Below are 57,671 nucleotides of genomic sequence, written 5' to 3'. Positions count from 1 at the left end.
GGCGAATCAGAGTTGGGTTGGAATGTTATTATTGATAAAAAATATATTGCATTGATCTACGCTTCTGATGTTTACAAAAAGTTGTACCCGCTTTCAACAGAGCAAGGTTACATCAAGGCGATTCGTGAGGATGGTAAGATTGATGTGTCTTTGCAGCCAGAAGGTTTTGAAAATATTGATGAGTTCAAGCAAAAGATTATTGACAAGCTAAACGATAATTACGGTTTGATTTACTTGTCAGATAAATCTTCTCCAGAAGAGATAAAAGACGAGTTACAGATGAGTAAAAAGAACTTCAAAAAAGCGATTGGCGGTCTTTACAAAGACAAAGTAATCGAAATTGAAGATGACAAAATTCGTTTGCTATAATCGATGGAGAAGTCAAAAGTTCTGGTCACTGGTGCGACCGGTTTAATTGGTTCTGCATTGTGCGAATTGCTCGCTTCTAAAGGCTATGATGTTCATATTCTGGTAAGGTTCGATGACGAAAAACAACAAAGTCCTTACAAAGCTTTTAAGCTCGATTACGACAATAATTCCATTGAAAAAGGTGCTTTTGATGGTGTAGAATACGTTATACATCTTGCTGGTGCGCCAATTGCGATGCGTTGGACCAAAACTTACAAAAAGTTGGTGATTGACAGTCGTGTGGTTTCTGCAAATATTATTCAGGACGAAATTCAAAAACGAAATATTAAACTTAAAGCTTTTATTTCGGCATCGGCGGTTGGTTACTATGGTGCGATAACCTCTGATAAAATCTTTGTTGAAACAGATTCGCCTGCTGATGATTTTCTTGGTCAAGTTTGTCAAGCTTGGGAGAGTAAAGCTTTGGATTTTAAGAATGTTGCCGATAGAGTGGTGATGTTGCGGACTTCTGGGGTTTTGTCTGGCAAAGGTGGACTTTTGGCAGAATTAAAAACGCCGATTGAGAAAAATTCAGGGGCGCCATTAGGAAGTGGAAAGCAGTATGTACCGTGGATTCATATTGATGATATGTGTGAGATGTATTTGCAGGCGATTGAAGATGATACAATGTTTGGTGCTTACAATGCTGCAACACCAGAACATATTACGAATAAAGACTTGACAAAAGCAGTTGCAAAACAACTTAAAAAGAAACTTTGGTTCCCGAATGTGCCAGCTTTTGGATTAAAAATAATGTTTGGGGAAATGGCGAATTTAATTCTAAAAGGAAGTCGCGTTTCGTCGGAAAAAATTCTGAAACAAGGCTTTCAATTTAAGTTTCCAAAACTAGAAGATGCATTGAAGGATCTTTTGAAATAGAATCTAATTTTCTTTATAAAGTATTATTGAATGTCTGCAACAGTGCCTAAATCAATCTTCTTTAACACAGTTTGTCATTCCGAGGTACGAGGAATCTTTCTAGTATAAAGCAGAGATTCTTCGCTTCGCTCTGAATGACAGAGTTTTCTGAATATCGGCGACCAAGCAGACAATCATAAAAATATTAAAAACTCGTAGCAGATTTTGATTGAGAGATTAAAATTTTGTTGCGAGTTTTTTTTGTTTTTAGAATCATATTTAGTTTTTCGTTATTAATTGACGATAGAAATGTTAAAATTTTATTAGGTTAATGTTTTGATATTTGTTTCTTTAAAAAGTGTATAAATTTAATTAAAATGACTATTGTCATTAATGATTGTTTGGGATTGCTTTCGAAGGGTTTTAATTTTGTAGAAATTTAAAAGTATGAAAAAATTATTATTCCTATTATGTGCTTCGCAACTAAGTTTTGCGCAACAATCTGTTTTCTCTCAGCCTCAAAAAGATCAATTGAATGTTTTCAATTCGCCATCTCTTAATGATACAACGCAAAAGGGTATTTTTATAGCAGATGATTTTGAATTAGCAAGTGCAGTTAAAATCGAAAAAGTAAAAGTTTTCGCAAAAACTGATGCAGGATTTTTAGATGCAGGAAATGTTATTTCTTGGAATGTTATGATTTTTCAAGATCAAGCAGGAAAACCTGCTGGTATTCCTGGAAAAAATGAAACTGGCTTAGTTTATAAGTTTAGTAAGTTAGCTTCGCAAGGTGGTGTTACTGTAGCTCAGACTGGTAGCAATGCTGCTAATATTTCAGTGGAATTTGATACAACTGATAATGCTTTTGTTTTTCAACCAAACACAAAGTATTGGATCAGTGTATTCCCAACTGTAAAAAGCGAAGAGAATTTTAATAACGAAAAGTTTTTTTATTGGGCGGCATCGACAACGACAACACCTAAACTAGCGCAAGCGAAAATGGTTGATCCTGACGATATTATGATGGATGGTTATACAACTTGGACAGATCTTAAAGGTCCTTCGTCGGGTATTACAGGTGTAGCTTTCGAATTGTACGGAAAAGATGCTTTAGGAACTAATGAGGTTGCAAAGTCAGCTGTGAAAATTTATCCAAATCCTACATCTAAGTCAATTAGTATTGATGCTAAAGGTATTAAAAATGTAGAGATTTACTCTTTGGATGGAAAGTTGGTATTAACATCAACAAAATCAGAAATTAATGTTGAGACTTTGGTTAAAGGGACTTACACGCTTGTTGTAACTTTCGAAAACGGACAGAAATCGACAGAAAAATTCATCAAGAACTAAGAAGTTAGAATACATAAATAAGAAAAGCCAGTTGATTGCAACTGGCTTTTTCTATTATCTATCATAAAGTTTGTTATAAAGATCCATAAAGTGTTCTTTGATGACTTTACGTTTTAGTTTTAGTGTTGGCGTTAACATACCGTTTTCTTCTGACCAAATTTCGGGTGTCAATTCAATTTTTTTGATTTGTTCCCAATGTCCAAGATTCTTGTTGATATTGTCCATTTCTTTTTCAATCGCTGCCTTTAGCTCAGGGCTTTTTGCAATTTCTTCAGGTGTCGTCCCGATGTTAATGTTGTTGTCTTTTGCCCATTGTTTGGCATAATCGAAATCTGGCTGGATAAGAGCTGTTGGCATTTTTTCGCCTTCGCCAACCACCATAATTTGTTCGATAAACAAAGAAGCTTTGGCAAGGTTTTCAATGACTTGAGGTGCAACATATTTTCCGCCCGAAGTTTTGAACATTTCCTTTTTTCTATCGGTGATAAAGAGGTAACCATCTTTGTCCAAATGCCCAATGTCACCCGTTTTGAAGTAGCCTTGACTGTCAAAAGCTTCTGCCGTTGTTTCTGGGTTTTTGTAATAACCTTGGGTTACCGTTGGACCTTTCACACAGATTTCGCCGTCTTCAGCGATTTTAACATCGATGTTAAAAAGTGGTTTCCCGATAGAGCCCATTCTCATAAACTTAAAACTGTTAACAGAAATCACAGGCGAAGTTTCTGTCAAACCATAACCTTCCTGAATTGGAATGCCAGCTGCCTGAAACATAATATTGAGACGAGTAGAAAGTGGAGCAGAACCAGATACCAAAGTTAAAATATCGCCACCGATGCCTGCTCTCCATTTCGAGAAAACCAATTTGTCGGCAATCTTGTGCCAGAAGCTTTTTGGAGCGCCAAGTTTATAGTTTTCTGCTATCTTTAAAGACCAAAGGAAGATACTTTTTTTGATACCACCAGCTTCGGTACCTTTTTTATAAATTGAATCATAAACTTTCTCAATAACCCTCGGAACCACCGTCATATAATGCGGTTTTACCTCTAGCAAATTCTGGCTAAGTTTGTCGGTGCTTTCCGCGAAATAAATGGCAAAACCATTGTAAGTGAAAAGATAGAAAATCATCCTTTCGAAAACGTGGCACATCGGTAAGAAACTCAATGCACGGCTGTCGTTACCTTGTCTGCGTGGGATTCGGTCTTCGCAACCAATAATGTCTTGGACAATATTGTTGTGCGTCAACATTACACCTTTTGGTTTTCCTGTAGTTCCCGATGTGTAGATAATCGACACCAAATCGTCAGGATTGATGTCTTTTTTTATTTGGTCAACTTCGGCTTGTAGACTATCATCTTTTCCAAGGTCTAAGATGTCTTCCCAATTTTTAGCAGCATTAACTTTATCAAAGGTGTAGATGTCCTTCATTAAAGGAAGTTGGCTTTGGATTTCATTTATTTTGTTAAATAATTTCTCGTCCGAAACAAAGCAAAATACACAATCCGAATCGCCTAAATTATAAACGCAATCGGCTTGCGAAATTGAAGGATAGATCGGAACGGTGATGATGCCGAGTTGTAAAGCTGCTTGGTCCACGATGCACCATTCTGTTCTGTTGGTTGAGGTGATAAGTCCAATTTTATCGCCTTTTTTTAAGCCTAATTTTATTAAACCTCTAGAAAATTGATTGCTTTTTGCAATGAATTCTTCTGTTGAAAATTTGCGCCAAGTCCCACCAATTTTGTCATTGATGTAATCTTTTTTCTGATATTTTTCTTGTGAAATATAAGGTATGTCGAATAATCGCGTAAGTGTCATGTCTTTTGAAACCAATATTGAATACAAATATAACAAATATCAGTTTTTTGAAAAAAATAAAGCTATCCAATGGATAGCTTTTATGTTAATTATTTTCTGTCGTAGAGTTTTTCATACAAATCATTGAAGGTTTCTTTAATGACTTTACGTTTTAGTTTTAAAGTTGGGGTTAGTAAACCATCATCAATAGACCAAACTTTTGGTGTGAGTTCAATTTTTTTAATTTGCTCCCATTTGCCAAGATGCTTGTTGATGTTTTCCATCTCCTGCATGATTCTTTCCTTTAACTCTGGACTATTCGCCATTTCTGCTGGTGTTGTACCAATGTTAATGCCTTTTATTTTTGCCCAATTTTGTGCAAAAGTAAAGTCTGGTTGGATAAGTGCCGTTGGCATTTTTTCGCCTTCGCCGACAACCATAATTTGCTCAATGAATTTCGAGGCTTTAGCATGGTTCTCGATAACTTGCGGCGCTATGAATTTCCCACCTGAGGTTTTGAACATTTCCTTTTTTCTATCGGTGATAAATAAGAATCCATCATCATCGATAAGGCCTATATCACCAGTTTTGAAATAGCCATCTTCTGTAAAAGCTTCTAGTGTTTTTTCGTCGTCTTTATAGTAACCACCAAACACTGATGGACCTTTTACGATGATTTCGCCGTCAGCAGCGATTTTAACATCGACATTACTTAATGGAATACCAACAGAGCCCAATCTCATTTTTTCGAAACTGTTTACAGAAATTACTGGTGATGTTTCTGTTAAGCCATAACCTTCCAAAATGGGAATTCCTGCTGCTTGGAACATTCTGTTTAACCTTGTAGAAAGCGCTGCAGAACCAGATACCAACGTTATTAAATTTCCACCCAAACCTTCTCGCCATTTTTTGAAAACTAATTTGTCAGCAATAATGTGTGCGAAAGATTTTGGCGCTTGCAGATTGTATTTTTCTGCGATGGAAATTGACCACAAGAATATTTTAGACTTTAGACCTCCAGATGCAGTGCCTTTGTTGTAGATCGAATCGTAAACTTTTTCTACCAAACGCGGTACAACCGTCATATAATGTGGTTTTACTTCTTTAACATTGTCGCCGATTTTATCAATACTTTCGGCATAATAAAGAGAAATACCATTGTTAATAAAAATGTAGTAAACCATTCTTTCGAAAATATGGCAAATCGGAAGAAAGCTTAAAGCACGCAAATCTTTGTAGTTAATGCTTTTGTTTCGTGGGATGCGAGAGTCACTTCCCAAAACATTGGATACGATATTTTTGTGCGTCAACATCACGCCTTTTGGACGTCCTGTTGTCCCAGAAGTATAGATTAAAGTTACAATATCATCCTCCTGAATGGCTTTTGATAAGTCTTCGACTTCTTGCTGTGTGGCATCGTCTTCGCCTAGATCAAGAATTTCTTGCCAGTTGGGTGCGCCCTCCACATCGTCGAAACTAAAAACACCTGCTAATGAAGATATTTCGGGTTTTACACTTTGCATTTTTTTGTAAAGGTTGGCATCCGAAACAAAACAATATTTAATCTCAGCATTGTTAAAAATATAGACATAATCTTCTTCCGAGATTGTTGGATATACAGGAACAGAAATGGCGCCGATTTGCGAAATTCCCAAATCCATGATGCTCCATTCTGTGCAATTGTTACTAGTGATTAATCCGATTTTGTCACCAGGTTTAATACCTAGTTTTAGTAGTCCTCGAGAAATTTTATTTGCTTGGTTAGTAAACTCTAAAGTGGATGTTTTTTTCCATTCCCCTTTCTTTTTCGTGACCAAAGCATCATTTTTAGGATATTGATTTAGAGCTTTATGAGCAAAATCAAATGTTCTTTTAACAGACATATCGTTAAATATTTGATAATTTTTAAATTAAATTTAATAAAAAGTAGATTTTCGTAAATATAGTTTTTTTTAATTAAATGACAAAGATGTATTTTATTCGATACATATCGTTATAATTTTCGTAAAAATTGTAAATTTACGGGCAATTAATACTATTATTTGATATGGATTTTAATTTATCAGAAGAACAATTGATGATTCAGCAAGCAGCTAGAGATTTTGCTCAGACTGAATTACTTCCTGGTGTTATCGAAAGAGATACACATCAAAAATTTCCTACAGAACAAGTTAAGAAAATGGGAGAGTTAGGTTTCCTAGGTATGATGGTTGACCCAAAATATGGAGGTGCTGGTCTAGACAGTGTTTCTTACGTTCTTGCAATGGAAGAAATTGCGAAGATTGATGCTTCTGCTGCGGTTGTAATGTCGGTTAACAACTCTTTGGTATGTGCTGGTTTAGAAAAATTTGCTAGCGAAGAGCAAAAAATGAAATATCTAAAACCGCTTGCAAGTGGTGAAGTTATCGGTGCTTTTGCATTGTCTGAGCCAGAAGCTGGTTCGGATGCGACGTCGCAACGTACAACTGCAGAGGATAAAGGTGATTATTATTTATTAAATGGTACTAAAAACTGGATTACTAACGGTGGTAACGCTGCTTACTATATTGTAATTGCGCAAACACATCCAGAGAAGAAGCATAAAGGTATCAACGCTTTCATCGTAGAAAGAGGTTGGGAAGGTTTCGAAATTGGTCCAAAAGAAGACAAATTGGGAATTAGAGGAAGTGACACGCATTCTTTACTTTTCACAGATGTTAAAGTACCAAAAGAAAACAGAATTGGTGAAGACGGATTCGGATTCAACTTTGCAATGGCGGTTCTTAACGGTGGTAGAATTGGTATCGCGTCTCAGGCTTTAGGTATCGCTTCTGGTGCTTACGAATTGGCTCTTAAATATGCTAAAGAAAGAAAAGCTTTCGGTACAGAGATTATCAATCACCAAGCGATTGCTTTCAAATTGGCAGATATGCACGTTAACACGACGGCTGCAAGAATGCTTTGCTTCAAAGCAGCAGTGGAGAAAGATGCAGGAAAAGATATTTCTGAAAGTGGTGCAATGGCAAAACTTTTTGCTTCTCAAGTAGCGATGGATACAACTATTGAAGCAGTACAAATCCACGGCGGTTATGGTTATGTGAAAGAATATCACGTAGAAAGATTGATGCGTGATGCGAAGATTACACAAATCTACGAGGGTACTTCAGAAATCCAAAAGATTGTTATCTCTAGAAGTATTGCGAAGAAGTAATATTTTTATAACTTTATAAACACAAATTAATTATCATGAAATATTTCTGGATTTTTTTAGCCGCGGCCGTTCTACTTTTAGGAGGCTTTGTTTGGTATAAGTTTTATTTTGTATTTGGCGAAGGTGTCAAATCGGGTTATCTAAATTACGCCGTTAAAAAAGGAAATGTTTTCAAAACCTATGAAGGCAAGCTTATCCAAGAAGGATTTGGAGCAACCAAGGTAGGTGGCGCAATTGGTAGCAATCAGTTTGAGTTTTCTATCGAAGACGAAGCTGTTTTCAAACAATTGGAGCTTAACAGTGGTAAGTATTTTGACTTGCATTACAAAGAATATCATGGTACTTTGCCATGGCGCGGTAACACAGTCTATGTGGTTGATAAAGTTATCAGCATGAAATAAATAAGAATCCCTTTCAGAAATGAAAGGGATTTTTTTTGCTTAAATAAGGAATTGTAATTGTTGATTTTATTTTCAGTAATTTTATTTTTATATTTACAAGAAAAGATGAAATTTTTTATAACTTTAATAATGTTGACTTCCGTGTTGTCTTGTAAAACTGCAACTTCAACAACTGTGCAAAAATCTAATGCAATGGAAAAAGTAGAATACGTTGAAGCGAGAAGACTTAACAAAAATATCGGTGCTAAGGACGTTTTTGTGTTAGAGAATATGGACGATATTACAGCTTTATATACCAAATTTCAAAACCCTGGAATGACGCGCCAAGCACCTATTCCAACATTGGAAGCTGACGAAAGCATGTTGATTATCAATCCTAAACCTAGTGCAAGTAATCCATATGCAGATATTGAAGTTGAAAGTCTTTCCACAAAAGGCAATCAATTAATTGTCAATTATAAAGAGGTTGAAAATGGGGAATATTCTGCTAATAAAGAATCTCACCCAGTTCTTGTTCTTATCGTAAAAGCCAAGCCTAAATCTGTGGTTTTGAAAAAACTAAAATAAACTATAATGAGATTGACCTCTCATAGTTAGCCTTTTGGTGTTTACTTATTGAAAGTTGATGCTAATTGCAAAGCTTCTTCTAAGAAATTAATTATTGCTAAATAATTTCAAAGATTATAAATAAAAAGCTACTCAATTTGAGTAGCTTTTTTAATACAAAAAAACACCCACAATAAGTGAGTGTTCTGATTATGTATTTGAAACTAAAGATTTAATTAAACATTAAATCTAAAGTGCATAATATCGCCGTCTTGTACAATGTATTCTTTACCTTCTACAGAAAGCTTTCCAGCTTCTTTTACTTTAGCTTCAGAACCGTAAGTCATATAATCGTTATACTTGATAACTTCTGCACGGATAAAGCCTTTTTCAAAATCTGTGTGGATAACACCAGCTGCTTGTGGCGCTGTCCAACCTTGTCCGATTGTCCAAGCTCTAACTTCTTTAACACCTGCAGTAAAGTAAGTTTGAAGTTTTAACAAAGCATAAGCTTGACGAATCAATCTGTTAACTCCTGGCTCTTCTAGACCAAGTTCTTCTAAGAACATTTGACGCTCTTCAAAAGATTCTAATTCGTTGATGTCGGCTTCGATTTGTGCTGCCAAAACAACAACTTCGGCACCTTCATTTTTTGCCATTTCTTCGATTTTAGCAATCCACTCGTTACCATTTTTAATCGAGTTTTCGTCAACGTTACAAACGTAAAGCACAGGCTTGTTAGTTAGCAACTGAACTTCGTTAATGATAGGACTTGTTAAATCATCAACTGGGAATTCTCTCGCATTCTTGCCATCTTCTACAAATTGTTGAAGTTTTTGCAAAGTCTCATAAGCTAAGACATCTTCTTTCTTACCAGATTTGATGAATTTTTTAGCTTTGTCAACTGCTTTTCCGATTGTTTCAAGATCTTTAAGTTGAAGCTCGATGTCGATAATTTCTTTATCACGGAGTGGATCTACAGAACCTTCTACGTGGATAATGTTTCCGTTGTCAAAACATCTCAAAACGTGGATAATGGCTTCACATTCGCGGATGTTAGCAAGGAATTGGTTACCAAGACCTTCGCCCTTGCTCGCACCTTTTACAAGTCCTGCGATGTCAACAATCTCAACAACAGCTGGCAAAACGCGCTCAGGATTTACGATTTTTTCTAGTTCGAAAAGTCGTTGATCTGGTACCGAAACCGTGCCTAGGTTAGGTTCGATGGTACAGAAAGGATAGTTCGCAGATTGCGCTTTAGCGTTACTAAGACAGTTAAAAAGTGTCGATTTTCCAACATTAGGAAGTCCTACAATTCCACATTTCATTATATGTCGATGTTTATTTAGTTATTATTAATAGGCGACTATCGAATTTTGCTTCAAATAATCGCGTGCAAAGATAGTGATTTTGTTTTTTAAATTTTAATTTTACCTCGTCGTAGAAAAACGATTAATATTGTTGTAAAGCTTTAATAATGGGAAAGAAAAAGAAAAGAGAATTTTTGTCGTCAGAGTTGGTGAAAAGTTTTGCAAGAATTCACGGTTTCGAAACCAAACTTCGCGCCTTCGAAGTAAAAGACTATTTGGAAGATTATCTTTCTACAGATTTGTTTAGTGAGATAGAGTCCGTTAATATCGATGACAATTATCTTTTAATAAAGATAAAATCGCCACTTCTCAAAAATGATTTTAGACTTCGTAAAAGCTTTTATTTAAATAAAATTAAAAGCCACCTTGGTGACGAATTCGATTTTAAAGATCTTTTGGTTTTGTAGAAGTTTTAGATTTTTCCATTAACTCTTGAGCTTTGCCATCTAATCTCGAACGGATCGGAACAAAGAATCGCAAAGGATTTTTTATAAAATAACTGAAAATCTCCTTAAAGATTGCACCAACTTCAGCAGTATTCATCTTTCTAGAACGGAATGCCAAAATCATTGACAAGCCAAAACTTACAATAAAGTTGAAGAATCCAATTAAAAATACGGTGAAGAAACTTACCCAAAAAGTATACGAATCTACCGAAAAATCTTTACCATAAAGACCTAATGCAAAGTTACCTGCAGCAAAGGTAATGTGTCGAATGTCCAAATCTAATCCAAAGAACAAACCAATTGGAGCGGTTGCGCCTAAGAAAACCCCGAACCAAAAGTTGGATACGATGCCTGCCCAGTTTTTAGAATAATATTTTGAAAGACTTTCTGCAAACCTTTTTCCAAAGAAATAATTGATGAAAGGGTTTTTCGCGATTCTTTCTGGGATTTTATAAAACACTGAGTTGTTGCCAATATTTCCCGAAATAATCCCTGAAATAAATAAAAAGAATCCCGCAATACAAGCATGGAAAATAGCTTTCGAATCAAATGGGTTGAGGTCGGTTAACAACTTTGTGGATTTATCGATTGCAAAATTCTGTTTAAACAAAATTTCGAGTCCGTAGATAATTGCCAAAGCGACAGGAAATGCCATCAAAACGTTTCCTACAAAAGCAATAAACTGTGTTCTAAATAATTTTGAAACCAAATGTGCGAAATCGACATAATTTGATTTCGTGCTTTCGCCGTCTGCAAGTACTTTTGCCATTGTTGCGGCAGTCATTGCAGGCTGTTTGGTTGCCAGCGTAAAGTGCATCAAATAGATCATCACAAATCCCATCGCATAATTAAGTGAATACAGAAATGCGTGGCTAAAGTCGCTGCCTTCTAGGCTTCCGTACAGCATTTTCAGAACACAAAGTGCGCCTACGACAACGCCACCACCACAAGCTTTCCAAAACATTTTCATGTAGTCCTTGACGTTGGATGTGATGTAATGTGTACCAGTTTCTGCGGTGTGATTCGTAATCAAATGCGACATTAATCGCGTGGAATCCGAAACAAGATCTTGGATATTATTTTTGTGCGATTTGTAACGAAGCACATTCAAAAATAATTGTTTGGAGCGGACTACATAATCCTCTTCTGAGTCGATAACAAAGAGTTGCAGAATCTCCGACATCCTTGTCAACTGCTGGCGAATTTTTAATAAGTAAAGATTAATCTTACTCGAGATTCCGTATTTTCCACTATTCTTAAAAGCAATATTGACAAACTCTTGACATTGTTGAAGATAGACTCTTAACTGTTTGTAGACTTCATCTTTTGAGTTCAATTGGAAATCTGGATTCTCGCGAAAACGTTGGATAAGAATATCCAACTCGTTTTGCAAAGCCAAAAATGGATTGTCGAGATTTCGGTATTGTGGTACCATCTTCATCACTTCGACATCCATCGCATTTCCGATGACACGCCACGCAAGAACATTAAAAGCAAAAAGCATTTCTCTTTTTACATGCGTGTTCGCAATGAATTTGTCAATTTTTAAAATCTTTAAAAGTTCGCTTAATTTATCTTCGTCCGAATTTAGGAAAAAGTCCAAATCTTTCTTCGGCGTTACTGATACAACATCAACCAAATACCAGATAGTATTTTCATTTTCGATGCTTGGCAGAACTTTATTTAACAATCGTTTTTTAAGTTCTGGAAAGAAGGCATTTTCTGATAAAATATCAGCTTCAGTTAAAGATAGATTAAAAGGTTTTCCTTTGAAAACGTTATGAACATAGTAGGCAAGATTATTAGCAATCTCTTGATTGTCTTTTAGATATGCGACAAAAACCCCAAGATCCTCTTTCTTGACAGCACTCATTAATTCTGCCAAAGGATCTAGAGAAAAGGTTTCATTCTGAGCACTAAAATATTTTTTTAGAACTGTACTGAAGTTGTCTTTGTTTTTTAATCTAAAAGCCATAAGTCCTGCAAAGATAGTTATTTCAGAACAATGTTATTCATTTGACGCATAACCCAATTATGCTTTTTATTAAGGTAAGGTGTTGGGTTTTTAGGGTCGTATTTCTTTGGATTTGGTAGTACAACAGCAATCCAAGCTGCTTCACTTTTTGTTAAATCCTTGGCACTTTTACCAAAATAATATTTGGACGCCGCCTCGACACCAAAAACGCCTTGTCCCATTTCTATTGAGTTAAGATAACGTTCCAAAATGACATCTTTGCCCCAAACTTTCTCAATGATAAAGGTATATATTACTTCCAATCCTTTTCGGAACCAGCTTCTTCCTTGCCACAGAAAAACATTTTTCGCCGTTTGTTGAGAAATGGTACTTCCACCGCGGCTGATTTCGCCTTTCTTTTCGTTATGCTTCAAGGCTTTTTCTATGGCCTTTGTATCGAATCCGTTGTGTACAAAAAATAATTGATCTTCGGATGCAATAACCGCTTTTTTGACATTGTTGCCCATTTCGTCAGAAGATATATAATCGCGATCCAGCTTACCGTACGTCATAATGCCGCCTAGTTGCGTCCAAGTTATTGGTGGATTAAAGAAAATCCCAAATGCAATAAAGAGGATATTGGCAATAATAATAACAAGAATAATTCGCTTAAGATATTTAAACATTTGATACTGTTTTCCAAGCACAAAAGTACTCACAATTTCAATATTTACAAATGTTAAAATTTAATTAATTCTAAGTTAGAAGTTTGAGATTATAGATTGGGTTTTAAAAATGAGTCGTTATTTTTTGTTAGTTTTACATAAAATAATCTCTTATTTTTTTAATTAACAGACCACACGAAAGGATTCGTGTGGAAGCGATGCTATAAACTTTCTTATTTTAAAATATTAATGAAAAAACTTGCAATATTTATAATTAGCCTTTTTATAATTAGTTGTTCTACGCAAATAAAGCTAAATAAAGGTACCGATGTAGATTTTATTGAAATGCAACCTGCCCTTCCAGACGGTAAATTTCTGATAAAAAATAATACTAGTAACACATATATAATTGATCCTAGAGGTTTTTGGGGAACTTTAACCTATTTTGAAAATGACAAATTAGCCCCCTTGATACCATTTCCTGAAGGCACTTTTTATAGGTATTCAAAAGAACAATGTGAAGAGGGATATATTATTTTGAAGCCCCACGAAAAAATTGAAGCAAATTTTTTATTGAGTAGGGATTTTTCTGGGACAGATTTAGATCCGAGTAAAGTTACTATTAAGAACAAATATTACTATGTAATAAAATCAAAACATGATAAATTTACCATCTTAGGTTCTGCTTGTGATGATTATCTATTAAAATTAGAACAACAAGGCTATAGAATTTTAGAAGATAGTATTAGTGCAAGAATAGCCTTTGTTCCTAGAAGCCTTTTAAGAAAGAAATAATATTTGTAATAATAACCCGATAGCGCGGATTTGGAATCTCCGTACTTTTTTATATCTTAGTATTCTCAAATTAGCTTTCTTAAACTTGTCAAAAATTCTTCTCGAATCTAATTTTAGTTTTCAAATAAAATTCACGATTTTTGCAATCTGAAATTTTATTATGTCTTTAGAAAAAGAAATTAGCAAAAGAAAAACATTTGGTATTATCGCGCACCCCGATGCTGGTAAAACAACTTTGACGGAGAAGTTACTTCTTTTCGGAGGTGCCATCCAAGAAGCTGGTGCGGTTAAATCCAACAAGATAAAAAAAGGAGCAACTTCCGACTTTATGGAAATCGAACGTCAAAGAGGGATTTCTGTAGCAACGTCGGTGTTGGCTTTCGAATATAAAGATCACAAAATTAACATTCTCGATACGCCTGGTCACAAAGACTTTGCGGAAGATACTTATCGTACTTTAACAGCCGTTGACTCGGTTATCGTCGTTGTTGACGTTGCAAAAGGTGTTGAGGAACAAACCGAAAAATTGGTTCAGGTTTGTCAAATGAGAAATATTCCGATGTTGGTTTTCATCAACAAATTGGATAGAGAGGGTAAAGACGCCTTCGATCTTTTGGATGAAGTTGAACAAAAATTAGGTCTTAGCGTTGTACCGCTTTCTTTGCCAATCGGTATGGGAAGTGACTTCCAAGGGATTTATAATATTTGGGAGAAGAATATCCAATTATTCTTGGAAGAGAAAAAACAGAAAGTCGGCGATTCAATAAAATTTGATGATATCAATGATCCAAAAATCGACGAAATGATTGGTGAAAAAGCCGCTGCTCAACTTCGTGAAGAATTGGAGTTGATCGAATCCGTATATCCAGAATTTGATAGAGAAGCTTACGTTAAAGGAAATCAACAACCTGTTTTCTTTGGTTCGGCTTTAAATAATTTTGGGGTTCGTGAGCTTTTGGATGCTTTTATTGAAATCGCGCCGATGCCACAACCAAAAGAATCTGATACAAGAATTGTAAAACCTGAGGAAAATAATTTCACTGGTTTCGTGTTCAAAATCCACGCAAATATGGATCCCAAACACCGTGACCGTTTGGCTTTCGTAAAGATTGTATCAGGAACTTTCAAAAGAAATGAAAACTATCTTTTGGTAAGAGATGGCAAAAAAATGAAGTTCTCTTCACCCAATGCTTTTTTCGCAGATAAAAAAGAAATTGTTGACGAGAGTTTCCCTGGCGATATTGTTGGTCTTCACGATACTGGAAACTTTAGAATTGGTGATACTTTGACGGCTGGTGAAAAACTAAACTTCCGAGGAATCCCAAGCTTCTCGCCTGAGCATTTCCGTTTCATTAATAATGACGATCCTTTGAAGGCAAAACAATTGTCAAAAGGTGTCGATCAGTTGATGGATGAAGGTGTGGCGCAGTTATTCGTGATGGAAATGAATGGTCGTAAGATTATTGGTACGGTTGGTGCGCTTCAGTTTGAGGTAATCCAATATCGTCTGGAGCACGAATATGGCGCAAAATGTTCTTATGAGCCAATTAACATTCACAAAGCTTGTTGGATTGAAGCCGATGAAAAGTCAGAGGAATTCAAAGAATTTGCACGTCTTAAACAACGTTTCTTGGCAAGGGATAAATATGATCAATTGGTTTTCTTGGCAGATTCATCATTTACAATCCACATGACACAAGAAAAATTCCCGAATGTGAAATTGCACTTCATCAGTGAATTCAGAAATCAAAGCTAAAATCTTAACTTAGATAAAATATGAACCGCCTTTATTGAAGGCGGTTTTTTTAGTACCCATATTTGCTAACATAAGGCTCGAAAGTTTCCAAATTAGGCAAGGGTTTGATTTTAATGATTTTGTCGGAAAAAGCAGAGGCTGATTAAATATTATAAAACTTTCGATTATAAAAAAAAACGGCATTTTGCAAATGCAATGTTAGCGGAAGTTGTTTTAATCACTTTTAATAATTTTGGGTAATAATTTTAAAATTTTTTCCTTTCTTGTTTCGGACATATTTATTTTTGACCACATAATAATCATTCCATCAAAACCACCATTTTCATTTTTTTCTGTATTACTAAATTGATAGCAATATGTTCCGTTAATTTCGCCATTTTTTGAAATTGATTTGTTTGCTTCTTGAAAAAAATCGTCTTTTGTAATAATGTTTGTGCCATTTCCACGAATAAAGATAAATTTTTTATTCTTAAAATTATCAAAAGGGGTTTTGTTTAACAAATATTGATCTAAAATTGCTACTTCGGTTTCATTCAGAGCTTCGTCATAATTATTGTTCAGTTTAATATTTGAAACTTCACTTTTATAGTAAGTTAAATTATTATTTTCTCTGATTTTGTTCCGAAAATAATTGGTGGGCTTTATTTCGTATAATTTTTTAACTTCAATAATAACATTTTTGCTTTTATACTTTTTAAAGTTAAACGACTCAGAGTTAAATATGTATCTTTTAAACTGATTTTCAATAAAAAAACTATTATTATTTGATTTTAAAACACCTGTTATTTTTTCTTCACTTTGTGAAAATACAGATGCTGGAATAAGTAGTAAAATAATTATGGATAGTGCGTTCTTCATACAATTTCTGCTAACTATTTAATAAATACAATCGAAAATACCATAAAATAAATTCTTCATTACTTGTTGTTTTAAGAATCAATTTACATTTTTTTACATTGTTTTTCTAAAATAAATGTTGCACAACTTTAGATTACAATAAATCCTAGCATTTTGGCAATATAATGTTGTCCGACTTTTTTTAAGGATAAAATACTTGAAAAATTTGTCTACGAGTTAATTGTGCATCATAAACAGCCTTTAACAATTCGAAATATTCTCCAATTATTAAATATGACCTCTCTGTAATTCTTTCCATATGATAGCCGTCTATGTTCTTAATCTCATTTATATATAGACTATTTTGAATTGCTATTTCAATGTCATTAATTGAAATTTTTTTGAGATTTTCATACATTTGATCAACTTCGTCATGGCTAAAGATATTTACTGTGAACTCATATTCACCATCCATAAAATAAAGCCTTTTAAAAATAGGATCTTTGGTCATTAAGAACAATAGATAATAAAGCGGATTCCAACTTTTTAACCAACAATTATACTCTGTATATTGAAAGTTATTTTCGTCAAGATAATCTGCTAAATAAAAAAAATCTTTTCGTTTCTTTTCTTCAATTGCATTAGAAGAAATTTCATCTGATAAAAGATAATAAGATATTGTTATTCCCACGATTTTGCGTTATGAATGTTATAATATCGCCTAACTATTTAATAAATACAATCGAAGATACTATAAAATAGATTCTTCATTACTTGTTGTTTTGAGATTCAATTTACAACTTTTTTACAAAGTTTTCTAAAATAACTATTGTGAGAATTTTATGTATATCAATTGGTTTTTCTTTGCAGATTCGTCATTTACAATCCGCATGATACAAGAGAAATTCGCGAATGTGAAATTGCACTTCATCAGTGAATTCAGAAATGAAAGTTAAAATTTTTATTTCGATAAATCATTAAAAAAAAGCCGATTTAGAAACAAGTTGGCTTGTTTGTTTAAATTTAAAAAGCTTAAGAAAAATATAAATGTTGCTAATTTGTTTTAAAAAATAGCTTTTCGAATACTATTTTTTCGTATATTCTAGTTATAATTAACAGCTAAAAACATGAAGTGATGAAAAAAAGAAATCCATTAATTTATTTACTATTGCTAGTCTTAGGCTTCAGTATTTTGTCTTGTCGTAGCGATGATGATAATAAATTGAATCCTTACGATCCAAATGATGCAAGTGTACCCAAAATTAGTTTTGTGACTGACCATCCAATTGACACCTTTATTGATTTTTACATCGTATCTAAAGATGATTTCGAGGTAGATTTTGGAGATGGAAATAAAATAAAGCAAACAAAAAGCCCAACCGATAATAAGGTCATAATTGTCTCCAAGCTAAAAGGTAAAGAGGTTAAAATATATGCACCAAAGGCTAGTAGCATTACCAAATTTAGTATTTTGGGTGTAAAATTAAAAAATATAGATGTTAGAAATGCCTCTGAGTTAGAAGAATTTGAAGTTATTCAAAATGAACTATCAAGTCTCGATATCTCCAAAAATACGAAGTTGAGTTTTCTTGACTTTAGCGAAAACAGATTTAAACAAAGTACTTCTAATGCAATTCTTAACGCATTACCTAAGAGAACCAATGATAAAAAAGGTCAAGTATGGATATATTACAGTTCAAAGTATGAACAAAATGAAATGGCAAGCCAACAAGCTATTGATGTAGCTACTGCTAAGTTGTGGCAAGTAAGTTATTATAGTGGAAAAGCTGGAGATGTATCAAATGAATCAAAAAAATCTCTAAACCAACAATAGAAAATTTGCATCTTTAAAAAAAATTGAAAGCTAAAATTTTAATTTAGATAAAATCTAAACCGCCTTCAATGAAGGCGGTTTTTTTAGTACCCATATTTGCTAACATAAGGCTCGAAAGTTGCCAAATTAGGCAAAGGTTTGATTTTAATGATTTTGTCTGTTTTGGACAAAACTTTATCGGTTTCGTAATTGCTTGATTTATAGATGTAGTGCCCTGTCGAAAGATTAAAATCAATATTTGTCATGTGTCCATTTCCATCCGAGTTTCCGTATTTAAAACCAATGAGTTCGAAAGCTCCATTTTGGTATCTAAAAATATGCGTTGAACCGCCACGAATAAAACTATAATTAAGTTGTAGCGCACCATTCTTGATTACCGCATTATCAAAAGATTCTCCATCACCATTAGTATGTTCTTCAATCGCTTTGTCAGTAGAAATAATCAGTTTTTTATTCTTTTTCGCGTCTAAGAAATAGATTTTCAGATTATAGCTGATGGCGTTATCTCCATTATCAATCGATTTTACCTCGACAAGATCATCAATTCCATCTTTGTTAAGATCCCCAAAAACGCGTTGTGTATCTTGTGCATAAGCATTTATAGAAAATAATGCAATCGAAATTGCCATAAATAGATTCTTCATTACTTGTTATTTTGAGAATCAATTTACAATTTTTTTAAACAGTTTTTCCTAAAATAAATGTTTCACAGCTTTCGATGATAGGAAATCCTCGCATTTTTCCAATACAATGTTAGCGGGATTTTTTTAGTTTATAAATATTTTCATTTCAAGAAAGTATTTTCCTTGATTTAGTTCGATTGTTTTTTGTTCAACTTTCCATTTATTTTTTTTATTTTCTTCCATCTCTGAGCTGTATTCAAGTTGTCCAAATTTGCTAATTAAGTATTTTTTTATATTATCATACCTTTCATTTTCGCCTTTTTTTCTTGAATTATCATCCTGGAATTTAACTTGATTTTCATAATCAATATTTCTATTCCACTTAAATGTAATCGCTTCTACAATGTTTTCCTTATTGTAATTATATAAAGTATGCAATTCAGAATAATTATCTTCAGTCGTTTTGTAAATTTTAGGACCTAGAAAATCCTGATTTATCTTACCATTATATAATAATCTCATATTATGATTTATTGGAATTGTATTTTTTTCCATATTTTCAATATCTGTCAAATTTATTTTTCCAATATTGGCAATCAAGAAATCAAGTTTTTTTTCAAATTCAATTTTAGCTTTTGAATAGCCTAAATTTTCTGCCTTAAAATTATTTTTAAAATAATATAAATGAATACTATTTCCCTCTATTTCCATAATTCCAGAAAAGTTAGTATCATTAGTGTTGAATTGAACAATCTGCTTATTGTCTATAATTCTATTTCTATAATTAAAATATTTCGTGAAAGGAATGATATCAGATGATAATTTTTGAATTACTTCCATTTTATTACCTACTATTTTACCAATGTAAGTCGAGTTTGGTTCCCTACAAATGTGGTATAAATTATTATTAACTACAAATGAAGTAACAATATAAAAGCCTTTTTTATCTATAGAAAAAATAGGTTTTGGGGTATATGTATCAGGATAACTATTTGAATTTTTATTTGTGTTCTTGTAATTTTCATAACGTTCAGTTGACTCAACTATTTTTAATTTTTTAGGATTATCAATTACATAGATGTTTTTGGAAGTCGTTAGAAAATATTGTGAATTTATTTTATTGATTATTGCCGTAAATATGTTTAATTGATATTCTTTTTTTTTTTTATCTTTAAACCAAGTTTTTGCACCAAATTCTCCAAAATCTAATGAAGTGATGTAAAAGTTTTTATCTTGATAAATTAAATCATCAGTAGACTTTATCCTGTTCCATTCAAAATTATCGTTTAAAAAATAGGTTTTATGATCTAAATATTTTTTATAAAGAATGCTATCGTTTTTTACAAAAAAATCAATGTAACCAGTGTTCAAAGAATCTGGAATTTGCTTTTCATATTTTAGTTTATCCAATTCGAAAACTTTTAAAAATTTCCCTTCTAGTGATGAATAAGGATATTTATTTTGACTGCAAATCATAAAGAATCTCTTTCTATCTTTTAAAATAAAAGAAGGTTCACTAAATGAACTGAAATTTATAGTGTCAGAATTTATCTTGAAGTTTGGTTTTGTTTCATTCGTTTGAGAATAAATGAAATTCGAAATCAAAAAAATTATTGTGAATAGTGGTTTCATAAAATTACTGCTAACTATTTAATAAATACAATCGAAAATACCATAAAATAAATTCTTCATTACCTGTTGTTATAAGAATCAATTTACAATTTTTTAGAGTTTTTTCTAAAATAAATGTTGCTGGATTTTTATGCAGATCAGTTGGTTTTCTTTGCAGATTCGTCATTTAGAATCCGCATGATACAAGAGAAATTCCCGAATGTGAAATTACACTTCATCAGTGAATTCTGAAATGAAAGTCAAAATCTTAATTTAGATAAATCCCTAAAAGCCAATTTAGAAACAAGTTGGCTTTTTTGTTTAAATTTAAAAAGGTTAAGAAAAATATAAATGTTGCTAATTTGTTTTAAAAATTAAACTCAAAGATAATATTTAGAGAAAAATGTTGTTATTTTTGTACTCGAATAATGGTGATATGTGTGTGAATGGAGTACAATGTGTAAAATTTTCTTTTTTAACGAAAAGAAATAACAATAGGTAAAGTTTGTGTTTTTTTATAAAGAAGAAAGCCAGTCTAATTGCAGACTGGCTTTCTTTGATTTTATCTTAAAATAGGATTATCCTAAGTACGGATATTTGTAATCTTTTGGCGAAACAAAAGTTTCTTTGATAGAACGTACAGACACCCAACGAAGAAGATTCATTTTAGAACCTGCTTTGTCGTTAGTTCCAGATGCTCTACTACCACCGAAAGGTTGTTGACCAACAACAGCGCCAGTTGGCTTATCGTTGATGTAGAAGTTACCAGATGCATTTTCTAAAGCTTTGTAAGCTTCGTCAATTGCGTAACGGCATTGTGAGAATACTGATCCTGTCAAAGAATATGGTGACGAAGAATCTACCAACTTAAGAGTTTCTGCCCAATCTGCATCTTGGTAAACATAAACAGATAAGATAGGGCCAAAGATTTCTTCGATCATACTTTCGTATTGAGGATTTGTAGTTTCGATTACTGTTGGATGTACAAACCAACCTGTAGCATCATCGTATTTTCCACCAATTGCAACAGTTGCTTCCGAAGATGCATTAGCTCTGTCGATATAACCTTTACATTTTTCGAAAGAATTTTTGTCGATAACAGCATTAACAAAGTTTGAAGGATCTTCTGGAGAACCAACTTTAATTGTTGCCATTTGACTTTCCATTACTTTTTTAACATCATTCCAAAGTGATTGAGGGATGTAAGCTCTAGACGCTGCAGAACATTTTTGACCTTGATATTCGAAAGAACCTCTTACCAAAGCCGTTGCAACAGCTTCTACATTAGCAGATGGATGTGCAATAACAAAATCTTTACCACCAGTTTCGCCAACGATTCTTGGATATGATCTGTAGTTGTGGATGTTGTCACCAATCATTTTCCACATACCTTGGAAAACTTTAGTAGAACCTGTGAAATGTAGACCAGCAAATTCTCTGTGAGCCATTACTTTCTCAGCAGTTTCTTTACCATCTGTGAAGATCATATTGATAACACCATCAGGAAGACCAGCTTCTTTTAGGACGTCCATAATTACTTTTGCAGAATAGATTTGTTTGTCAGAAGGTTTCCAAACAACAACATTCCCCATCATTGCCATACAAGCAGGAAGGTTACCAGAAATTGCTGTGAAGTTAAAAGGCGTCACTGCAAAACAGAATCCTTCTAGAGGTCTGTATTCAACTCTGTTCCAAATGCCGTTGTCAGAAATTGGTTGCTCAGCATACATTTCTGTCATAAACTCCGCATTGAATCTTAAGAAATCAATAAACTCACAAGCCGAATCAATCTCTGCTTGATGTACGTTTTTCGATTGACCAATCATTGTTGCAGCATTGATGATGTCTCTGTAAGGACCTGCAATAAGGTCAGCCGCTTTTAAGAAAATAGAAACACGTTGTTCCCAACCTAGAGCATTCCATTTTGCTTTTGCAGCTAGCGCCGTGTCAATCGCTTGATCAACATGCGACATATCACCTTGGTGGTAGAATCCAAAATCATGTTGGTGATCTTGTGGTGATTGCAATCTAACGTGGTTGTTAGTTTTAACATCTTTACCATTGATAACCATAGGAACTTCAATCTTTTCCGCCCACATTTTTTTGTACATGGCGATTAAGCTTTTTACTTCTTTAGATCCTGGCTCGTAAGAATTTACGGGTTCGTTAATCGCAATAGGAACTTGCGAAATTGCTTTTGACATATTTGTAGAATTTTTAATTTTTGTATTTAAGTTCTTACAAATTTACCCAATAAAAGTGGATTTAAGAAATTATTCGAGTATTGAGCTTGTTAAAATTTTTTAAATAAGGACTTAATTCAAAATGAAAAAAAATACAGCAATATAATGCATCACACTGCCTCCCAGAACGAAAACGTGCCAAATCGGATGATAGAAACGTTTGTGATCTTTTGCGTAAAAGTAAATTCCGAAAGTATAGAATAAACCACCTAACGCGATGAAGCTTAACGCGCCAGTCGATAAGTTTTCGAACATTGGTTTTATCGCAATAATGCAAAGCCAGCCCATTAAAGCATACAGTGAAAGGGATATTTTTTCGTTTTTTTGAAGAGGAGAAAATTTAAAAATAAAACCTATCAATACCAATCCCCAAATAATTCCGAAAATGCTCCAACCCCAAGCGCCTTTTAATCCTAAAAGTGCGACTGGTGTGTAAGTGCCAGCAATCAAGAGGTAAATACTAAGATGGTCAATTTTTCTCCAAAATTTTTTCCACTTAAGCGTCGACGCAGCATGATAAATGGTGGAAGCAGAATATAAGACAATTAAACTTAATCCAAAAACAAGTGAAACTGCCAACTGCATAGGATTTCCTTTTGAGACAGATGCTACAATCATGGAGACCAAAGCAATGACAGAAAGCAAAATGCCCGATCCATGTGTGATAACATTCCAAAATTCTTCCAGTTTTCGATTCTTTTTTGGCATTTTAAATTTTTATAAAATTACGATGATTTATTGAAGATATTTTTAAAATCGATATGCAAAGAATCCTTTTCAAAATTCCGAATTTATCCCGCTTTGCTTATATTTGACCATACAAAGTTTTAAAAAATGAAAAGCTTCTTCATGACGTTTGTCTTGGCTTCACAAATTATTTCCGCGCAAAATGTTGCCGATCAATTGGATAAGTCTACTCAAAAACTCCTGAATTCCACAGGTGCTTATTCGGCGAATTTATCTTTTTATGTGACGGATGATGCTGGGAATTTGGTATACGAATATCAACCAAACAAAGGTCTTTCCACAGCAAGTACACAAAAGATTTTTACGGCAGCAGCAGCTTTAGAAACTTTAGGAAAGGATTATCGATATACGACAACAGCAAGCTACTCTGGACAGATCAAGAATGGCGTTTTGGAAGGTGATCTTTGGGTGAGTTCTAACGGCGATCCAACTTTGGGAAGCTGGCGTTACGACGACTATAAGCCTGAAAAATTTAAAGAAAAACTTTATCAAGCTTTACAACAAAAAGGTATAAAATCCATTTCGGGAAATATTATTATTGATGATTCTTACTTTGATTTTCAATCTGTGCCTGGCGGTTGGCCGTGGGACGATATTGGGAATTACTACGGCGCTGGAACTTGGGGAATCAACTGGCGCGAAAACCAATTCGACCTTAACACCAATGGAACGCAATTCAAGAATTTTTCCAACGATTTGGAAAATGTTAAATGGATTAATGAGTTAAAAGCCGAAGGATCTTCTGACCAAAGTTTGATTTTTACAGCACCACATTCGGATGTTGCTTTAATTAACGGAAGTTTGCCAGCAGGGAAGACGTCGACGGTTTCTGGTTCTGTTCCCAATCCGCCTTTGCAATTAGGAGTTGAATTAAAATCTTTTTTAAATTCTAAAAACCTTAGCGTTTCAGGAAATGTTGAAACTTACTACAACAACCAATTGGCTGGAAAAAAAATGGACACTTATCCTACAAAAAATAATTTCTTCGAATATCAGTCGCCGACATTGGACAAAATGGTATTTTGGTTTTTACGAAAGAGTATCAACTTCTATGGCGAAACTTTTTTGAAAACAATGGCTAAGGAGAAAAAAGGGAATTCTTCATACAAAGTTGGCGTTCAGTTTTTGAAAGATTTTTGGAAGTCAAAAGGCATTAATGCATCGATGATTAATTTTGCTGATGGAAGTGGATTGTCGCCTCAAAATTATGTGTCAGCAAAAGCAGAGGTTCAAGCTTTGTTATATGCTCAAAAACAGCCTTGGTTTGCAGCTTATTTTGACGGATTTCCAACACAAAACGCCATGAAGATGAAAAGCGGAACCATCAGAAATACCAAATCTTTTGCAGGCTATCACACTTCGAAATCGGGCAAAAAATATGTCTATGCAATCATCCTTAATAACTACCAATCAGGTGATATTAGCCAAGCTTTGTTCAATGTTTTGGATAATTTGAAGTAAATGTCAAAGCGTATTTCCTCGTTTCCGCCAGTTGTGTATCGAGATTCTGAAATTTTGATTTTAGGATCAATTCCGGGAGTTAAGTCTTTGGAAATGCAGGAATATTACGCACATCCTCAAAACAAATTTTGGACAATTATTTTTGAATTATTTAATGAGGAATTTACCAAAGATTATCAGCAAAAACTTAAAATTTTAAACAAACATAAGATTGCGCTTTGGGATGTCATCGATTCTTGCGAACGCAAAGGAAGTCTAGATTCCGAAATAAAAAACGAAGTTGGAAATGATGTTTTAAAACTTTTAAAAGATTATCCAAACTTAAAAGTAATCTTTTGTAATGGTCAAAAATCCTACAAAAATCTAATCAAAACTTTCGGAAAAGATATTGAAATCCCAATTGTTGGTTTGCCATCAACAAGTCCCTTGCATACCATTCCTTTACACGAAAAGTTGGAAGTCTGGCAACAGATTAAGCTTCCAAATGATTTGATAGACCAATTAAAAGATTGATTTGGTTACGCGTTCTGTCCAAATTATGTTCGGGATATTGCACAGAATAATAAATATTTCCGTTTAGGAAGTCTGTCAAAAATCTAACAGCTTGGATGTATATCACAACTTTTGCAGCGTCATCCAAATTGTCTAATTCCGTTTTGGTGAGCTTATTTTCAAGATGTTTTAGGAAAGCTTTTTTAACAGCATCAAAAATTTCGGGAGAAAAATTGTTTTTTGTTTTTCCGTCGTCCTCATTGCTGAGGTTGGTATAAGAGCGTATCATATCGCCAAAATCATAAAGCAAAGTTCCATTCATCATCGTGTCGAGATCGATAATAGCTTTTACGTTTTGCTCGTTGTCAAAAAGGATGTTGCTAATTTTTGGATCGGCGTGGATGATGCGATTCGGAAGTTTATTTTCTTTCTCTAGAGCAATCCAATTGTTTGGAAGTTGAAGATGTTTTAAGATAAATTCAATTTCATTTTTAGCTTTGTCTTTTCTTTCAACTGTAGTTCTTTCCAAAGCTTTTTTAAAATCTGAAATCCTTTTTTCAAAATTAATAAAATCGGGTAGAACAGGTTTTAATTCTAAATTTTCGTTTTGATTAATTATGGAATAAAAATAACTGAAAGCCTCGACCGCTTTGTACGCCAAACTCGTATTTTCGACACTAAGATAGGTGTTGCTGTTATCTAGAAAAGTCGACATTCTCCAATAAGCTTCCTCGTTTTTGTAAAGCCAAGTTTTAGATTTTGTTTCAATTGGTTCTGCAATTTCCGCTTCGTAATGATTTTGCTTTAGAATCGAATTAATTGTCAAATGATTCTTAACAATCGCTTCCGAATTTTTGAAAATTCCAGTGTTAATACTTTGTAAAAGATATTTTCCACTCATGGTTTCAACAACAAAAGTTTTGTTGATTAAACCTTTGTCGATTGCTGTAATGGACAACACTTTTTGATGAGGTAGAAATTCTAAAACAATATTTTCTAATTCCATAAATCTTTTGGATAATCGCCAGCTTTAATTTTTTCTTCGATAAAAGCTTTTAAAAGAGCTTTGTCTTCAGGATACGTGACACCCATCCATTCTGACGGTGACTCGTATATAAGGATTTTTGCTTTATCGGCTTCAATTAAATTCTGAATAACATTTGGAATTAAATATTCTGCCTTTTCGTGTGGATTTTTATTTAAAAATTTTTCGAAATAATATTCTAAATGTTCAAAAATGCTTGAATGAAAAATTGAATAATTCATCGATACCAAAGTATCTAAGCTAACTTCTTCGATTTTGTCCTCATCTTTGAAAAAAGCTTTTCCATTTTCCTTAAATATTTGAGTGCGTTCGGTTACTTTTTCTAAATAATCCTTGTCGTTATATTCGCAAATTCCGCGCGATACAGAACCATTGTCACTCAACGTGGCATGAAGAGGATAGGCAATGATGCTAAATTGGTGGTCTTGTATTTTTTCTGAATTAATAATGTTTGCAGCTTTTTTATAAATTTCTTTACCGTAAAAATCATCCGCATTAATCACAACAAATGCGTCTTTGACCAAATCTTTAACACACAATAAAGCATGTCCTGTTCCCCAAGGTTTTTCACGGTTTCCACGATTGTAATTTTCGGGAAGATGATCATCAATATCTTGAAAAATCCATTGCAAATCAATATTTTTATCAATCGCAATCTTTTCTAAACGATCGATAAAACTAGTCGGGATTTTGCGATTCAGAATGACAACGATTTTGTTGAAACCGGCTTCCAATGCATCATACATCGAATATTCCAAAATCGGCGAATTGTTATCGGTGATGCCATCAACCTGTTTTAGACCTTTATAGCGGCTGCCAAGTCCGCCTGCCATTATGACTAGAGTTTTGTTAGAATTCATCAGTTAATCCAAATACAGGTTTTCTATTTTTCCAAGCGCCATTTGTAAAGTCAGGGATTTCCATAACTTTTCCTTGATGTTCAATTGATTTTTCACTCAACGGCGTTATCGAATACCACGTTGCTAAATCATATACATCAAGAGGGAATTCAACATTTCGTTTGATACATTCGATAAAAGTATTCATGACGAAAAAGTCCATTCCGCCGTGTCCAGCGCCCTTGGTGTCATTTTCATATTTTTTCCAAAGTGGGTGGTCGTTTTCTTTTAGCCATTTTTCAGAATTGTCCCATTTGTGGGTGTGATTCATGATTTTTTCAAAATAAATATGGCCTTGGTCAGGCTCGCCCCAACCGAAATCTTGCCAAAGTCCCTCAGTACCTTGCACACGGAATCCCAAATCGTAAGGACGTTGCAAGCTTGTATCATGTGTTAGCAAAATCGTTTCACCATTAGCACAAGCAATTTGCGTGGTAACAACATCACCCTCTTTGAATTTTACCTTTGCATTTGGATGATTGGGACCTCCTTTCGGATGCTCAACAATATATTTATGAAGACCTAAAGCTTTTGAAGAAAATGATGAAAGATGTGTTAAACGATTTCCGCGGTTAATGTCCATCATTGCAGCAATGGGACCAAGTCCATGTGTTGGATATAATTCGGCATTGCGATCAATATAATGTTGTGTACGCCATTTGGCTTCACTAAATCCTTTTGCGCCAAACTCAACACCTGAATTGTAAGGTGTAACACCATCATTAAAAAGGACGCCTCGTAAGTCATGTTGATAGCCGCCTCGACCATGCACCAATTCACCAAACATTCCTTTTCTAACCATGTTGAGAACCGCCATGATGTCACGGCGATAACATACGTTTTCCATCATAAAAACAGGAACTTTCGTGCGTTCGTAAGTTTTCACATAATCCCAACATTCGCCGAGGTTAAGTGCGCCGCAGACTTCTAAGCCTACAATTTTTTTGGATTGCATGGCTTCGATACATTGTTTGTGGTGCCATTCCCAAGGTGACGCAATAACAACAGCATCAATATTTTTTAACTGAAGAAGATTTCGGTAATCATAATCCCCATTTGAAAATTCTTGTGCAGCAGGACGATTGTGTTTTTTTAATAAGTCTTGCGCACTTTTTAGCATCAAAGCACTTGGATCAGCAAAAGCAATGATTTCTACATCATCTCTTTTTGCAAGGAGTTCGAGGTGATTTTGTCCACGCAGTCCAACGCCGATAATGCCGACACGTACTTTTTGTAAGGCGTGATTGCTTGGATATAGAACGTTTCCGAACATTGTATTGGGTAATACGAGTGCGCCAAAGCCTGCAAGACTCGCGGTTTTTATGAAATCTCTTCTGTTAGTTGCCATATTAATTTTTGTAAAAGTGATTTAGAGCCTGTTTAAAAATTTTACCGAAGCATATTTTTAAACTATTCCGATCTTCTTTGCTAAATTTTAATGCTCTTTTAAGCCAATTTTTTGCTTCTCATTTTTTGATTTAGCCCGCTAAATCTTCAAATATGAAATAGAAAATTTATCTCAAAATAGCTATGAAAATTTTATCAATAAAATTTAAACAAGCTCTTAAATTTAGAAATTATTTTCTTTGATAAGATATTATTTCGAAAAAATATTTAAGATTCGCAATAGACTTGACAAAGGCACTTTAATATTGTATCTTTGCAAATCAATATTTCACAAATTTTTAAACCGTAATTTAAAAAAATGAAAACTTCAGATTTTAATTTCGACTTGCCAGAAGAATTATTGGCAGAACACCCATCAGAACACAGAGACGAAGCAAGATTAATGGTTCTTAATCGTAAAGATAGAACGATTGAGCACAAACTTTTCAAAGATGTTATTGATTATTTTGATGAAAATGATTTGTTCATTTTTAATAACACAAAAGTTTTTCCTGCAAGATTGTATGGTAACAAAGAAAAAACTGGCGCAAAAATCGAAGTTTTCTTGTTGAGAGAATTAGATAAAGAAACCCGAGTTTGGGATGTGTTGGTTGATCCAGCTAGAAAAATAAGAATTGGTAACAAACTTTTCTTTACTGAAGATGAGTCTTTGGTTGCTGAGGTTATCGATAATACAACTTCTAGAGGTAGAACTTTGAGATTTTTATACGACGGTTCTTACGAGGAATTCCGTGCTAAGTTAAACGAACTTGGAGAAACACCACTTCCTAAATACATCAAAAGAGATGTTGAGCCAGAAGATGCTGAACGTTACCAAACGATTTATGCTAAAGTAGAAGGGGCAGTTGCAGCGCCAACAGCTGGTTTGCATTTTTCTAAACACTTGATGAAGCGTCTTGAAATCAAAGGAATTGACTTTGCAGAGATTACACTTCACGTTGGTTTGGGAACTTTTAACCCAATTGAAGTTGAAGATTTATCAAAACATAAAATGGAATCTGAGGAAGTTATTATCGACCAAAAAAATGCAGATATCATTAACAAAGCTGTGGAAGAGAAAAGAAGAATTTGTGCAGTTGGTACAACAACTATGCGTGCGTTAGAAACTTCAGTTTCTTCTAATCGTAAAATTGGACCTTTCGCTGGATGGACTAACAAATTTATCTATCCGCCTCATGATTTTGGAGTTGCTAATGCAATGATTACCAACTTCCATACGCCAAAATCGACGTTAATTATGATGATTGCAGCTTTTGCTGATAAGGATTTCATTATGGAAGCTTACGAAGAAGCGATTAAAGAAAAATATAAGTTCTATTCTTATGGTGATGCCATGTTAATCATCTAAGATTGGTAACATATTTGATACAAATGCACAGTGAGAATAGCTGTGCATTTTTGTTTTAGTTATTCTAAAAATAAAATTATGAAAGCAGTAATACTAAGTGTCGTTATGGTAGGACTTTTCTCTTGTCAGTCGAAGTCAACAAGGTTGGAAGTGGTAGCAGAATTGCCAAAAGTTATCAAAGAAGCCTCCGCCGCAGAAGTGTCGGTAGCCTCGGATTTGATTTGGACCATTGAAGATCAAAAAAATGATAATATCCTTTTTGGTTTTAACGAACAAGGCGAACTACGAAAGGAAATCCGAATTAAAAATGTTGTAAATAATGACTGGGAAGATTTGACAGCCGACGACGCTGGCAATATCTATATTGGTGATTTTGGGAACAACGACAACGAAAGACAGAATCTTGCAATCTATAAAGTGAACGCTGCCGACCTTAACAAAGATGAAGCGATGGCCTCAGAAATTGTTGAGTTCTATTATCCTGAACAAAAAGATTTTCCTCCCAAAAAGAAAGACCGCGTTTTTGACGTCGAATCTTTTTTTATTTACAACAATCAATTTTACCTTTTCACAAAAAATAGAAGTTCAAAGTTTGATGGGACAACGGTGTTATATCGTGTGGATAATAAGCCTGGACAACGTTTGCCAGCAACTAAAATTTCGAGTTTTGTGACCTGTGATCAGTACCATCATTGTGCTGTAACCAGTGCGGCGATTAGTCCTGACAAAAAGAAAGTTGCGATTTTGAGTTCGGATAAAGTTTGGATTTTTACGGGTTTCAAAGGGGATGATTTTTTCTCGGGAAAATCTCAAAAGATTGAGCTAAATCATTACACGCAAAAAGAAGGTTTGACATTTGAGAATAATAATAGTATTCTGATTACTGATGAAGCACCGAAAAAAGGTTCGTCTTTTTTATATCGATTAAAACTTTAAAATTTTTCGAATTTTAAAAATACTTAAACCGTCAATTTTGGCGGTTTTTTTATTTTTTTCTAAACTGAATTTTCATAAATTTAAACTTAAATTATTGATTATGAAAGCTTTTTTGGAACAGTATCAAATTTTGATTTATATTCTTGAAAGCCTTTATTTTATTGGTATTGTTTTGCTTTCGGTTAAGATTATTATCGATACCAAAACAACCAGCAAAACTTTAGCTTATCTGCTCTTGATTATATTTTTACCAATTGTGGGAATATTAATTTATTTCTTTTTTGGTGTTAATTATCGAAAGAATAAATTTTATCATTTTAAAATTAAACGAAATGAGAAAGTTTATAATGAAATTCAGCATTTTGTTGCTAGAGCGCATGACAAAGTTTTAGAATCACATCAAAAGGAATTACAAAAATATTTTTCGACATTTTCATTTTTGTTTCATGGGACACAATCGCCTTTAACAGAAAGCAATAAAGTTGAATTGTTGATAAATGGCGAAGAAAAATTCCCTAAAGTTTTTGAAGTTCTAAAATCTGCCAGACATCATATCCATCTTGAATATTATATTTTCGAAGATGATTATATTGGACGAGAACTAAGCAACATCTTAATTGAAAAAGCTAAAAATAATGTCGTAGTCAGAATGCTTTACGATGATCTCGGAAGTGGTAAATTGTCCAAATCGCTAAAGGAGGAATTAAAATCTGCTGGCGTTGAAATATATCCAGTTAACAAAATCACTTTTCGACTATTTGCCAATCGTGTGAATTATCGTGATCACCGAAAAATTATTATTGTCGATGGGAGAGAAGTATTTTCGGGAGGTATTAATGTTTCGCAAAAGTATGTCAATGACAAGCCCGATAAGCTATTCTGGCGTGATACGCATCTTTACATCAAAGGAAATGGAGCTTTTTACTATCAATTTTTATTTTTGAGTAATTGGATATTTTCTACGCAGAAGTTACCAAAAATTGATGCTTCGTATTTTAACTACTCAGATTTTGATGGTGAACAAATTGTACAAGTTGCGGCGAGTGGTCCAGATACCAAACCTGCGATTATGATGTCTACGGTTTCTGCGATATATTCGGCTACAAAAAGGATTTACATTACCACGCCTTATTTTATTCCAGTTGAAGCAGTTTTACAAGCGATTAAACAAATGGCGCAATCTGGTATCGATGTTAGATTGTTAGTTCCTGCAAAAGGCGATTCCAAGTTGGTAAATGCCGCAGCTTATTCTTATTATGAAGAATTGTTGGAGTCTGGTGTCAAAATTTATTTTTACGAAAAAGGATTTGTCCATGCAAAAACAATTGTGATCGATGATGATTTGTCAATTATTGGTACAGCAAATATGGACATTCGCAGTCAAGAGCTTAACTTTGAAGTTAATACAATGGTTTATGATAAGCTGATTACAGAAAAGTTAACTGCAAGTTATTATGATGATTTAACACATTCTAAAGAAATCTTTCTTAAAGACTGGAAATTGCGTCCAAAACTAAAAACTTTCTTCGAACATTTGGCGCGTTTGTTCTCACCTTTATTATGATTTTTTAACAATAATTTTCAATTGTAAAACTTAATCTTTATTTTTGTAAATAGTGTCAAAAGTTTTTAGAAATTTACACTAAAAGTGACGCGAGAGCTTATAATATGGTAGAAAATAACACAGTTAATTATTCCGAAGATAATATCAGAACCCTCGATTGGCAAGAGCACATTCGACTGCGTCCTGGGATGTACATCGGAAAGTTGGGAGACGGATCTTCGGCGGATGATGGTATTTATATTTTACTGAAAGAGATTATCGACAACTCGATTGACGAATTTGTCATGAAAGCTGGTAAACGTATCGAAATTAAGATTGACGAAAAGAAAGTCGTAATCCGAGATTTTGGACGTGGTATTCCGCTGGGAAAGATGGTTGATGCAGTTTCTAAAATGAATACTGGTGGTAAGTATGATAGCAAAGCCTTCAAAAAATCGGTAGGACTTAACGGTGTTGGTACCAAAGCTGTTAACGCACTTTCGGATTATTTCCGAGTGAAGTCCGTGCGTGAAGGAAAAATGAAAATGGCGGAATTTTCTCGTGGTGTTATCACGGAAGAATTTGCTGAAGTAGAGTCCTCTGACCGCAATGGTACGGAGATTAGCTTTACGCCAGACATGGATATTTTTGTTAATTATAAATTCAGAAAAGACTATATCGAGCGTATGCTTCGTAATTATGTTTATCTGAATCCAGGTCTAAAAATTATCTTTAATGGTGAAACTTTTTTCTCTGAAAATGGACTTCGTGATCTTTTGGAAGAGGAATTGGAAGGTGATATTCTTTATCCAATTATCCACCTTAAAGATGAAGATATTGAAGTGGCAATCACGCATTCTGACAAGTCGCAAACGGAAACTTATTTTTCTTTTGTGAATGGTCAAAATACAACACAAGGTGGTACGCACCTTAATGCTTTTCGAGAAGCTTATGTTAAAACCATTCGAGATTTTTATAATAAAAATTTTGAAGCTGCAGATATTAGAAAGTCTATTATTGCAGCAGTTTCGGTTAAAGTTATCGAACCTGTTTTTGAGTCGCAGACCAAAACTAAGTTAGGATCTAACGAGATGGAACCTGGCAAAACGACGGTTCGTACGTTTGTGATGGATTTTCTAAAGAATAAGTTAGATAATTTCCTTCACAAAAATCCTGAAATTGCGGAAGCTATTTTGCGCAAAATTTTAATTTCTGAACGTGAAAGAAAAGAGCTTTCTGGAATTCAGAAATTGGCAAGAGAACGTGCTAAAAAAGTATCACTTCATAATAAAAAACTGAGGGACTGTCGTCATCATTATAATGACCAAAAGGCAGCTCGAAAGTCGGAAACGATGATCTTCATAACCGAGGGAGATTCGGCTTCGGGATCGATTACAAAGTCTCGCGATGTGGAAACACAAGCTGTTTTTTCTTTAAAAGGTAAACCATTGAATACCTATGGTTTAACAAAGAAAATTGTTTACGAAAACGAAGAATTCAACTTGTTACAAGCTGCGCTTAACATTGAAGAAAGCATGGAGGATTTGCGTTATAATCATGTGATTATCGCAACCGATGCCGATGTCGATGGGATGCACATCAGATTATTGATGATTACATTCTTCTTGCAATTCTTCCCAGATGTTATCAAAAATGGACACCTTTTTATTTTGCAAACACCTTTGTTTAGGGTAAGAAATAAAAAAGAAACGAGATATTGCTATTCAGAAGAAGAACGTATTAAAGCTCTTAATGAGTTAGGTAAAAATCCTGAGATTACGCGATTCAAAGGTTTGGGAGAGATTTCGCCAGACGAGTTTAAGCATTTTATCGGAAAAGATATTAGGTTAGAGCCTGTGGTTTTAGGAAAAGATCAAACTATTGATCAGCTTTTAGAATTCTACATGGGGAAAAATACGCCAGAAAGACAATTGTTTATTTTAGATAATCTTGTTGTCGAAAATGATGATATTGACCAAAAGTAAAGTTTAACAAGTCTTTGTTTATCATGAGATTAAGTAATAAGAAAAAGATTCCTTTTTTTAGTTTTCTGCAGACAATGATTCTGATGGCTACTGTTTTTGGGGTAATTATGTTTTTGGTTGAGCGATACAAAATTGATTTCCTCGGTTGGGAAAGTATTTTTTTTCTGATTATTCCTGCAGTTCTCATCATTTTGTATTTAGTTCGTGGAAAGCAAGTTTTTGAGTATGATAGTGATGGCGAAACATTGACTTTTAACAATTACAGTACGATCCCAATGTTTAAGAATCCTAAAAAAGATGAGTTTCCAAAATATAAACTTAAAAATTTTGAAGTTGCCAATTTCTATTTTGTAAAAAAAATAGTAATAACACTTCACAGTAAAAAGAATAATCATTTGATGCTCAAATACGATATTTCTTACCTAAGCAATAAAGAAGTTAAAGATTTAAAACTATCATTGAGAAAAGTTTTAAATGCAAATAAAGAAAGCCAATTGGTTACCGAAACAGTATAATGGAAGAGAATAATTTTCAAGAAGAAGGCCTGAAGAAAGTTTCGGGATTATATAAAGATTGGTTTTTAGATTATGCATCTTATGTAATTTTGGATCGTGCAATTCCATCAGTTTTTGATGGTTTCAAGCCGGTGCAAAGACGTATTCTGCATTCGATGCGAGAGCTAGAAGACGGTCGTTACAATAAAGTTGCAAACATTGTTGGTAATACGATGAAGTACCATCCACATGGTGATGCTTCGATTACAGATGCGATGGTACAAATTGGTCAAAAAGAATTGCTAATTGATACGCAAGGTAACTGGGGAAATATCTTTACAGGAGATTCTGCCGCAGCTGCGCGTTATATCGAAGCGCGTTTGACGCCTTTTGCGCTAGAAGTTGTCTTTAATCCCAAAACAACGGATTGGGTAAAGTCTTATGACGGTCGTAATAACGAACCGATTGATTTGCCTGTTAAGTTTCCGATGTTGCTGGCGCAAGGTGCTGAAGGTATTGGTGTTGGTCTTTCGACGAAGATTATGCCACACAATTTTAACGAGTTGATTAATGCTTCTGTTGCTTATCTTAAAGGTAAAAAGTTTGATGTTTTTCCAGATTTCTTAACTGGTGGAATGTTGGATGTTAGCAATTATAATGATGGACATCGTGGCGGAAAACTTCGTGCTAGAGCCAGAATTATCCAAAAGGATAAAAACACGCTTTGCATAACAGAGCTTCCTTTTTCTAAAAATACGGGTGATTTGATTGATAGCATCATCAAAGCCAACGAAAGAGGTAAGATTAAAATTAAAAAAATTGAAGACAATACATCGGATAAGGTAGAGATTATCATTCATTTGACGAATGATGTTTCGCCTGATAAGATGATTGATGCCTTGTATGCTTTCACAGATTGTGAAGTTGCGATTTCTCCGAATGCCTGCGTTATTGTTGGAGACAAGCCAATGTTCTTATCGGTTTCGGAAATCCTTAGAAGAAATACCGATCATACGGTTTCTCTATTAAAACTAGAATTAGAAATTGAACTTGGTGAGTTAGAGGAAAAATGGCATTTCGCTTCACTTGAAAAAATCTTCATCGAGAACGAAATTTATCAAGAGATCAAAAATAAAACTTCTAAAGAGGAAGTTTATGCTGCGATTGATAAAGCTTTAGAGCCTTTTACCAAACATCTGATGCGTGCTGTAACGACAGATGATATTATCCGATTGACCGAATTACCTTTCATGAGAATTTCGCGTTATGATCAGGACAAAGCTTTAGAAAATATTGCTGCATTAGAAGGTAAAATCGAACAAGTTAAACATCATCTTGCAAATCTTGTCGCTTATGCGATTGACTATTTTACCAACATTCAAAAGAAGTTTGGTAAGAACAAAGAGCGTCGTACAGAGCTTAGAGTTTTTGATACAATTGATGCGACCAAAGTGGCAGTCGCTAACGAAAAATTCTATGTTAATCGTGAAGAAGGTTTCATTGGAACTTCTTTAAAGAAAGACGAATATGTCTTCGATTGCTCGGATATTGACGATATTATCACTTTCCGAAAAGATGGTGGAATGCAAGTTACCAAAGTTGAAAGTAAAACTTTTGTTGGTAAGAATATCTTGCATGTTGGCATTTGGAAAAAGAACGACAAACGTACCGTGTATAATATGATTTACCGCGAAGGTAAAGAAGGTCCATATTATATGAAGCGTTTCGCGGTGACTGGTGTTATCAGAGCGAATGATTACAAATTGGCGTCGGACAAAAGAGGTTCTGAAGTCTTGTACTTTTCAGCGAATCCTAATGGCGAAGCAGAAGTTGTTTCGGTATTGTTAAAACCAAATGCGCGTATTAGAAAAAATAGAATTGAAGTTGATTTTTCCGAATTAGCGATTAAAGGTCGTGACTCTCGCGGAAATCTCGTAACTAAATATGCTGTTAAAAAAGTGGACCTAAAAGAAGAAGGTGTTTCCACTTTGGCACCGAGAAAGATTTGGTTTGACGAAAGTGTGCGTCGACTCAATGCAGACGGACGCGGAAGCTTGTTGGGCAGCTTTAAAGGTGAAGACAAAATTTTAACAATCAATACGCAAGGTGAAGCCAAGTTGGTGTCCTTTGATTTGAGTAATCGTTTTGATGACGAATATTTAATTTTAGAAAAGTGGAAACCAGAGCAAGCGGTGACCTGTATTTATTTTGATGGCGAAAAAGCAATTTACTTCATCAAGCGTTTCTTGTTCGAAAATACGCCAAGTGTCCAAACCTTTATGCCATCGGAACATGCAAAATCTTTTATAGAATTTGTTGGGACTAATGATGGTTGCATTGCAGAAGTTAATTTTGCTAAAGATAAATCTGGAAAAGAAAAAGAGTCCGAAAGCATTAACCTTGACGAATTTATCACCGTTAAAGGTATCAAAGCGATGGGCAACCAGTTTATAAAAGATAAAGTCAAAAATATTAATATCATTATTCCGGAGCCTGTTGAGGAGCCAGAAGTAGAAGAGGAGTTTGATGTTACTGCCAATTCGGCGGAGTTTGATGAGGGCGGAACAATTGGTGACCTTTTTGATGAACCAGAGACAGATCAAGAATCAGAACCAGAAAACGAAGAATAATGCCACCAATCCTACTATTTGTCATCGTTGTAACTTGTGGAATCAGTATCTACGGATTTCAGAATCAAGCTTTTTTTGAAAAGTATAAATTCAATGTTGGCGCTGTCCAATCTCGAAAAGAATACATAAGATTATTGTCTGCTGGCTTTTTGCATGGCGACTTTATGCACTTGTTTTTTAACATGTTCACGCTATATTTCTTCGCACCAATCGTGATGTCGGCGTTTGGAGAAATTGGATTTTTGATTGTGTATTTTGGTTCGATATTGTTGGGGAATTTATTCAGTCTTTATATTTATAAACATCAAAGTTATTATTCAGCGATTGGCGCTAGTGGTGGTGTTTCGGGCGTTTTGTTTGCTGCAATTGCAGCCTATCCACAAATCGGCATCGGCATCATGTTTATTCCATTGCCAATTCCTGGTTATATTTTTGGTGCGTTGTATTTCGCGTATTCGGTGTATATGATGCTTAATCCAAAACAATGGGACAATCTAGGTCACGCCGCGCATTTGGGTGGTGCAGCATTTGGATTGTTGTATGCAGTGGTGTTCCATTTGGATTTGGTAATTAAAAACGCAATGTATTTGGGTATTATGTCTTTGCCATTAATTTATTTAGCTTATCAAATTTTTACAAAGAAAAAAATTGGTTAACTTTAAGTAATAAATACAAACAATATGGAAACTAAAAGATATACCGACAATAGAGATATTACAGTCCTGTGGACACCCGAAAAGTGTAAGCATGCTGGCATTTGTGTTAAGTCGCTTCCCAAAGTTTATAATCCCAAAGCAAAACCTTGGATTAAGCCAGAAATGGCGACACAGGAGCAATTGGTTTCACAAATTAATGCTTGTCCGTCAGGAGCTTTAGGATATGTTATCGAAGATAATTCTAAATAAAAAAATAAGAAAAGCGAACTATTTTGGTTCGCTTTATTTTTTCACATAGATCATTCTGTCATTATCAGAGAGATCTTTTATAAGTTTTGAAATTTCAAAATCTTTATATAATTCTAAAGTTTCGGGACCATATTTTTGGTTGATTTCTAGGAAAATTAATCCTTTTTCATTTAAGTGAGATTTCCCAAGTTCAGCGATTCTTTTATAAAATATCAACGCATCTTCCGTCGGTGAAAATAAAGCCAAATTTGGTTCGAACGATTTTACAGAATCCTCGATGTTAATATTCTCGTCAATGCCGATATAAGGAGGATTGCTGATGATAATGTCATAAACATCCTCTGGGTTTTCGTTAAGAATATCTTTTTGATAAAACTGAATTTCAACTTGATGTAAAGTCGCATTTTCTTTAGCTACACTCAGCGCTTCTTTGGAAACATCCAAGGCGTGAACTTCGGCTTCTGGAAAATGATGTTTCAAGATGATTGGGATAATACCACTTCCAGTTCCAATATCAAGAATTTTTAAATTTTCAATTCTGTTTTCTTTCTGGAATTCTTTGATATAGTGTGAAGCCATTTCCAAAAGTTCTTCTGTTTCAGGACGCGGAATTAAAACATGTTCATTAACCTTAAATATTTTTCCGTAAAAATCTGCTTCACCTGTAATCTGTTGATAAGGTTTGCCAGATTTTAAATCATTTAAAATTGTTTCAAAAGTTTCTTGATCAGCTTTTAGGACTTCTTGGTTTTCAAATTTTCGAAGTTGGTGTCTTGTAAAACCAAAGATTTTATCCGTGAAAATATAAAACAAGCTGATGCTTTCGGAAGTTGAATACAATTCTGAAAGTTCATTTTGAAAACGTTTTTTAAGGTCTGAAATGGTCAATTTGATACTTTTGATTTAAGATTTTTGATTGACGCTTAGTCACTTCGAGTAGCGCAGCGTATCGAGAAGTATTTTAAATTTGAATTCTTTGACTTAAAACTATCTTGTGAAAACAAGATTGGTCTCAGTCGAAAGCTTTTCGTCAATCAAATAATTTTCGTAATTAAATGCTTTAACATCGTTAAGTGTTTTCGCATTGGTTTCGGCACAAAAACGAATCATCAAACCTCTTGCATGTTTGGTATAGACAACAATCGTCTTTAGCTTTCCATCAGGTTGTATTTGTCGGAATTCAAAATCAATCATTGGTGCATTTATTTTTTTGCGATCGATAACTTTTACATATTCGTTGCTGGCTAAATTAAGAACCAAGTCTTTTGCTTTCAATTCTGAGTTAAGTTGCTCCGTCACACGCTCTGTCCAGAAATCGTAAAGATTTTTGTTTTTGTCAAACGCAAATGGACGTCCCATTTCTAGTCGATATAACATAATTCGGTCAGACGGTTTTAGCAAACCATAAAGTCCAGATAACATTCTGTAATTTTTTTGCAAATAATCTACTGCAGTTCTGTCCAGAGTTTTCGCATCCAAACCTCTGTAAACCTCGCCCACAAAAGCAAACATTGCTGGCGCAGATTCTTTTGGTTTTGGATTGGCTTTCCAGTTTTGGTTTCGTTCCCAATTCTCGTGTGCCAACTTTGGAGAAATCTCCATAAGATCTGACAGATATTTTGGGTCTTTATGTTTGAGGTAAGACTGTATTTCTTCAGCTTCTTTGATGAATTTTGGCGTTGTCGAACGCAGTAAATTCGTGTGATTTTCAATGTTCATCAATTTGGCTGGTGAGCTTAGTATTTTCATAATTTTGTTAAGTTTTTAATAAACTAATTTTTAGTTTGGGTTTAAAACAAATTAGCCACAAAAGTCACAAAAGAAATTCTAAATGTAGATTTTTCAAAAGTACAAATAAGAACAAAATGCAAGTTTGAATTTGCGCTTAAGAATTAATAATCTCGTAACTTTTATACTTAATTGAATTTTAAAAAAGGTCTCAATACTTTATTATTGTTAGTTGCAAAACTAAAATCTATCATAGATACTTCAACTTTATGGGATTGCGCCCCGGCGTTGTCGGAACTCCTTTTGCGAGAGGCTTTGCCGAGCAAAAGAGAGGGAGATACTTCGACTTCGCTCAGTATAAATTCCGACGGAAATGTGCGCCCAAAATAATTTTGAAACTCTAGATTTCTCCTTTTCCTTGACGGATAATTTCTGGTTCACCTGAGGTCAAATCGACGATGGTTGATGCAACATTGTCTCCATAACCGCTGTCGATAACGATGTCTACAAGGTTATCGTATTTTTCGGCGATCAATTCTGGGTCAGTAGAATATTCTAGGATTTCGTCCTCGTCGCGGATCGACGTTGATGCAATGGGATGTCCCAATTTCTCTACGATCAGCTGCGGAATGCTGTGGTCTGGCACTCTAATCCCAACCGTTTTGGCACCTTTATAAGCCAAGGGTAAGTTTTTGTTGGCATCCAAAATAAAGGTGAAGGGCCCAGGCAAATGGTTTTTTAGGAATCTGAAAGTCGACGTCTCAATAGGTTTGGTGAACTCGGACAAATGGCTAAGGTCGTTACAAATAATCGAAAATTTGGCTTTCTCTAGCTTTACACCTTTAACAATCGCCAGTTTTTCCATGGCTTTGAGATTGTTGATGTCGCAACCTAAGGCATAAATGGTGTCCGACGGGTAGATGATAAGCCCGCCGTCACGCAAGGTTTTCACGACTTGGTCGATATAGTTTTCTTGCGGATTGTCTGGGTATATTTTCAGGATTTTTGCCATAAGACAAAGTTAGTGAATTATGAAATAGAATTATGGATTTAGGAATTGATAATTTTGTTTTCGATAATTGTTGTGTTTTTTGGATAGAAAGTTTGCGATTTTGAAGTTTGAGCTTATTTTTTTGGTAAAAAAGCTAAACTATATCTTATTGATTAATAGTTGTTAATGTAGGTTCATGATTGGTTAATAGGAGATTTTTTGAATTTTAGTTGCATTATGAAAATAATGTTGTATATTTGCACCACAATATCGCGGGATGGAGCAGTAGGTAGCTCGTCGGGCTCATAACCCGAAGGTCATCGGTTCGAGTCCGGTTCCCGCTACTACAAAGGAGATTCAGAAATGAGTCTCCTTTTTTATTTTTTAGAAGCATTCACTAAGAGGTTAGAACTAGTCGATTTATTGATGAAAATAAGATAATCGAAGGCGTTAGTAACATCAATAGATTCGAACTCGCTCTTATCCTTCGTTAAACCGGAGCCTGTTTTTCGAAAAAGAATATTTTTCATTAACCATTTTGCAAGGGGATTATTTTCCTGCTTAATAGATTTTAGATCTAAAATAAAAACGGGAATATTTAAAGAATTAAGCGTGTATTCCAATGTGCCAGGAAAGGCTGTTTCTCCAAGATAAGACACGACATCGCCGTTAATACTTGCAGAATAGTGGCCTTCATAAAAGGCAAATCCAAAATTGATGTAATCGCTTCCGAAATCTTGCGCGAGCCAATGTCCCATTTTGTCCGAACCGCTTTTTGAAATATGATTGTTGTGGGCAGAAACAATTAGTTTAGAATTTGGTTTTTCATTCGCGATCCATTTAATGTTTTGTGCCATAAATTGATCTCGACGTAGATAGGTCAATTCAATATTTTGATCAATAATTGTCAGATTTTGCAAGAAGCGATTTTTTGTATCTGTATCAGAGATTTTACTTGCTTGCTTTTGGATTGGTATCAGTAATTCTTTTATTAATTGCTTATCTTTTTTAGAATAGAATCTTTGTCCATTATTGTTTGCTTGTAGCGCTTTCTCCAGTTGTTCGATTTCTGAGGCATGGAAATTATTTTGTGTGTAGACATCTTTCAACTGTGCAATAGCGCCTTGGGTGTATAGCATATCAAATCCATCAAAATAGACTTTTGAAGAATGTGTTGAATTATAATCATGAAGCCATTCAACGAAATCTAAGCTTTCTTGAGTTTCCCAAATCCAGAAATTCATTCCGCTAAGTAATTTCTTTGCACTAGATTGATTGTCAATGGTGTATTGATTCATAAGAAAACTTTCGGGCATCGAAGCTTCTAACACAAAGACGTTGATGTTTTTATTTTCTATAAGGTATTCGCTAATACGGTATTTTAATTTGTAGACTTCGCTGGAACCGTGCGTCGCTTCTCCCAAACCAATAATCTTCGCATTACCAATTAATTTATCAAGAACTGAAAGGTCAGAATTATCCGTAGTCGTTTGTTCAATGGATTTTAAAGGATAAGTAAATTTTGAAAGATATTCTTTTTGCTCGCTGGTTAATTCTTTATAGGATTGTGATTGTACAACGAGAAACAGCATTATACAGATGAAACCTAGTTTTAATTTCATTTCTTAAGGTTATTATTAAGCGTAAAAATATAGCTTTTTCTTTAAAATTAAAACTAGGTACTCATTTCTATGTCGTCCCAATTCGATTTTTTGTCCATCAACCATTCTAATGCTCTTCGGCGCTCATAGACAATTCCTTCGTTTATTTTTGCTTGTTTTCCATTAATACGTTCATCAACACAATACCAATGAAGTCTGTAATAAAAGTCAAGCATTGTGTAGATATCTTCATCAGATTTTAGGATGGTGAGTTTTTCGATTTTACTATTGTCTTCACTCTGCTCTAGGTTGGGTAGGAGTGAAGCCATATCGTCACCACACCATTGCGTCTCGTCCAAAGTTTTTATCATATCAGTTGCCCACATCAAAGCCCAAAGTCCTTCAAGATACCATCTTAACGAGTTGAACTCTCGTTCTGTAAGTTCGTCATTATCTTTCAATAAAATTTCATTTTCCCAGTTGGACAGATAGTTGTTAAAACCATTTTTATCAATCCATTTTCTGATGATCGTAATCGGTGCATCAAAAGAAATGTTGATTAAAGCATTCATAATAGACATTCGCGCTTTTACTTCTTCTAGACTGCGGACTTTTGGTGTTTCGAGAACTGGCAACCAAGCATTAAATTTATAAGCTTTAGCCTCGATTATTTTGTTATTTATTTCTCTTATTTTCAGTTTTTGCTCGTTTGTCATCGTGTGCTTTTTTTGAATTAAGTTAACAACTAAATATACAATATAATTTTTTAGCACATCAGAAATTTCTTTGTGTTCTAAAGATTGAAAGTCTTTTTTGTGAGATAAAAAGGCGTGATAAGTTACTGATGATTTTTTGGATGTAGATTAACTTTCAAGGTTTAAAACTCAAAGGCATTACAATGAAATTTTTTTTGATATTGAATTACAGTTAATTAAAAGCTTTTGTTTGCGTTTGTATATTTTTAATTTGGAGTATTCCGAAATTGTTGTATATTTGCAATCCAATATCGCGGGATGGAGCAGTAGGTAGCTCGTCGGGCTCATAACCCGAAGGTCATCGGTTCGAGTCCGGTTCCCGCTACTACAAAGGAGATTCAGGAATGAGTCTCCTTTTTGTTTTTACTTTCTGAATCTTTTTTGATACATTTAGCAAAATCAAAGTTTTAATGAAAGAAAAACTAAAATACATAGCCAAAATTTCTTCTATTGGTGTTTTTAACTTTTTGAAGGTTAATACCCTGGGTGCTTTCTCCACTATTATTTCGTGTATAATAGGCTTTTTTATGATTGGTTCTTCCATAGATGCTGGTCATACAGGACATGCTGGAGTTGTGCCGTTTTTGGTTATCACATTTATTACACGTCCCATTAGTTCTGTTTTATGGTTAGTTTCGGCATTTGTAAGTCCTTATTTGTTTTTTGCTTTAGCGAATAAATATGCTTTGATGAAAGTCGCTAATCGCTTTGTTAAGGATCATTCTGATGAATATATTAAACAAGTTCTAGATAAAATTATAAATATGGTTTTAGCTGATAATAGCTTTGCTAGTAAAGGTGCAGATTATGCGATGCTAAAACTAAAAATGCTAGATCAATTAAAACAGGAGCAAGAGAACAAATGGTTAAAGCGCATCATCGCTTTTGGAATAAAGAAAATTAACTTAGATGATATCGACTTTCAGGACAAGACTTTGACACCGAAAGTCGTAATTTCCAATAAGATTCTCGCAGCTATTGAGAATTTTACAGATGCTTCTCTCAAGCCTACATGGATTTTGATCGGAATTCAATGGTTATTATTAGTTTTTTATTGGTTGGTTAAGTTTTAAACTTAAAATATAATGTTGTTTTTCAATGCGTTATAAATTTTAACATGCTTTAACTATAAAAATAGTTGTACGCATTGAAAATTATTCTACATTTGTATTACTAAGAAATTAGTGATATAAGATTGATTGATTTATTAAACTGAAGATTATGAACAAGTTGACAAAAGCGGAAGAACAAGTAATGCAGTATCTATGGACTTTAGAAAAAGGTTTTTTAAAAGATATTTTAGAATTGTTTCCTGAACCAAAGCCGCATACCAATACGGTATCTACCATTCTGAAAATCCTTATGGAAAAAGGTTTTGTCGACTACACTACTTTTGGAAGACAACATCAGTATTTTGCAATTGTTTCAAAAGAAAGTTATAGTGGAAGAAGCATCAAAAGTCTCGTAAGAAATTATTTTGAAGGTTCTTATAAAAACGCGGTTTCATTTTTAGTAGAGAAAAACGAAATTAGTGTCGAAGATTTAGAAAAACTTTTAGACGAACTAAAAAATAAAGACTAATGGACGCATTTCTATTATACAGTCTCAAGATGATCATCTGCTCAGCAGTGATGTATGCTTACTATTTGATGTTTTTAAAAGATAAAACTTTTCACCATTACAATCGCTTTTATCTGTTGTTAACAGTGCTTATCAGTGTTAGTTTACCACTTTTGAAATTGTCTTATTTCACAATGGAAATTAATCCAAAAGTTATGTTTTTGTTCCAAAATCTTCAAGCAACCGAAAACACTACAAATCATGGCATCAGTTTTTATCAAATTTTTTATGCTATTATTGGACTGGTTTCAGTCATACTTTTAGCAAAATTAGTAATAGGCTTAATAAGAATCAATCACATCAAAAAAGCTTTTCCTCATGAGGAATTGCAAGGTATTAAGTTTTACCAAACCAACCTAGACGAAGCACCGTTTTCGTTTTTTAGAAATCTATTTTGGAAAAAATCAATCCAAATGGAATCGGCAGTAGGACAACAAATCCTAAAGCATGAGATGGTACACATCGAGCAAAAACATACTTGGGATAAGCTCTTTATGCAAATCACAAAGTCTATTTTTTGGATGAATCCTATTTTCTATATCATCAACAAAGAAATCAATCTTATACACGAATACTTAGCGGACAACAAGGCTGTAAAGCGTTCGGATACCAAAGCATTTGCGCAGATGCTTTTGGAAAGTCACTTTCCGGGAACGACTTTGCCAGCTACAAGTCCATTTTTATCATCTAACCTCAAAAAAAGATTAAAAATGCTTACAAAAAGTAAAACCAAATACAGTTATGCGCGCAGGATTTTTGCTTTGCCGCTATTGTTTATGCTGTCTTTCGCTTACCTAGTGAATGCGAAGAACCAAGAAATCAAGAAGACAAATATCGCCATCGATGAAGCGGTTAAAAGTATGAAAAAAGATACTGTAATCGTTAACCCGCAACAAGAGGCGTTAGAAAACTCACAAAAAGGTCTTAGAGAGACGAATGACCAAATCCAAAAAGACAACGAAAAAATTGCAGAAATCAACAAGAAAATTGCTGATAAAAACAAAGCAATTAATGATTTGGTAAAGGCTAAAAAAGAGAATTCGCCTGAGTATTTAGCAAAAACTAAAGAAGTCGAAGGATTGGCCAATGACGTGGATAATATTATCAACTCGGATCGTTATCAAACTTTGTTAAAACGTTCTGATGATTATGTACAAAGAATTGATGCGTATTATAATTCTCCAGAATACAAAAAGAAGATAGCGGATATCGAGAGAAATGCTGCAGAAATTGAGAAGAAGTACAATTCTCCAGAGTATAAAAAGAAGATAGCAGACATCGAGAGAAATGCTGCGGAGATAGAGAAAAAGTATAATTCTCCAGAATACAAAAAGAAAATTGCTGATATCGAGCAACGTGCTGCAGAACTGGAAAAAAGATATAATTCTCCAGAGTGGAAAAAGCAAATCGAAGAAGCGGCGAAAAGCGGAAGTAATGTCTACATCTACAATGGAAAGGATTATATAAGTGCATCTACTGGCAAGACACTTAGCGATCCAATCGTGTTATATGGAAAGGATTATATAAGTGCATCTACTGGCAAGACACTTAGCGATCCAATCGTGTTATCGGATTTTGCGATGCCTGCTATTGAGTTCGATAAATTATTGAAAGATATACCAACATTCGACTTCAAAGATTTTGGTCTTAATGAGTTTGGATTTGGGCGAGAAATGACTGCTAAAGAAAAACGTCAGTACGAAAAGCGTAAAAAAGAAATCGCCGAGCTACAAAAAAAATTGAATGAAAAACGTAAAGATCTAAGAAAAGATATGCCAATGGTAGATCGTCCTTGGGTTGTGAGTTCTCCTAAAACAATTGCGATTCCAAGAGTGCCTGGAACAGCATCTACTCCTAGTGGAATTACCTTGTTCAAAAGTGATAATTCTATGATGATTAATGGAATGGATTTCAGAAACTATGCTGGTACAGACATGAAGTACTATATCAATGGTAAGGAAGCTACAAAGGCAGAAATGGATAAAGTTGATCCAAAAGACATCAAAAGTGTTAATGTTAATTCTACCAACGGTAAAGGCGATTTAAAAATAGAAACAAGATAGTCAACACACACATTCACATTTATATTTACACACAACTGCCTCTATTTTTTTCAAAATTAAGAGGCAGTTTTTTTAAGAAATTAAACTATGAGATTAATATTTATTTTTTGTTTAGCTTTTAGTATAAACTTATTTGCACAAAACCAGCGCTACGTCTACGAATACAAATTGGTAAAAGATTCTACTGATAAAGCAAATCAAAGAACGGAAATGATGTGTCTTGATACATCGAAAGAAGGATCGAGATTTTATAGTTACACGGCTTATCACTCGGATTCGTTGATGCGTGCAAATTTGGAAATGCAATTAAAAGCAACTGGTGTCATCAATGTTAAATCGGATATGAGAATTGAGGCAGAGCGTTATTCTGTTTCAAAATCGTATCCTGATTTTAAAACAGAATTGCATAACCGAATCGGAATGGATTCTTATAAAATTCTGGACGATCGAAAACTAAATTGGAAAATATTATCCGATACGCAACAAATCGGAAAATGGAAAACGCAAAAAGCAACTTTGGATTTTGGTGGAAGACATTGGATAGCGTGGTTTACTAATGATATTCCGTTGCAAGATGGACCTTACAAATTTCATGGATTGCCAGGTTTGATTGTTAAAATCGAGGATAAAACCCAATCTCACATTTTGGAACTAAAAGCCATTAAAAATTTGAGTTTGGAAGAATTTAATTCTGTTTTAAAACCTAAAAATGAGATTGCCTTAAGTCTTAAACAATATCAAAAGGTTTTAGAAGATTATGCCAATGATCCAACAAAAGGGTTCAAACAAGCAACGATGGGCGGAATTGTAATGACGCCTACATCTGGTGATAACAAATGGATCAAAGAACGCGAAGCAAAAATGAAGGAGGATCTAAAAAAAGATAACAACAAAATCGAATTGTCTTTTAAATAAATCTTTAATTTGTAAAAATATAAACACCATGAAAAAAACAATATTTCTGTTTTTATTGCTTCAGATTGTTATTGGAAGTGCGCAAAGCCAACGCTTTTTGTACGAGTATAAGATAGCACCAGACTCCACACGACGCGATTCCGTAATTGTCGAAATGATGCGATTGGATGTCCTGCCAAAAGGCTCAAAGTATTATAGTCAAAATGTGTATATGCGGGATTCGATTATGGACTCTCGGATGAAGAAAAATGAGCTTGTTAAGAATGCGGATGGCGGCGATATGATTATTAGTAATGAAGGGACGCCTCATGGTGTTATAGAGCATAAAGTTTATAAAACTTATCCTGATTTTAAAATCAACTTTATTAATAAAATTTGGCCAGATTTTTATAATCAAACAGATGATCGAAAAATAACTTGGAGGATTCTTTCAGACAAGCAAAAAATCGGGAAGTGGGATTGCCAAAAAGCAGAAACTAATTTTGCTGGACGAAAGTGGATTGCTTGGTTTACAAGTTCGATTCCGATACAAGATGGTCCTTATAAATTTCGTGGATTACCAGGCTTGATTGTTAAAGTGACTAACCAAAACGAGACAATTTCTTTTGAGTTAAAAGGTGTTCAGAGTATTGTTAAACAAAATCTGGATGACGATTTTGAAAAGCAACTTAATCCTATACCTGTAACATATCAGCAATATGTGAAGCTTTATAAAAACTATCTCAAAGATCCCATTGCTGGTCTTAGAAAAGCTTATAGTGATAAGGTTTTTGAAATGTATGACGCGTCAGGAAATCTAATGCCACAAGAAAAAGTCCTTAAAGACTACGACACCCGTGCACGCGAACAATTAAAGAAAAATAATAATACTCTTGAACCAGATCTTTTAAAATAATTTTAGAACAAAAAATCCGAAGCAAAAACTTCGGATTTTATATTTATCAATAAAAATGATTAGCTCATTTTTTTAGCATCAGCAACAAATTGTGCTAATCCGCTGTCTGTTAATGGATGTTTTAACAAGTTAAGGATTGACGGAAGTGGCGATGTGATAACATCAGCTCCGATTTTTGCACAGTTAATGATGTGCATTGGGTTTCTGATAGACGCCGCTAAAATTTGAGTATCATACAAGTAGTTATCATAGATTGTTCTGATCTCTTGGATTAACTCAATTCCATCAACAGAAATATCATCTAATCTTCCTAAGAAAGGCGACACATAAGTTGCACCAGCTTTAGCAGCTAATAAAGCTTGACCAGCTGAGAATACTAATGTACAGTTGGTTTTGATACCTTTGTCTGAAAAGTATTTTAACGCTTTGATTCCGTCTTTAATCATTGGGATTTTAACAACGATTCTTTCGTGCAAAGCAGCTAACTCTTCACCTTCTTTGATCATCTCTTCGTAAGTTGTTGAAAGAACTTCTGCAGAAACGTCACCGTCAACGATGTTGCAAATGTCAACATAATGTTTGTTGATTGCTTCTTTACCAGCTATTCCTTCTTTAGCCATTAATGATGGGTTGGTTGTAACACCATCCAAAATTCCCAAATCCTGAGCTTCTTTAATCTGCTCCAAATTAGCAGTGTCGATGAAAAATTTCATTATTTTTTAGTTTTAAAATCTTAATTACAAAGATAGCTTAATTATTTGCCTCCAAACAAAAATTGGAAGCCTAGGCTTCCAATTTTTTTATTTTTTAAGTTCAGCTTCTTTAGCTTTGAACTCGTTGTACTTTGCAGTGTTTTGCGTTGCATTATAAAGACCTTTTAGTAAAGAAACCATGTCGGCATCTTTAGGATCTAGTGCATAAGCTTTTTCTGCGTAAGGAATCGCTTTTGCAAATCTTGCACGACGTAATTCCATTACTTTGTTAGCTTCGTCAATTTTCTTAGCTTTTTTAAGCGCATTGAATTCGTCAACGGTTTTTGAGTCATCACCCATTAATAAAGCAACCATGTTGTCGTAAGCATTTTTGTTGTTTGGTTCAATGCTAATTGCTTTGTTGAAAGCTTCTTCGGATTCTTTTTGCTTTGCTGGATCATTCTTATAGATAACACCTAGATTGTACCACGCGTTAGCATCATTTGGATTTTTCGCAATTTGAGATTTTAGACTATTGATGAATTGGTCAGTTTTACCAGATTTGTAATAGGCTATTCCAAGTGCGTTAGCTAATTTAGCATTGTTAGGATACTTTTTTATTCCTTTTTCAATCAAGGAAATAGCATCATCATAGCGACCTAGATCCATTAGCAAAAGAGATTGGAAATCGTAAATTTCCTCTTCTTTGCTAGGTGTTTTTTCTTCTTTAAAATCAGTATAATCGCCTGATGCTCCCATTTTTTTATACAAATCAAAAGTAGATTTATCCAAGGTATCAACTTGATTTGTTTTTTTATTTTTTGCTGTATAAATTGTTTCAGCACCAGTATATCCCATATCCAATAAACGTTGGAATACTTTAGAAGCTTCTTCTTTCTTCTCGCCTTGTGCATAAGCTATACCTGCAGAATAAAGAACAGAAGGGTTGTCAAATAAACCTGCTTTAGATAAATCATATGACTCCTCAAAAAGTTTAGCTGCTTGTGGGAAATTCTTAGCCTCGTAAGCTGTAACTCCATTTTTATATGCTGTTTGGAACATTGGAATTAACTGCGGACTAATTTTACTAGCTAATGATGGCGAATATTTTTCTTCTTTTAAAGCTAAGCCAGCTCCTAGTTTATCTGCTTGTTCTTTTCCAACAAAGTAAACTTTGTTTTTATCGTTGTCTTTACCAGTGTAAATTGTTGACTTTCCTAAGTCGCTAATTTTTGCAAGAACTTGTGCGCCTTCTGCAATTTTTCCAGCTTTTACTAGACCTAGACCTTTAGCATAATAATATTGCTCTTGTACAGATGGTTCTAATAAATAAATTTTGTCTCCGAAAATAGCTTCAGCTTTAGAAATTTCGGCAGCTGTTGTACTAGCATCACCTTGGTCTGCAGCTTTTACTGCATTAGCGATTTCTTTTTTTTGAGCGAATGACAGCGAGGCTGCAATCATTGTTAAGCTTAAAAATATTTTTTTCATTTGATTATATTAAAATTTATTCGTCGTTGTTATTGTCTTCGTTTTCTTCAGTAGTTTCCGGTGTTGGATTTTCTTCCGAAGTTGTTTCATTTACAATTGTTGTACCATCTTCGTTAGTTGCGGTTTCTCCGTTTTCAGAATTTTCAGATTCTTCTTCAACATCTTTATCCATTTCTACTTTTGCAATCGCAGCAATCTCGTCGTTACCTTTAAGGTTGATAAGTTTAACACCTTGTGTGTTTCTACCCATTACACGAAGTTCGGCAGTGTTCATTCTAATGGCAACACCAGAACGGTTGATAATCATCAATCCATCTTCGTCAGTAACTGATTGGATTGCGATTAGATCACCAGTTTTTTCTGTAATGTTAAGTGTAATAACACCTTTACCACCACGGTTTGTGATACGATAATCTTCAACAGCAGTACGTTTTCCGTAACCTTTTTCTGAAACCACTAATACGGTATCATTTTCCAAGTCATTAACAACGATCATTCCGATTACTTCGTCACCTTCTCCAAGGTCGATACCACGTACACCAATTGATGTTCTACCAACGGCACGTACTTTTTCTTCTGGGAAACGAATACATTTACCACCTTTAGAAGCGATCATGATTTCAGAACTTCCGTTCGTTAATTTTGCGCCTAAAAGCATATCGTCTTCACGAATTTCAATCGCGTTAACACCATTAGTTCTTGGTCTAGAATAGGCAGCCAATGACGTTTTTTTGATGGTTCCGTTTTTCGTAATCATCACGACATTCATTTGACTCGTGTAGTCTTCGTTTTTAAGATCTTTGGTGCGGATGTAAGCTTTAATCTTATCATCTGGTTCGATGTTGATAAGGTTTTGAACCGCTCTACCTTTCGCCGTTTTAGAACCTTCCGGAACTTCAAATACTCTTAACCAGAAACATTTTCCTTTTTCGGTAAAGAATAGTAAATACTCGTGGTTGGTTGCAGTAACGATGTATTCTAAGAAATCTTCGTCACGTGTTGTAGCACCACGATTTCCTACGCCACCTCTTGACTGAACTTTGTATTCTGAAAGAAGTGTTCTTTTAATATAACCAGCGTGCGAAATTGTTAAAACAACTTTTTCGTCTGGGATAAGGTCTTCGATTGACATTTCTCCACCAGAATAATCGATTTCTGAACGTCTTTCGTCGCCATATTTTTCCTTAACTTCAAGAAGTTCATCTTTAATAATTTGAAATCTTCTTGGTTCATTTGCTAAAATATCTTCCAAGTCATTAATTAAAGCCATGATTTGTTCGTACTCATCACGGATTTTATCCAATTCCATTCCTGTAAGACGAGCAAGTCTTAGGTCTAGAATTGCTTGAGCTTGGATTTCTGAAAGTTCGAAAGCTTCGATCAATCCTTCTTTCGCCTCGGCAGGATTCGCACTATGACGGATAATTGAAATCGCTTTATCTAAAGAATCTTGTGTTCCGATAACCTTCATGAAACCTTCCAAGATGTGCGCTCTTTCTCGCGCTTTTTTCAATTCGTATTCCGTACGTCTAACGATAACAACATGACGGTGATCTACGAAATGATGGATAATGCTCTTAAGGTTAAGTTGCTCTGGGCGACCTTTAACCAAGGCAATATTGTTAACGCTGAAAGAAGTTTGTAGTGCTGTATATTTATACAATAAGTTAAGAACTACATTCGGGATTGCGTCGTTTTTCAATTCATAAACGACACGAAGACCATTTCTGTCAGACTCGTCACGGATTTCAAAAATACCAGGGATTTTATCATCTTTAACCAACTCGGCTGTTCTAGCGATCATTTCCGCTTTGTTAACTTGATAAGGAATTTCTGTAACGATAATGGCGTTACGGTTTCCGATTTCCTCGAAGCCAACTTTTGCTCTCAAAATAATACGTCCACGTCCTGTGTGGAAAGCATCTCTAACACCATCGTAACCGTAGATGATACCACCAGTAGGGAAGTCAGGCGCGATAATATGCTTCATTAATTCATCAATCGTAATCTCACGATTGTCGATATATGCGCAAATCGCATCAATACTTTCTGACAAGTTGTGCGGCGCCATATTGGTTGCCATACCTACTGCGATACCAGACGCACCATTAACCAACAGGTTAGGGATTTTTGTTGGTAAAACTGTCGGCTCAGTTAAACTGTCATCGAAGTTATTTTGGAAATCTACTGTCTCTTTGTCAAGGTCAGCAAGGATCTCATCAGAGATTTTTTTAAGTCTTGCTTCGGTGTAACGCATTGCTGCTGGAGGGTCACCGTCCATAGAGCCGAAGTTACCTTGACCATCTACTTGCTCGTAGCGAAGACTCCAAGGTTGAGCCATACGTACCATTGCATCGTAAACCGATCTGTCACCATGTGGGTGATATTTACCCAAAACGTCCCCAACAATTCTGGCAGATTTTAAATATTTTCTATTAGAAAAAACACCCAAACCATACATCCCATAAAGCACTCTTCTGTGTACTGGCTTTAGACCATCTCTTACGTCTGGTAAAGCTCTGGAAACAATAACCGACATCGAGTAGTCGATGTAAGATGTTTTCATTTCATCAACAATGTTGATAGGAATTAACTTTTCTCCTTCTGATCTCATCTATATTCTTTAAAATTAATCGGGAAAATTCCCTTTTTTCTATTTCTTAAAATTTGATTTTAATTGTATTTTTGCTAAAATTTTCCATTAGCAAATGCATCTGCTAAAATACGAAAATTTTGCCTAATATTGCCTATCGAATTCAACTAATTATCTAATTAAAATCAAATAAATGAGTATTTTAAGTATCACTTTTCACACAACCGAGAATAGGTTGGCAGAATGGGGTCAATATTGTGAGAATGAACTATTTGCGATGGTCGAAAATCTTATGGATGTGGACAAATATATCTTATCCGAAGTAGATACCGAAATGCTAAGAGAGGGACGAAATACCAATCTCCTTTTAGTTTTTGCTGATGAGGATTTGCGACAAGGTTTTTTGTTAAGCGAACTTCCAAATATCACCGAACGTATCGAAAAGGTTTTTGGACAAGAGGTCATGATTTTCCCAACGATGTTAAATCCAAAAAGGCTCAGATTTTAAAATCTGAGCCTTTCTTTTTTGCTATATTGATTTGATTAACTTCTTCTACTCATCAAGATTCTAAGGATGTACCAGAATAATAACATGATTGAAGAGAATAATTGTAACGATGCACCAACATATTGATCTGTTGCATAGGCATCTTTTAGTTTGCTAGTTTGGTAAAGGATACTTGCAGCTGCAATTAATACCATCCCAACCGAAAACCAAAGTCCTAGATTGAAACCGAAGATTGCGCCTGCAACAATAAGTCCTAATGCTACAAATCCACCAATTACAATGATTGATCTTAAAAACGAGAAATCTGTTTTACTAAAGAAAGCATAAGCACTTAATCCAACGAATAAAGCTGCGGTCAGAACTGCTGCTTGATATACCACGTCCAATCCTGTAATATTAACTGCGATATACATTATCGGTAGGAAGATTATGGCTTCTAACAATACATAAAAACCAAGCCCCATGTATTGTGTAGAGCGGCTTTGTGCAAAAGTCCATTTGCTAGCTAGGGTAGAAGCTAACCAGAATGCACCAATGATAAATAGCCATACAAATTTTTGTGAAACCATCGATATAATGTATTGTTCTGGAACAATGTTGATAAGGATTGTTTCGACAACGATAAATGCCAAAATTGCTAAAGCAACGTGGCCATAGGTTTTTTTGTAAAACTCCGCCTTTTCTAAGTCGGTAGCTTGCGATACGAGTGTTTGCATATTGTGTTATTTTATTTTCTTTGTCGAATATAGAAAAATATATGCCGCAAACAAAAAAAAGAACCTCATTGAGATTCTTTTTTAATATAATTTATGAAATTTTTATTCTTGAGGACCTTTTGGTTCTTCTTTTTTAGTACCAAACACAAATTTAATTAATACTGGAAGTGTTGTTACAAGGACGATGATAATGATGATCCACTCTAGGTGAGATTTAAGATCGATCCCGAATTGGTCTTTGAAAACTTTATCTAAATAATGTCCAGCAAATACCAAACTGAATGACCAAAGCACCGCACCAATAATGTTATCGATTAAAAAACGTTTTTTATCCATTTTCACAATACCAGCAACAATTGGTGTGAAAGTTCTTACCACTGGTAAAAATCTTGCCATAATAACGGCTAAGCTACCGTGTGTTTCGAAAAAGTCGTGCGCTTGGTAAAGGTATTTCTTTTTGAAAAGCATTGTGTCAGGACGCTTATATAAAGATGGTCCTGTTTTAACACCAAAATAATATCCAATTTCGTTACCGATAATTGCTGCTAATGAAATACAACCTGCAAGAATTGTGGTGTCTAGCAAATCGTTGCCACTTCCTCCAAAAGTTTCTTTAATGATTTCTACAGCATAAATTCCTGATACAAAAAGCAATGAATCGCCTGGTAGAAAGAATCCAACGAATAATCCAGTTTCAGCGAAAATGATAAATAATATCAACCAAAACCCACCCATTTTGATATAAAACTCAGGGTTTAATAAATCTTTCCAACTTTCGAAGTGTTCCATATTAAATTTTGTGTCGCAAATATACTTAATTGATTAATTTTATCTATGATAAAGGGCGTTAATTTTAGTTAAAATTTATCGCTTTTAAAACTGACTTTCGTCAGTGTCAGCTTGCCCTTCTGCCATTAGGAACGATTTTAGGAAACCTGTAATGTTACCGTTCATCACACCATCAACATCAGAAGTTTCAAAACCAGAGCGTACATCTTTCACCAATTTGTATGGATGCATAACATAGTTTCGGATCTGGCTTCCCCATTCAATTTTCATTTTGTTGGCTTCGATTTCGTTTCTCGCACGCATTTTTTCTTCAAGCTCCATTTCATAAAGTCGAGACTTCAAGAGTTGCATTGCTTTTTCTTTGTTCTGAAGTTGCGAACGTGATTCTGAGTTTTCGATAATAATGCCAGTTGGAGCATGTCGAAGTCTAACAGCGGTTTCGACCTTGTTAACATTTTGCCCACCAGCACCCGAAGAACGCATGGTCTCGAAACTAATATCGGCAGGATTAATGTTAATCTCAATCGTATCATCAACCAAAGGATAAACGTAAACCGAAGCAAAACTCGTATGGCGCTTCGCATTACTGTCGAACGGCGAAATTCTCACCAAGCGATGGACACCGTTTTCACCTTTTAAATAACCAAAAGCAAATTCACCTTCAATCTCCAAAGTCACCGTTTTGACACCTGCAACATCGCCTTCTTGGAAGTTGAGCTCTTTTACTTTGTAACCTTGTTTTTCTGCCCACATAATGTACATACGCATTAGCATGCTTGCCCAGTCGCAACTCTCGGTTCCGCCCGCGCCAGCTGTTATCTGAAGAACTGCCGAAAGCTCGTCGCCTTCGTTGGAAAGCATATTTTTGAACTCAAGGTTTTCGATTTTTTCGACAAGTTTTGGAAAGTTTTCATCCAAGTCTTTTTCGCTGTCTGCATCTTCTTTTGCAAACTCCAATAGAACTTGTAAATCTTCAAATTCGGTGAAAATAGCCTCGTAATCTTCAACCCATTTTTTCTTGGAACGAAGTTGTTTTAGAAAAGCTTCAGCTTCTTTTGGATTGTTCCAAAATTCAGGCGCAGCTGTTTTTTCGTCATCGTTACTGATTTCGATTTTCTTTTTTTCGATTTGAAGATATTTGTATAAATCCTGAATTCGATTATTGATTTCTTTTATCTGGTCGTTATTAATCACGGATGTTTGCTAATTAATTTGCAAAATTAGACATTAAGAGGTATAAAAAATAATTTTAGAACAACTAATTCTCATCCTTGTCCTCTTTATTAAAACCAATACTTCTAATTGGTTCTTCTTTTTTCATATAGAATTGAAGTTCCTGCTGCAAAGTCAAAATTCGTGGATAGAATTCTTCCTCAGAATTGATGCTTACTTCTTGCAAAAACAATAGGACACTATCGAGGTATTCTTGCGTTAGTTTGCCTGCAGCTTCTTTTAACGCAGCGTCGATAATTGCTTGGTCGATCTTAAGGCTTGTAACTTCTTTTTTAAGATAAAGATTTCGTATTCGTTTTTTCAGACTTTGTGTAAAGTCAATCATCATCGTGTTAGAAAAAGCTTTCATCCTTTGCGCTGTCTCTCTCCAGAAAGGCAATTGGTCGGCTTTATTGTACTTTAAAACTTCCAAAAGCGTTGCGTCTGCGCTTAGATTTTGCATCATATAATAAAGAATCATTTCGGCGCGTTCCTGTGGATTTGGTGGAAAAATCGGAATCATCACATC

52 protein-coding genes and 2 tRNA genes (2 of these 54 running past the window's edge) are annotated in these 57,671 nt (G+C 34.5%); 28 read left to right on the top strand and 26 right to left on the bottom strand.

The features are described 5' to 3' along the window. From Q1V95_RS15485 to Q1V95_RS15475, 3 genes are all read left to right on the top strand, one after another. A protein-coding gene (locus Q1V95_RS15485; protein WP_300675619.1) for a S1-like domain-containing RNA-binding protein crosses the window boundary here: on the top strand, positions 1–369 show its 3' end. Its footprint begins 456 nt before the window's first position; only the last 369 of its 825 coding nucleotides appear in the window; the start codon falls outside the window, past its left edge; its stop codon occupies positions 367–369. A 3-nt stretch (positions 370–372) separates the two neighbouring features. Further along, positions 373–1,287 carry a TIGR01777 family oxidoreductase gene (locus tag Q1V95_RS15480; RefSeq protein WP_300675618.1) on the top strand — a complete coding sequence of 305 codons (915 nt, stop codon included), beginning with the start codon at positions 373–375 and terminating at the stop codon, positions 1,285–1,287. A 426-nt stretch (positions 1,288–1,713) separates the two neighbouring features. Then, positions 1,714–2,616, top strand: a complete 903-nt coding sequence (locus Q1V95_RS15475) for a T9SS type A sorting domain-containing protein (protein WP_300675617.1) — start codon at positions 1,714–1,716, stop codon at positions 2,614–2,616. A 54-nt stretch (positions 2,617–2,670) separates the two neighbouring features. On the opposite strand, the gene Q1V95_RS15470 is transcribed toward Q1V95_RS15475, so the two are convergent. Both Q1V95_RS15470 and Q1V95_RS15465 read right to left on the bottom strand, forming a co-directional pair. Continuing rightward, positions 2,671–4,431 (bottom strand): long-chain fatty acid--CoA ligase, encoded by a 1,761-nt coding sequence (locus Q1V95_RS15470; RefSeq protein WP_300675616.1) that lies wholly within the window; start codon positions 4,429–4,431, stop codon positions 2,671–2,673. An 89-nt stretch (positions 4,432–4,520) separates the two neighbouring features. After that, complete coding sequence (locus tag Q1V95_RS15465) at positions 4,521–6,293, bottom strand: long-chain fatty acid--CoA ligase (RefSeq protein ID WP_300675615.1); 1,773 nt, start codon at positions 6,291–6,293, stop codon at positions 4,521–4,523. A 164-nt stretch (positions 6,294–6,457) separates the two neighbouring features. Here Q1V95_RS15465 and Q1V95_RS15460 point away from each other — a divergent pair, with 164 nt between their 5' ends. The 3 genes from Q1V95_RS15460 to Q1V95_RS15450 all read left to right on the top strand — a co-directional run bounded on the left by Q1V95_RS15460 (position 6,458) and on the right by Q1V95_RS15450 (position 8,568). Beyond that, positions 6,458–7,600, top strand: a complete 1,143-nt coding sequence (locus Q1V95_RS15460; RefSeq protein ID WP_300675614.1) for an acyl-CoA dehydrogenase family protein — start codon at positions 6,458–6,460, stop codon at positions 7,598–7,600. Positions 7,601–7,635: 35 nt separating this feature from the next. Beyond that, a complete protein-coding gene (locus Q1V95_RS15455; RefSeq protein ID WP_300675613.1) occupies positions 7,636–8,001 on the top strand; it encodes a hypothetical protein in 366 nt (121 codons plus the stop codon). Between the two features lie 105 nt (positions 8,002–8,106). Next, positions 8,107–8,568: a hypothetical protein gene (locus Q1V95_RS15450; RefSeq protein WP_300675612.1), complete on the top strand. Its 462-nt coding sequence runs from the start codon at positions 8,107–8,109 to the stop codon at positions 8,566–8,568. A 215-nt stretch (positions 8,569–8,783) separates the two neighbouring features. Here Q1V95_RS15450 and ychF read toward each other — a convergent pair whose 3' ends face one another. After that, complete coding sequence (gene ychF, locus Q1V95_RS15445) at positions 8,784–9,875, bottom strand: redox-regulated ATPase YchF (RefSeq protein WP_300675611.1); 1,092 nt, start codon at positions 9,873–9,875, stop codon at positions 8,784–8,786. Positions 9,876–10,024: 149 nt separating this feature from the next. On the opposite strand from ychF, the gene Q1V95_RS15440 reads away from it, so the two are divergent. Beyond that, positions 10,025–10,324, top strand: a complete 300-nt coding sequence (locus Q1V95_RS15440; RefSeq protein WP_300675610.1) for a hypothetical protein — start codon at positions 10,025–10,027, stop codon at positions 10,322–10,324. Here the strand turns inward: Q1V95_RS15440 and Q1V95_RS15435 are convergent. Both Q1V95_RS15435 and mtgA read right to left on the bottom strand, forming a co-directional pair. Then, entirely contained in the window at positions 10,302–12,338 is a 2,037-nt protein-coding gene (locus Q1V95_RS15435) for a recombinase (RefSeq protein WP_300675609.1), read from the bottom strand. The two genes, Q1V95_RS15440 and Q1V95_RS15435, sit on opposite strands and share 23 nt — an antisense overlap. A 17-nt stretch (positions 12,339–12,355) precedes the next feature. Next, a complete protein-coding gene (mtgA, locus tag Q1V95_RS15430; protein ID WP_300675608.1) occupies positions 12,356–13,003 on the bottom strand; it encodes a monofunctional biosynthetic peptidoglycan transglycosylase in 648 nt (215 codons plus the stop codon). A gap of 228 nt (positions 13,004–13,231) precedes the next feature. Here mtgA and Q1V95_RS15425 point away from each other — a divergent pair, with 228 nt between their 5' ends. Further along, positions 13,232–13,777, top strand: a complete 546-nt coding sequence (locus Q1V95_RS15425; RefSeq protein ID WP_300675607.1) for a hypothetical protein — start codon at positions 13,232–13,234, stop codon at positions 13,775–13,777. 160 nt (positions 13,778–13,937) lie between these two features. Next, positions 13,938–15,533, top strand: a complete 1,596-nt coding sequence (locus Q1V95_RS15420; protein WP_300675606.1) for a peptide chain release factor 3 — start codon at positions 13,938–13,940, stop codon at positions 15,531–15,533. 213 nt (positions 15,534–15,746) lie between these two features. On the opposite strand, the gene Q1V95_RS15415 is transcribed toward Q1V95_RS15420, so the two are convergent. After that, the gene (locus Q1V95_RS15415) at positions 15,747–16,391 is read right to left on the bottom strand and encodes a hypothetical protein (protein ID WP_300675605.1); all 645 of its coding nucleotides are present in this window, start codon (positions 16,389–16,391) and stop codon (positions 15,747–15,749) included. Between the two features lie 181 nt (positions 16,392–16,572). Next, the gene (locus Q1V95_RS15410) at positions 16,573–17,061 is read right to left on the bottom strand and encodes a hypothetical protein (RefSeq protein ID WP_300675604.1); all 489 of its coding nucleotides are present in this window, start codon (positions 17,059–17,061) and stop codon (positions 16,573–16,575) included. A 444-nt stretch (positions 17,062–17,505) separates the two neighbouring features. Between Q1V95_RS15410 and Q1V95_RS15405 the strand changes: the two genes are divergently transcribed. Beyond that, positions 17,506–18,204 (top strand): hypothetical protein, encoded by a 699-nt coding sequence (locus Q1V95_RS15405; RefSeq protein ID WP_300675603.1) that lies wholly within the window; start codon positions 17,506–17,508, stop codon positions 18,202–18,204. An 83-nt stretch (positions 18,205–18,287) separates the two neighbouring features. Here Q1V95_RS15405 and Q1V95_RS15400 read toward each other — a convergent pair whose 3' ends face one another. The 4 genes from Q1V95_RS15400 to Q1V95_RS15385 form a co-directional block, all read right to left on the bottom strand. Beyond that, positions 18,288–18,848 carry a hypothetical protein gene (locus tag Q1V95_RS15400; RefSeq protein WP_300675602.1) on the bottom strand — a complete coding sequence of 187 codons (561 nt, stop codon included), beginning with the start codon at positions 18,846–18,848 and terminating at the stop codon, positions 18,288–18,290. A gap of 123 nt (positions 18,849–18,971) precedes the next feature. Continuing rightward, positions 18,972–20,459 carry a hypothetical protein gene (locus tag Q1V95_RS15395; protein WP_300675601.1) on the bottom strand — a complete coding sequence of 496 codons (1,488 nt, stop codon included), beginning with the start codon at positions 20,457–20,459 and terminating at the stop codon, positions 18,972–18,974. Positions 20,460–21,016: 557 nt separating this feature from the next. Then, complete coding sequence (gene pruA, locus Q1V95_RS15390; RefSeq protein ID WP_300675600.1) at positions 21,017–22,642, bottom strand: L-glutamate gamma-semialdehyde dehydrogenase; 1,626 nt, start codon at positions 22,640–22,642, stop codon at positions 21,017–21,019. 111 nt (positions 22,643–22,753) lie between these two features. Further along, on the bottom strand, positions 22,754–23,389 hold the full coding sequence (locus Q1V95_RS15385; RefSeq protein WP_300675599.1) for a hemolysin III family protein: 636 nt from the start codon (positions 23,387–23,389) through the stop codon (positions 22,754–22,756). A 126-nt stretch (positions 23,390–23,515) separates the two neighbouring features. Between Q1V95_RS15385 and dacB the strand changes: the two genes are divergently transcribed. Beyond that, entirely contained in the window at positions 23,516–24,889 is a 1,374-nt protein-coding gene (dacB, locus tag Q1V95_RS15380) for a D-alanyl-D-alanine carboxypeptidase/D-alanyl-D-alanine-endopeptidase (RefSeq protein WP_300675598.1), read from the top strand. Beyond that, positions 24,890–25,402, top strand: a complete 513-nt coding sequence (locus tag Q1V95_RS15375) for a DNA-deoxyinosine glycosylase (RefSeq protein ID WP_300675597.1) — start codon at positions 24,890–24,892, stop codon at positions 25,400–25,402. It abuts the gene before it with no gap. Here Q1V95_RS15375 and Q1V95_RS15370 read toward each other — a convergent pair. From Q1V95_RS15370 to Q1V95_RS15360, 3 genes are read right to left on the bottom strand one after another with little or no spacing between them, the layout of a single operon-like run. Then, positions 25,362–26,387 carry an aminoglycoside phosphotransferase family protein gene (locus Q1V95_RS15370; protein WP_300675596.1) on the bottom strand — a complete coding sequence of 342 codons (1,026 nt, stop codon included), beginning with the start codon at positions 26,385–26,387 and terminating at the stop codon, positions 25,362–25,364. The genes Q1V95_RS15375 and Q1V95_RS15370 overlap by 41 nt on opposite strands. Next, positions 26,378–27,286 carry a sugar phosphate nucleotidyltransferase gene (locus tag Q1V95_RS15365; RefSeq protein ID WP_300675595.1) on the bottom strand — a complete coding sequence of 303 codons (909 nt, stop codon included), beginning with the start codon at positions 27,284–27,286 and terminating at the stop codon, positions 26,378–26,380. The genes Q1V95_RS15370 and Q1V95_RS15365 overlap by 10 nt, the downstream gene beginning before the upstream one ends. Continuing rightward, positions 27,276–28,673 carry a Gfo/Idh/MocA family oxidoreductase gene (locus Q1V95_RS15360; RefSeq protein ID WP_300675594.1) on the bottom strand — a complete coding sequence of 466 codons (1,398 nt, stop codon included), beginning with the start codon at positions 28,671–28,673 and terminating at the stop codon, positions 27,276–27,278. The genes Q1V95_RS15365 and Q1V95_RS15360 overlap by 11 nt, the downstream gene beginning before the upstream one ends. 357 nt (positions 28,674–29,030) lie before the next feature. Between Q1V95_RS15360 and queA the strand changes: the two genes are divergently transcribed. The 8 genes from queA (at position 29,031) to Q1V95_RS15320 (ending at position 38,573) form a co-directional block, all read left to right on the top strand. Then, positions 29,031–30,080, top strand: a complete 1,050-nt coding sequence (gene queA, locus Q1V95_RS15355) for a tRNA preQ1(34) S-adenosylmethionine ribosyltransferase-isomerase QueA (RefSeq protein ID WP_300675593.1) — start codon at positions 29,031–29,033, stop codon at positions 30,078–30,080. 78 nt (positions 30,081–30,158) lie between these two features. Next, the gene (locus Q1V95_RS15350; RefSeq protein ID WP_300675592.1) at positions 30,159–31,016 is read left to right on the top strand and encodes a hypothetical protein; all 858 of its coding nucleotides are present in this window, start codon (positions 30,159–30,161) and stop codon (positions 31,014–31,016) included. 100 nt (positions 31,017–31,116) lie between these two features. Further along, the gene (gene cls / locus Q1V95_RS15345) at positions 31,117–32,580 is read left to right on the top strand and encodes a cardiolipin synthase (protein ID WP_300675591.1); all 1,464 of its coding nucleotides are present in this window, start codon (positions 31,117–31,119) and stop codon (positions 32,578–32,580) included. A gap of 104 nt (positions 32,581–32,684) precedes the next feature. After that, positions 32,685–34,544 carry a DNA topoisomerase IV subunit B gene (locus Q1V95_RS15340; protein WP_300675590.1) on the top strand — a complete coding sequence of 620 codons (1,860 nt, stop codon included), beginning with the start codon at positions 32,685–32,687 and terminating at the stop codon, positions 34,542–34,544. Between the two features lie 23 nt (positions 34,545–34,567). Next, the gene (locus Q1V95_RS15335; protein WP_300675589.1) at positions 34,568–35,059 is read left to right on the top strand and encodes a hypothetical protein; all 492 of its coding nucleotides are present in this window, start codon (positions 34,568–34,570) and stop codon (positions 35,057–35,059) included. Continuing rightward, positions 35,059–37,668 carry a DNA gyrase/topoisomerase IV subunit A gene (locus Q1V95_RS15330; RefSeq protein WP_300675588.1) on the top strand — a complete coding sequence of 870 codons (2,610 nt, stop codon included), beginning with the start codon at positions 35,059–35,061 and terminating at the stop codon, positions 37,666–37,668. Before Q1V95_RS15335 ends, Q1V95_RS15330 begins: the two co-directional genes overlap by 1 nt. Further along, positions 37,668–38,324, top strand: coding sequence for a rhomboid family intramembrane serine protease (locus Q1V95_RS15325; RefSeq protein ID WP_300675587.1), 657 nt, complete (start codon positions 37,668–37,670; stop codon positions 38,322–38,324). The genes Q1V95_RS15330 and Q1V95_RS15325 overlap by 1 nt, the downstream gene beginning before the upstream one ends. 24 nt (positions 38,325–38,348) lie before the next feature. After that, positions 38,349–38,573, top strand: a complete 225-nt coding sequence (locus Q1V95_RS15320; protein ID WP_300675586.1) for a (4Fe-4S)-binding protein — start codon at positions 38,349–38,351, stop codon at positions 38,571–38,573. A 33-nt stretch (positions 38,574–38,606) separates the two neighbouring features. Here the strand turns inward: Q1V95_RS15320 and prmC are convergent, their stop codons facing one another. The 3 genes from prmC to Q1V95_RS15305 all read right to left on the bottom strand — a co-directional run bounded on the left by prmC (position 38,607) and on the right by Q1V95_RS15305 (position 41,313). Then, positions 38,607–39,461 carry a peptide chain release factor N(5)-glutamine methyltransferase gene (gene prmC, locus Q1V95_RS15315; RefSeq protein WP_300675585.1) on the bottom strand — a complete coding sequence of 285 codons (855 nt, stop codon included), beginning with the start codon at positions 39,459–39,461 and terminating at the stop codon, positions 38,607–38,609. A 99-nt stretch (positions 39,462–39,560) separates the two neighbouring features. Then, complete coding sequence (locus tag Q1V95_RS15310; protein ID WP_300675584.1) at positions 39,561–40,322, bottom strand: peroxide stress protein YaaA; 762 nt, start codon at positions 40,320–40,322, stop codon at positions 39,561–39,563. A gap of 379 nt (positions 40,323–40,701) precedes the next feature. Next, positions 40,702–41,313 carry an L-threonylcarbamoyladenylate synthase gene (locus Q1V95_RS15305; RefSeq protein ID WP_300675583.1) on the bottom strand — a complete coding sequence of 204 codons (612 nt, stop codon included), beginning with the start codon at positions 41,311–41,313 and terminating at the stop codon, positions 40,702–40,704. Positions 41,314–41,563: 250 nt separating this feature from the next. Here Q1V95_RS15305 and Q1V95_RS15300 point away from each other — a divergent pair. Then, a tRNA-Met gene (locus tag Q1V95_RS15300) sits at positions 41,564–41,636 on the top strand. Between the two features lie 33 nt (positions 41,637–41,669). Here the strand turns inward: Q1V95_RS15300 and Q1V95_RS15295 are convergent. Further along, positions 41,670–42,914, bottom strand: coding sequence for an erythromycin esterase family protein (locus tag Q1V95_RS15295; protein ID WP_300675582.1), 1,245 nt, complete (start codon positions 42,912–42,914; stop codon positions 41,670–41,672). A gap of 53 nt (positions 42,915–42,967) precedes the next feature. Beyond that, a complete protein-coding gene (locus Q1V95_RS15290; protein ID WP_300675581.1) occupies positions 42,968–43,609 on the bottom strand; it encodes a DUF4272 domain-containing protein in 642 nt (213 codons plus the stop codon). 291 nt (positions 43,610–43,900) lie between these two features. Here Q1V95_RS15290 and Q1V95_RS15285 point away from each other — a divergent pair. From Q1V95_RS15285 to Q1V95_RS15260, 6 genes are all read left to right on the top strand, one after another. Beyond that, positions 43,901–43,973, top strand: a tRNA-Met gene (locus Q1V95_RS15285). A gap of 85 nt (positions 43,974–44,058) precedes the next feature. Beyond that, a complete protein-coding gene (locus tag Q1V95_RS15280) occupies positions 44,059–44,721 on the top strand; it encodes a hypothetical protein (protein WP_300675580.1) in 663 nt (220 codons plus the stop codon). Between the two features lie 148 nt (positions 44,722–44,869). After that, positions 44,870–45,229 (top strand): BlaI/MecI/CopY family transcriptional regulator, encoded by a 360-nt coding sequence (locus Q1V95_RS15275; RefSeq protein ID WP_300675579.1) that lies wholly within the window; start codon positions 44,870–44,872, stop codon positions 45,227–45,229. After that, complete coding sequence (locus Q1V95_RS15270; RefSeq protein WP_300675578.1) at positions 45,229–47,331, top strand: M56 family metallopeptidase; 2,103 nt, start codon at positions 45,229–45,231, stop codon at positions 47,329–47,331. The genes Q1V95_RS15275 and Q1V95_RS15270 overlap by 1 nt, the downstream gene beginning before the upstream one ends. An 87-nt stretch (positions 47,332–47,418) precedes the next feature. Next, entirely contained in the window at positions 47,419–48,246 is an 828-nt protein-coding gene (locus Q1V95_RS15265; RefSeq protein WP_300675577.1) for a GLPGLI family protein, read from the top strand. A 28-nt stretch (positions 48,247–48,274) separates the two neighbouring features. Beyond that, a complete protein-coding gene (locus tag Q1V95_RS15260; protein ID WP_300675576.1) occupies positions 48,275–49,141 on the top strand; it encodes a GLPGLI family protein in 867 nt (288 codons plus the stop codon). Positions 49,142–49,200: 59 nt separating this feature from the next. Here Q1V95_RS15260 and fsa read toward each other — a convergent pair whose 3' ends face one another. From fsa to gyrA, 3 genes are all read right to left on the bottom strand, one after another. After that, positions 49,201–49,854: a fructose-6-phosphate aldolase gene (fsa, locus tag Q1V95_RS15255; protein ID WP_300675575.1), complete on the bottom strand. Its 654-nt coding sequence runs from the start codon at positions 49,852–49,854 to the stop codon at positions 49,201–49,203. A gap of 87 nt (positions 49,855–49,941) precedes the next feature. Next, entirely contained in the window at positions 49,942–51,324 is a 1,383-nt protein-coding gene (locus Q1V95_RS15250) for a tetratricopeptide repeat protein (RefSeq protein WP_300675574.1), read from the bottom strand. Between the two features lie 16 nt (positions 51,325–51,340). After that, entirely contained in the window at positions 51,341–53,938 is a 2,598-nt protein-coding gene (gene gyrA / locus Q1V95_RS15245) for a DNA gyrase subunit A (protein ID WP_300675573.1), read from the bottom strand. 172 nt (positions 53,939–54,110) lie between these two features. Here gyrA and Q1V95_RS15240 point away from each other — a divergent pair, with 172 nt between their 5' ends. After that, entirely contained in the window at positions 54,111–54,425 is a 315-nt protein-coding gene (locus tag Q1V95_RS15240; RefSeq protein ID WP_300675572.1) for a DUF4286 family protein, read from the top strand. A 35-nt stretch (positions 54,426–54,460) separates the two neighbouring features. On the opposite strand, the gene Q1V95_RS15235 is transcribed toward Q1V95_RS15240, so the two are convergent. The 4 genes from Q1V95_RS15235 to Q1V95_RS15220 all read right to left on the bottom strand — a co-directional run. Then, the gene (locus tag Q1V95_RS15235; protein WP_300675571.1) at positions 54,461–55,141 is read right to left on the bottom strand and encodes a Bax inhibitor-1 family protein; all 681 of its coding nucleotides are present in this window, start codon (positions 55,139–55,141) and stop codon (positions 54,461–54,463) included. A 102-nt stretch (positions 55,142–55,243) separates the two neighbouring features. Then, entirely contained in the window at positions 55,244–55,930 is a 687-nt protein-coding gene (locus Q1V95_RS15230; RefSeq protein WP_300675570.1) for a VTT domain-containing protein, read from the bottom strand. A gap of 84 nt (positions 55,931–56,014) precedes the next feature. Then, positions 56,015–57,124 (bottom strand): peptide chain release factor 2, encoded by a 1,110-nt coding sequence (prfB, locus tag Q1V95_RS15225; RefSeq protein WP_300675569.1) that lies wholly within the window; start codon positions 57,122–57,124, stop codon positions 56,015–56,017. Positions 57,125–57,188: 64 nt separating this feature from the next. After that, positions 57,189–57,671: the final stretch of an ATP-binding protein gene (locus Q1V95_RS15220; RefSeq protein ID WP_300675568.1), read on the bottom strand. 873 nt of this gene lie beyond the right edge of the window; the window shows 483 of its 1,356 coding nt (coding positions 874–1,356); its start codon lies off the right edge, out of view; the stop codon is at positions 57,189–57,191.

Source organism: Soonwooa sp. (genome assembly GCF_030151385.1).
In the GTDB taxonomy this organism is placed as follows: Bacteria; Bacteroidota; Bacteroidia; order Flavobacteriales; family Weeksellaceae; genus Soonwooa.
Note: the sequence above shows the minus strand (reverse complement) of the source record. Positions and strands in the feature narration are given on the sequence as shown.

Bases quoted from the DNA above. Each gene is read 5' to 3' on its own strand.
- Q1V95_RS15260 (WP_300675576.1), top strand. From the start codon at position 48,275: ATGAAAAAAACAATATTTCTGTTTTTATTGCTTCAGATTGTTATTGGA.
- Q1V95_RS15235 (WP_300675571.1), bottom strand. From the start codon at position 55,141: ATGCAAACACTCGTATCGCAAGCTACCGACTTAGAAAAGGCGGAGTTT.
- Q1V95_RS15275 (WP_300675579.1), top strand. From the start codon at position 44,870: ATGAACAAGTTGACAAAAGCGGAAGAACAAGTAATGCAGTATCTATGG.
- Q1V95_RS15460 (WP_300675614.1), top strand. From the start codon at position 6,458: ATGGATTTTAATTTATCAGAAGAACAATTGATGATTCAGCAAGCAGCT.
- Q1V95_RS15340 (WP_300675590.1), top strand. From the start codon at position 32,685: ATGGTAGAAAATAACACAGTTAATTATTCCGAAGATAATATCAGAACC.
- Q1V95_RS15455 (WP_300675613.1), top strand. From the start codon at position 7,636: ATGAAATATTTCTGGATTTTTTTAGCCGCGGCCGTTCTACTTTTAGGA.
- Q1V95_RS15325 (WP_300675587.1), top strand. From the start codon at position 37,668: ATGCCACCAATCCTACTATTTGTCATCGTTGTAACTTGTGGAATCAGT.
- Q1V95_RS15265 (WP_300675577.1), top strand. From the start codon at position 47,419: ATGAGATTAATATTTATTTTTTGTTTAGCTTTTAGTATAAACTTATTT.
- Q1V95_RS15370 (WP_300675596.1), bottom strand. From the start codon at position 26,387: ATGGAATTAGAAAATATTGTTTTAGAATTTCTACCTCATCAAAAAGTG.
- Q1V95_RS15365 (WP_300675595.1), bottom strand. From the start codon at position 27,286: ATGAATTCTAACAAAACTCTAGTCATAATGGCAGGCGGACTTGGCAGC.
- Q1V95_RS15400 (WP_300675602.1), bottom strand. From the start codon at position 18,848: ATGAAGAATCTATTTATGGCAATTTCGATTGCATTATTTTCTATAAAT.
- gyrA (WP_300675573.1), bottom strand. From the start codon at position 53,938: ATGAGATCAGAAGGAGAAAAGTTAATTCCTATCAACATTGTTGATGAA.
- Q1V95_RS15425 (WP_300675607.1), top strand. From the start codon at position 13,232: ATGAAAAAACTTGCAATATTTATAATTAGCCTTTTTATAATTAGTTGT.
- Q1V95_RS15305 (WP_300675583.1), bottom strand. From the start codon at position 41,313: ATGGCAAAAATCCTGAAAATATACCCAGACAATCCGCAAGAAAACTAT.
- Q1V95_RS15435 (WP_300675609.1), bottom strand. From the start codon at position 12,338: ATGGCTTTTAGATTAAAAAACAAAGACAACTTCAGTACAGTTCTAAAA.
- Q1V95_RS15280 (WP_300675580.1), top strand. From the start codon at position 44,059: ATGAAAGAAAAACTAAAATACATAGCCAAAATTTCTTCTATTGGTGTT.
- Q1V95_RS15440 (WP_300675610.1), top strand. From the start codon at position 10,025: ATGGGAAAGAAAAAGAAAAGAGAATTTTTGTCGTCAGAGTTGGTGAAA.
- Q1V95_RS15375 (WP_300675597.1), top strand. From the start codon at position 24,890: ATGTCAAAGCGTATTTCCTCGTTTCCGCCAGTTGTGTATCGAGATTCT.
- Q1V95_RS15360 (WP_300675594.1), bottom strand. From the start codon at position 28,673: ATGGCAACTAACAGAAGAGATTTCATAAAAACCGCGAGTCTTGCAGGC.
- Q1V95_RS15470 (WP_300675616.1), bottom strand. From the start codon at position 4,431: ATGACACTTACGCGATTATTCGACATACCTTATATTTCACAAGAAAAA.
- Q1V95_RS15405 (WP_300675603.1), top strand. From the start codon at position 17,506: ATGAAAAAAAGAAATCCATTAATTTATTTACTATTGCTAGTCTTAGGC.
- Q1V95_RS15420 (WP_300675606.1), top strand. From the start codon at position 13,938: ATGTCTTTAGAAAAAGAAATTAGCAAAAGAAAAACATTTGGTATTATC.
- fsa (WP_300675575.1), bottom strand. From the start codon at position 49,854: ATGAAATTTTTCATCGACACTGCTAATTTGGAGCAGATTAAAGAAGCT.
- Q1V95_RS15230 (WP_300675570.1), bottom strand. From the start codon at position 55,930: ATGGAACACTTCGAAAGTTGGAAAGATTTATTAAACCCTGAGTTTTAT.
- Q1V95_RS15240 (WP_300675572.1), top strand. From the start codon at position 54,111: ATGAGTATTTTAAGTATCACTTTTCACACAACCGAGAATAGGTTGGCA.
- Q1V95_RS15480 (WP_300675618.1), top strand. From the start codon at position 373: ATGGAGAAGTCAAAAGTTCTGGTCACTGGTGCGACCGGTTTAATTGGT.
- Q1V95_RS15350 (WP_300675592.1), top strand. From the start codon at position 30,159: ATGAAAGCAGTAATACTAAGTGTCGTTATGGTAGGACTTTTCTCTTGT.
- Q1V95_RS15320 (WP_300675586.1), top strand. From the start codon at position 38,349: ATGGAAACTAAAAGATATACCGACAATAGAGATATTACAGTCCTGTGG.
- Q1V95_RS15415 (WP_300675605.1), bottom strand. From the start codon at position 16,391: ATGAAGAACGCACTATCCATAATTATTTTACTACTTATTCCAGCATCT.
- Q1V95_RS15310 (WP_300675584.1), bottom strand. From the start codon at position 40,322: ATGAAAATACTAAGCTCACCAGCCAAATTGATGAACATTGAAAATCAC.
- queA (WP_300675593.1), top strand. From the start codon at position 29,031: ATGAAAACTTCAGATTTTAATTTCGACTTGCCAGAAGAATTATTGGCA.
- Q1V95_RS15290 (WP_300675581.1), bottom strand. From the start codon at position 43,609: ATGACAAACGAGCAAAAACTGAAAATAAGAGAAATAAATAACAAAATA.
- Q1V95_RS15385 (WP_300675599.1), bottom strand. From the start codon at position 23,389: ATGCCAAAAAAGAATCGAAAACTGGAAGAATTTTGGAATGTTATCACA.
- Q1V95_RS15295 (WP_300675582.1), bottom strand. From the start codon at position 42,914: ATGAAATTAAAACTAGGTTTCATCTGTATAATGCTGTTTCTCGTTGTA.
- ychF (WP_300675611.1), bottom strand. From the start codon at position 9,875: ATGAAATGTGGAATTGTAGGACTTCCTAATGTTGGAAAATCGACACTT.
- Q1V95_RS15330 (WP_300675588.1), top strand. From the start codon at position 35,059: ATGGAAGAGAATAATTTTCAAGAAGAAGGCCTGAAGAAAGTTTCGGGA.
- Q1V95_RS15395 (WP_300675601.1), bottom strand. From the start codon at position 20,459: ATGAAACCACTATTCACAATAATTTTTTTGATTTCGAATTTCATTTAT.
- Q1V95_RS15465 (WP_300675615.1), bottom strand. From the start codon at position 6,293: ATGTCTGTTAAAAGAACATTTGATTTTGCTCATAAAGCTCTAAATCAA.
- Q1V95_RS15335 (WP_300675589.1), top strand. From the start codon at position 34,568: ATGAGATTAAGTAATAAGAAAAAGATTCCTTTTTTTAGTTTTCTGCAG.
- Q1V95_RS15450 (WP_300675612.1), top strand. From the start codon at position 8,107: ATGAAATTTTTTATAACTTTAATAATGTTGACTTCCGTGTTGTCTTGT.
- Q1V95_RS15270 (WP_300675578.1), top strand. From the start codon at position 45,229: ATGGACGCATTTCTATTATACAGTCTCAAGATGATCATCTGCTCAGCA.
- pruA (WP_300675600.1), bottom strand. From the start codon at position 22,642: ATGTCAAAAGCAATTTCGCAAGTTCCTATTGCGATTAACGAACCCGTA.
- Q1V95_RS15250 (WP_300675574.1), bottom strand. From the start codon at position 51,324: ATGAAAAAAATATTTTTAAGCTTAACAATGATTGCAGCCTCGCTGTCA.
- Q1V95_RS15475 (WP_300675617.1), top strand. From the start codon at position 1,714: ATGAAAAAATTATTATTCCTATTATGTGCTTCGCAACTAAGTTTTGCG.
- cls (WP_300675591.1), top strand. From the start codon at position 31,117: ATGAAAGCTTTTTTGGAACAGTATCAAATTTTGATTTATATTCTTGAA.
- mtgA (WP_300675608.1), bottom strand. From the start codon at position 13,003: ATGTTTAAATATCTTAAGCGAATTATTCTTGTTATTATTATTGCCAAT.
- dacB (WP_300675598.1), top strand. From the start codon at position 23,516: ATGAAAAGCTTCTTCATGACGTTTGTCTTGGCTTCACAAATTATTTCC.